General features: G+C 61.4%; 35 protein-coding genes and 1 tRNA gene (2 of these 36 only partly in view). 21 read left to right on the top strand and 15 right to left on the bottom strand.

What is annotated here, in order from left to right:
- From DFR46_RS03895 to DFR46_RS03835, 13 genes are all read right to left on the bottom strand, one after another.
- Positions 1-1,026: the 5' portion of an LVIVD repeat-containing protein gene (locus DFR46_RS03895; protein ID WP_116235258.1), read on the bottom strand. 3,285 nt of this gene lie to the left of the window's left edge; the window shows 1,026 of its 4,311 coding nt (coding positions 1-1,026); its start codon is at positions 1,024-1,026; its stop codon lies beyond the left edge, outside the window.
- Entirely contained in the window at positions 1,026-2,963 is a 1,938-nt protein-coding gene (locus DFR46_RS03890) for a hypothetical protein (protein WP_116235257.1), read from the bottom strand. Before DFR46_RS03890 ends, DFR46_RS03895 begins: the two co-directional genes overlap by 1 nt.
- 2 nt (positions 2,964-2,965) lie before the next feature.
- Entirely contained in the window at positions 2,966-4,972 is a 2,007-nt protein-coding gene (locus tag DFR46_RS03885; RefSeq protein ID WP_116235256.1) for a heme-binding protein, read from the bottom strand.
- A gap of 2 nt (positions 4,973-4,974) precedes the next feature.
- Complete coding sequence (locus DFR46_RS03880) at positions 4,975-6,369, bottom strand: multiheme c-type cytochrome (RefSeq protein ID WP_116235255.1); 1,395 nt, start codon at positions 6,367-6,369, stop codon at positions 4,975-4,977.
- A gap of 134 nt (positions 6,370-6,503) precedes the next feature.
- On the bottom strand, positions 6,504-8,153 hold the full coding sequence (locus DFR46_RS03875) for an acetolactate synthase large subunit (RefSeq protein ID WP_116235254.1): 1,650 nt from the start codon (positions 8,151-8,153) through the stop codon (positions 6,504-6,506).
- Positions 8,154-8,230: 77 nt separating this feature from the next.
- Positions 8,231-9,181 (bottom strand): D-2-hydroxyacid dehydrogenase, encoded by a 951-nt coding sequence (locus tag DFR46_RS03870; protein WP_116235253.1) that lies wholly within the window; start codon positions 9,179-9,181, stop codon positions 8,231-8,233.
- A complete protein-coding gene (gene cysS / locus DFR46_RS03865; protein ID WP_116235252.1) occupies positions 9,178-10,626 on the bottom strand; it encodes a cysteine--tRNA ligase in 1,449 nt (482 codons plus the stop codon). The genes DFR46_RS03870 and cysS overlap by 4 nt, the downstream gene beginning before the upstream one ends.
- Before the next feature lie 70 nt (positions 10,627-10,696).
- Positions 10,697-19,465: a beta strand repeat-containing protein gene (locus DFR46_RS03860; RefSeq protein WP_116235251.1), complete on the bottom strand. Its 8,769-nt coding sequence runs from the start codon at positions 19,463-19,465 to the stop codon at positions 10,697-10,699.
- A gap of 37 nt (positions 19,466-19,502) precedes the next feature.
- A complete protein-coding gene (locus DFR46_RS03855; RefSeq protein WP_245953657.1) occupies positions 19,503-21,254 on the bottom strand; it encodes a ShlB/FhaC/HecB family hemolysin secretion/activation protein in 1,752 nt (583 codons plus the stop codon).
- Between the two features lie 226 nt (positions 21,255-21,480).
- Complete coding sequence (locus DFR46_RS03850; RefSeq protein WP_147297609.1) at positions 21,481-22,200, bottom strand: hypothetical protein; 720 nt, start codon at positions 22,198-22,200, stop codon at positions 21,481-21,483.
- Positions 22,181-24,229 (bottom strand): adenylate/guanylate cyclase domain-containing protein, encoded by a 2,049-nt coding sequence (locus tag DFR46_RS03845; RefSeq protein ID WP_116235248.1) that lies wholly within the window; start codon positions 24,227-24,229, stop codon positions 22,181-22,183. The genes DFR46_RS03850 and DFR46_RS03845 overlap by 20 nt, the downstream gene beginning before the upstream one ends.
- Before the next feature lie 36 nt (positions 24,230-24,265).
- Positions 24,266-27,349, bottom strand: a complete 3,084-nt coding sequence (locus DFR46_RS03840; protein WP_211306369.1) for a CHAT domain-containing tetratricopeptide repeat protein — start codon at positions 27,347-27,349, stop codon at positions 24,266-24,268.
- A gap of 183 nt (positions 27,350-27,532) precedes the next feature.
- Entirely contained in the window at positions 27,533-30,124 is a 2,592-nt protein-coding gene (locus tag DFR46_RS03835) for a glycosyltransferase family 4 protein (RefSeq protein ID WP_116235247.1), read from the bottom strand.
- Between the two features lie 180 nt (positions 30,125-30,304).
- Between DFR46_RS03835 and DFR46_RS03830 the strand changes: the two genes are divergently transcribed.
- From DFR46_RS03830 to DFR46_RS03795, 8 genes are read left to right on the top strand one after another with little or no spacing between them, the layout of a single operon-like run.
- A complete protein-coding gene (locus tag DFR46_RS03830) occupies positions 30,305-31,234 on the top strand; it encodes an NAD-dependent epimerase/dehydratase family protein (RefSeq protein ID WP_116235246.1) in 930 nt (309 codons plus the stop codon).
- A gap of 39 nt (positions 31,235-31,273) precedes the next feature.
- The gene (locus tag DFR46_RS03825) at positions 31,274-32,413 is read left to right on the top strand and encodes a glycosyltransferase (RefSeq protein WP_116235245.1); all 1,140 of its coding nucleotides are present in this window, start codon (positions 31,274-31,276) and stop codon (positions 32,411-32,413) included.
- Entirely contained in the window at positions 32,410-33,249 is an 840-nt protein-coding gene (locus DFR46_RS03820) for a hypothetical protein (protein ID WP_116235244.1), read from the top strand. The genes DFR46_RS03825 and DFR46_RS03820 overlap by 4 nt, the downstream gene beginning before the upstream one ends.
- Entirely contained in the window at positions 33,246-35,369 is a 2,124-nt protein-coding gene (locus DFR46_RS03815; RefSeq protein WP_116235243.1) for a glycosyltransferase, read from the top strand. Before DFR46_RS03820 ends, DFR46_RS03815 begins: the two co-directional genes overlap by 4 nt.
- Positions 35,370-35,408: 39 nt before the next feature.
- On the top strand, positions 35,409-38,993 hold the full coding sequence (locus DFR46_RS03810; RefSeq protein WP_116237133.1) for a hydantoinase B/oxoprolinase family protein: 3,585 nt from the start codon (positions 35,409-35,411) through the stop codon (positions 38,991-38,993).
- Positions 38,990-39,664, top strand: coding sequence for a DUF969 domain-containing protein (locus DFR46_RS03805; RefSeq protein WP_116235242.1), 675 nt, complete (start codon positions 38,990-38,992; stop codon positions 39,662-39,664). The genes DFR46_RS03810 and DFR46_RS03805 overlap by 4 nt, the downstream gene beginning before the upstream one ends.
- Positions 39,661-40,611, top strand: coding sequence for a DUF979 domain-containing protein (locus DFR46_RS03800; RefSeq protein ID WP_116235241.1), 951 nt, complete (start codon positions 39,661-39,663; stop codon positions 40,609-40,611). The genes DFR46_RS03805 and DFR46_RS03800 overlap by 4 nt, the downstream gene beginning before the upstream one ends.
- Positions 40,611-41,615, top strand: coding sequence for a DUF2891 domain-containing protein (locus DFR46_RS03795; RefSeq protein ID WP_116235240.1), 1,005 nt, complete (start codon positions 40,611-40,613; stop codon positions 41,613-41,615). The genes DFR46_RS03800 and DFR46_RS03795 overlap by 1 nt, the downstream gene beginning before the upstream one ends.
- Positions 41,616-41,619: 4 nt before the next feature.
- Here DFR46_RS03795 and DFR46_RS03790 read toward each other — a convergent pair whose 3' ends face one another.
- Positions 41,620-43,500, bottom strand: a complete 1,881-nt coding sequence (locus DFR46_RS03790) for an ABC-F family ATP-binding cassette domain-containing protein (RefSeq protein ID WP_116235239.1) — start codon at positions 43,498-43,500, stop codon at positions 41,620-41,622.
- A gap of 116 nt (positions 43,501-43,616) precedes the next feature.
- Between DFR46_RS03790 and DFR46_RS03785 the strand changes: the two genes are divergently transcribed.
- From DFR46_RS03785 to DFR46_RS03775, 3 genes are all read left to right on the top strand, one after another.
- Positions 43,617-45,365, top strand: coding sequence for a DEAD/DEAH box helicase (locus DFR46_RS03785; RefSeq protein WP_116235238.1), 1,749 nt, complete (start codon positions 43,617-43,619; stop codon positions 45,363-45,365).
- Positions 45,366-45,557: 192 nt separating this feature from the next.
- Positions 45,558-46,343, top strand: coding sequence for a DUF1295 domain-containing protein (locus DFR46_RS03780; protein WP_116235237.1), 786 nt, complete (start codon positions 45,558-45,560; stop codon positions 46,341-46,343).
- 9 nt (positions 46,344-46,352) lie between these two features.
- On the top strand, positions 46,353-47,021 hold the full coding sequence (locus DFR46_RS03775) for a spermidine synthase (protein WP_116235236.1): 669 nt from the start codon (positions 46,353-46,355) through the stop codon (positions 47,019-47,021).
- Between the two features lie 32 nt (positions 47,022-47,053).
- Here DFR46_RS03775 and DFR46_RS03770 read toward each other — a convergent pair.
- Positions 47,054-47,127, bottom strand: a tRNA-Cys gene (locus DFR46_RS03770).
- Positions 47,128-47,326: 199 nt separating this feature from the next.
- On the opposite strand from DFR46_RS03770, the gene DFR46_RS03765 reads away from it, so the two are divergent.
- The 10 genes from DFR46_RS03765 to DFR46_RS03720 all read left to right on the top strand — a co-directional run.
- Entirely contained in the window at positions 47,327-47,977 is a 651-nt protein-coding gene (locus tag DFR46_RS03765; RefSeq protein ID WP_116235235.1) for a protein-L-isoaspartate O-methyltransferase family protein, read from the top strand.
- Between the two features lie 10 nt (positions 47,978-47,987).
- Entirely contained in the window at positions 47,988-49,436 is a 1,449-nt protein-coding gene (locus DFR46_RS03760) for a TolC family outer membrane protein (protein WP_245953656.1), read from the top strand.
- Positions 49,437-49,450: 14 nt separating this feature from the next.
- Positions 49,451-49,921 carry a DUF2497 domain-containing protein gene (locus DFR46_RS03755; RefSeq protein WP_116235233.1) on the top strand — a complete coding sequence of 157 codons (471 nt, stop codon included), beginning with the start codon at positions 49,451-49,453 and terminating at the stop codon, positions 49,919-49,921.
- A 41-nt stretch (positions 49,922-49,962) separates the two neighbouring features.
- Positions 49,963-52,032 (top strand): S9 family peptidase, encoded by a 2,070-nt coding sequence (locus DFR46_RS03750; RefSeq protein WP_116235232.1) that lies wholly within the window; start codon positions 49,963-49,965, stop codon positions 52,030-52,032.
- 67 nt (positions 52,033-52,099) lie between these two features.
- Entirely contained in the window at positions 52,100-52,483 is a 384-nt protein-coding gene (locus DFR46_RS03745) for a response regulator (protein ID WP_162843386.1), read from the top strand.
- A gap of 227 nt (positions 52,484-52,710) precedes the next feature.
- Positions 52,711-53,133 (top strand): response regulator, encoded by a 423-nt coding sequence (locus DFR46_RS03740; protein ID WP_116235230.1) that lies wholly within the window; start codon positions 52,711-52,713, stop codon positions 53,131-53,133.
- A 66-nt stretch (positions 53,134-53,199) separates the two neighbouring features.
- A complete protein-coding gene (locus DFR46_RS03735) occupies positions 53,200-55,836 on the top strand; it encodes a valine--tRNA ligase (protein ID WP_116235229.1) in 2,637 nt (878 codons plus the stop codon).
- A 71-nt stretch (positions 55,837-55,907) separates the two neighbouring features.
- Positions 55,908-56,906 (top strand): porphobilinogen synthase, encoded by a 999-nt coding sequence (hemB, locus tag DFR46_RS03730; RefSeq protein ID WP_116235228.1) that lies wholly within the window; start codon positions 55,908-55,910, stop codon positions 56,904-56,906.
- Positions 56,907-56,910: 4 nt separating this feature from the next.
- Positions 56,911-57,501 carry a GNAT family N-acetyltransferase gene (locus DFR46_RS03725; protein ID WP_116235227.1) on the top strand — a complete coding sequence of 197 codons (591 nt, stop codon included), beginning with the start codon at positions 56,911-56,913 and terminating at the stop codon, positions 57,499-57,501.
- Positions 57,498-57,671, top strand: the 5' portion of a protein-coding gene (locus tag DFR46_RS03720; RefSeq protein ID WP_116235226.1) for a gamma carbonic anhydrase family protein. It continues 378 nt past the right edge of the window; only the first 174 of its 552 coding nucleotides appear in the window; the start codon lies at positions 57,498-57,500; its stop codon lies beyond the right edge, outside the window. The genes DFR46_RS03725 and DFR46_RS03720 overlap by 4 nt, the downstream gene beginning before the upstream one ends.

Below are 57,671 nucleotides of genomic sequence, written 5' to 3'. Positions count from 1 at the left end.
CGAAACGCGCAGGCCGGTGCCGGGGCCGCGATTGGACTGGCGCAAGTCCGGTCGGCCGGGTTCCTCAAGCCGCTGGATATTGCCGCCGATATTGGGAATGCCGATCTCGGGAAACTGTGTTGCGATGTTGCGGCCGCCGCGTTCGAACACGCGGAAAATATCGCCGGGCGGAACAACGTGCCAGGTCGGGAGTGGGACAAAACCGGGCAATACGCCGCGTGCTCGGTCCGCGGCAGTGATGCGACTGCTGTCGAGTGGATTGATGGCTTCGTCGTCCGCTCCATGGGCGGTTCTGGGGGAGACGACACTCGCCGGTTCGCCATCGCGCGTATAGGCGCTGCCCAGGATATAGTTCCGGTAGGGAAGGATGCCGTTATTATAGGATGCTCCGCCCCAAAGCATCGCGCCGGTTGCCATCAGTGACCGCTCGGCCGCCTCAATCACCTCGATATGGCAGGCACCGCACGCCTCGCGCACCACGCGATAGTCGGACGGATTGACGAAGCGGATATATTCCGGGCTTTCGCGGGACAGCAATGTGTAGGAACGGTTCGGATTGGCGCTCGACGGGAAGTGCCAGCTGTCCGGGTAAAGCGGTAGCACGTGCGCGCGATACTGAACCGCAAGATACTCCGGGTTTTCGGGGTCGTCGGGCACGGTATCGGGGCGCGCTTCGCGCCAGTTCCCGCCATGGCAGTCGGTGCAACCCAGATTGACGGCAGGCGTGGAATGCATCGACATGCGATCGATATATTCCGCAGTCGCGCGCGATTCATGGTCTTCGATCAGCGTGCCATCTTCGTTCCGATAGGCATGGCAGGTGAGGCAGCCAGAGCTTTTTTCCAGTACGGCAGCTTCGTCTTGATTGCGCGGTGCGGGATCTGCCAGAACGCCCGCCGCCACATAGTCCCGCACTACAGCGGTCTCGCCGCCCGCAGCGCCGCCGGGGCTTGCAACAATGGCGAACAGGATGGTTGCCGCGGCCAGCAGCATCGCGATACGCGGAAGGGAAAGCCAGCTTGTCATCAGTAGGTAAGTATCGCGTTGAAGAGGACGGAGTAATAGGTGCCCGAGCGCCTATCCTGTGCAAACAGGTCGGAAAAGCCATCGCTAGCTTCGAAAACGGCGCCCGACAGTCGAAGCACGATATTCTGCGTGGACAGCGGGCGCCATATTGCAGCAGCCGACAGGTCATAGCCGATTGATGACGGAATGCTGCCTTCATTGCGCAACGCTTGCAGGCTGGCCGTATCCTCGAACCAGAGATGGTTCGCATTGGCCGACAGGCGCAGGGAAGGGGCGATATCGAAATCCGCACCGACGCCGAGCAATATCGTTCCAGGATTGTTGAAATTGGACTGACCCTGCTCCTTGGACGAGCGCAGCGAATTCAATATGCCGTTGCGTCCGTTCACACCGATCGCACGCCCGCCGCCGGCAAAAGGAATGACCTGCCGGATCCAGTAACTGGTGTCCGCGCCGGCAAAGATCGGGTTTTCGAAAATCGCATCGAAGCCGCGCTCGGTATTGTCATAGGGATCGCCGTCGCCGCTCGCATAGAGGCCCGAGAGGCGAAAGCGCATCCAGTCGACATCGTAGCTGAGCTCGGCCGCTCCGAAATAGGCGAAGATATCCGCCGGCTCGTCGGTAAAGAAGCTGCTCCGATCCTCGCCGAGCGCGAGATAGGTGGAGCCGGACACATTGATCCGGCCGATGCGCCCGTCCGCATTATAACCGAGATAGAGCACGTCATAGTTGCGGCCGCGCAACGTGCCGAGCAGTGCCGGTCGTACAGGGAAACCGTTGTCGTCGATTTCCACATCGGTGCGTTCGCGGTTCATATTATAGGTGACGCTGAACTGGCTGGTGAGGCCGGCGACCGGCAGATCCTGCCGAAACAGATTGGCGTGAAAGACATAGTCCGAACGCGGCGTCGCAAAGAGATCGTTCAGCCCCGAATTGGTGTCCTTTTCGAGCCGCATGAAAGCAGCGAGATTATATTGCAGCCGGTTATTGTCTCTCGTGCCGAAAAAGCGAACGCCAAGCTGGTTGTCCTGAAACAGGAAGCCCCGGAAATCGGCGTTGAACGGCTGCACTCCGACCCGGATGGAATCGAAGTCATAGCGCCGCGACGTGTTGCGGAAGTGATAGTCGATGAAGAGTTCCTGGACCCCGGTAAACCAGTCGAAACGATGGCTGGGGCGGCTCGGTTCGACGAACAGGATCCGGCGCTCGTTGACGTCGACATAGTTGAACTGGGTCGCCAGCGTGACCCGGTATTCGACATCGGGCGGCCGATAGGCGGTCGACCCTTTGAGCAGGGCGACCCCGGTGATGAAGGTTTGCGCCAGCACAAGGCTGTCGGCCTGGCCGAACACGTCGAGGCTGTCGGGTTCCGTTGTGGTCTGGACGCCGACGGGTGTCGGGAAGCTGCGCGGTTCGATCACCGTGTCGGACACCGCGTTGACGATGAAGAACCAGTCGTCGCCATTGATCGGCAGCCAGTCCGGCAGGTCGCCGAGCGGGATCGGTCGGTCGCCCTTCAACGTGTTCTGGTTATAGGGGTCGAGGAAATTCTCGTTAACGCCGATGGATTCGACGATCCGCCAGCGATCGGGGACTGGAAACTCGTCACCGGGAAAGGCCTGGGGTGGCGGTGCGCGTACGGCACCGATATTTTCCTGGGTTACCGGGTCGGGAAGATTGGACTGCGGCACGCCGGGCCGGCGGCGGCCGTCGATGATGGTTTCGTCGGCATCGCCCGGTTCCGTCCCGTCTTCGATCTGGATTTCGTTGAGGCCGGTTTCATCTTCGCCCGGTATCCGGCGGCGCATTGCGCTGCCGCCCGGTTCGGCCGCCGCCATGGAAAAAGCGAGCGTCGAGGAAAACGGAGTCGGAGGCCCATAGGCGCCCGGCCCCTGCGCGGCCACCGCGATGCAGATCAGAGGGGCAATGGCCGACATGCCTATAAGCCCTGGCAGACATTGTTTTCGTCCGTGTCGAGGAACGGAGCGAAAGGGCAGCTGACATAGCGCAGCCGGACATCGTTGCCGCCAACATTGACGACTATCCGGTCCGCGCGGATGGCGGGGGGCGCATTGTTGATGCCGCCGACCCGGAGCGAGGCATTATGCGTGCCGAGGAAGCTGATCATGTCATCCTGATCGATGCCGTCGCCCGACACACCGATCCCGCCAACCAGCGCGTTGCCGCGATAAATGGGAACCGAACCGGGGAAGATCTGTATGCCGTTTTCGAGCGGATTCTGGCCCGGCGCAACATCAGGCGTTGCCGTGCAGCGTGCCGGCGTGTCGGGGCCTACCCCTCCACCCAGAATGAAGCCGACATGGTCCAGGATATTCTCGAGCACCAGCGCCGATTGCAGACCGGTCGAGAAAGGATTGAAACTGGCGATCGGCCGGGAGAGCGGCCCCTGGGGCCGGCCCACCTCGCCGTCCGGGAAAAAGGGACGCGAGAGATTGCCGCCCGAACGATCGGCAAAGGCGAAGGTACCGGTCAGAGCATTGGGATCGCCAAGGAAATCGCGCGTCGCCTGGGTGAAGCTCCTGATGTCGGCCCGGTTCGACGGGATACCGCTGGTATTGCCCTGCAAAAGCAGGCCGGCCTGCGCGCCGGAAAAAAAGGCGGCGGTCCGTGCTTTCTGGAGCGACACGTCGATGCCGAAAATCGGGGCGTCGGGCGAACGGACAATGCCCAGTATCTCGCCATGCGTATCGACAATTGAGATCGTTACCTGTGCCCGACTGTCCAGCGGCCGGCGGATCTGCGCCCGGGCGCGGCGCATGATGATAAAGGCTTCTTCGAGCAGTGCGGTCACTTCGCCGGCGGTCAGCGGGGTGGTGACATCGGCGGCGTCGGTCGCGGCGCGGATCGGGAAGCGGTTTGCGCCCGAACCGTCGGACAGGATAAAGGCGTCGCGAATGCTGAATTCGCCGGCGGTCGAGGCGCGGATGCCCGAAGCTTCGCTGCCATAGGCCGATCCGGCGAGAATGCCGCCAGCGGCGACGAAATAGCCGGGCACATCGGCCAGCCCCCCGGCAATCGATGCGAAAGCTGGCGGCGCTGCCGGGTTGCTCCGGAAATCGCCGGTATCGGCATCGGAAAATTTGAGCGTCGTGCCGTCCACCGGAATGCGGTTGGCGCGGATCGATGCGGGCGGTTCGAAGCCGACCGTTGCCGCAAGCCCGATCGCCTCCTCGTCGCTATTGTCATTGTCGAGCCGGTTGGGATCGAACCCGTAAATCCCGTCGCCCATCACCCCGACGCCGCCAATGACGACGCCATTCCGGTACAGCGGGAAACCGCCGGGATCGGCGGACAGCCCCAGCGGCGAGCGTTTCGGCCCGATCAGCGCATTGGGACCCGCAACGCCGGTAAAGCGGGAGACAAGATCGGAACAGGGCAGCGCGCTGAACTGCACGCCGAACAGCGGTCCGCTTTCAAGGCCGACTGTGGTCGGCGCGGGAGGAAAATGCTGCTGCACGATCTCGCTCGCCGTCCGTGTCGAGAACGCATTGCCGCCGGAGGAGAGATAAGCCCCGGTGATCGCCTTGGCGATTGCGCCGGCTGCCGCAGCGGGCGCGGGAAGGGCCGTGCCCTGCAAGTCGAAATTGGTGCCGGATGGAGCCGGGACGGTCAGTGAAAGGTCGGCGCCGGTCATCGCGTAGACGGCGAGCACATTGCCCACCCGGTCGACCACGGCGATAGCGACGGGCAGGCCGCGCGCATTCGCTTCGCCGGCGGCCTGCGCGATGATCTGCTGCACATCCGCGGTGGAGAGCGATAGCTGGGCGGGAACCGAATATTGCGTTGTCGCTGGCGGAGGAGGCGGGGGTGGCGGCGGCGCGGGGTTTCCCTGGGTGTTGCCGGGCGTTCCGCCACCACCTCCACCGCCGCAGGATGCGAGAACAAAGGCGCTGGCCGTAAGTAGCGCCGTCAGCTTCGAGCCCATCTTCACCGCAACCGTCCGATTGCCGCAGAGGCCCTTCCCAGAGCCTGCCTGAATTCCAGCGGGCGATACGCATTGGGTTCGCGCACCGCAGCATAGGCGGCGTTGATATCCGCGCGGATGCCGCCGACCTGGCTTTCATCGATAGTGCCCTGGCTCACCATCGCGTTGAGCAGCGTATCGGTGGCCATCACTGCCTGTACGCTGCCCTCATAATCGGTGTAGCGCGACCGGATCGCTTCGGACGACACGGCGTTGATGATCGCGAAATTCTGTTGCCGGGTGAAACTGGCGGAGGCGAAGGCGTTGGCAAGTTGCCGGGCGCTATCTCTCAGCCTGGCAGCGGCCGCCATCCCTGCGCTGCGTCCTTCGGCGAGCGCGCCATGGAAAGCGCGGCTGTCTCGGTCGAAGCGATCTGCAGCGCCCGGTGCGACTACGCGCGCCGCAGCCGATAGCATGATCATGTTTTCGTCCTGATAGGCGGGAAATCCGTTGGGGATCGGTCGCGCCGGATTGGCAACGCCGGTAGGACGGGCATTGGGATCGTCATAGATTCGGCGATGGCAGGTGTGGCAGTCGAAAAAGACGAATTCGGGGAATATGCCTTCCGTGCCCAGGCGCTGGTTCTGGAACAGGGTCAGCGATCGTTCGAGCGCCGTCGCCTGGCCTACCGCCCACATCTGCACATGGTTGGTCCGGCCCTTGCGGCGGGCATAGTCACCGTCCTCGTCATGGTGCTGCTGCAGCGTCGAGAAGAGATCGAGCTCGAAGACAAGGCGCGGATGGCCGGCGGCCATGATCCGGTGATTGACGAACTGGCCTTCGCCAGTGCTGCCGAAATGGCAGTTCAGGCAGAGCGAGGCCCGCGCCCGCGCATTGTCGAGCGGATAGAGGCCGCGCGCGACATTGGCGCTGTGCGTATTGCCGACGGCATAGTGGCTGGCGAGCCAACCGGCATCGCCGCCGCCAGCGCCGCCATGGCAGGATTCGCAGCTTACTCCGTCTGAAAGCTGGAAGCGCGGCCCGCGCCGTGCTGCGGGCACATAATCGCTGTGACAGCCCAGGCACATGGTCGCGCTGGTCGGATTGCCTATACCAAGCTCATTGGCGATACGCTGCGAGCGTGGATTGGTGAGTATGGCATAGGCCCGGCTATGCGAGCCGGTTGCGCTGGATGGTTCCTGCCACCGCATCAGTTCGTCTTGCCGGACAACGGCGCCATCGGCCTCTTGCCGACCGTGACAGGTCGTGCCGCCGCAACTTGCGACGCCGACATGCGTGTTTGCGCTGATTTGAGCGGCCGTAGCAGACGCGTCGTTGGACTGGCCGATCCCTACGGAAAAGCCGATGGCCGCAGCGAGTGCCGCCAGTCCGATCGCCCAGTTCGTTTTCCGCGCCATATGCCTCCCCTTGGCATGGTGCTCAGCAAAGCTTGGAAGCCGAAGCTTCCGATCGAAATTTGCGACCCCCGTCCAGGAAAACTTATGTTCGTTCCAGCCCGTGCTGGCAAGCGCTGAACAGCATGAATTTGCCTCTACAGCTCTAATTTCGCACTTAATTCCTTGATCTCGTGATTGAGAATGCGATCATTGTCGGAATAGTCGACCGGGCAATCGATCAGATGGACGCCTTCGCTGCCCAGGCAGCTGTCGAGCAGTTCTTTCAGATGGTTTGCGCTCTCCACCCGATGGCCATTGGCGCCATAACTTTCGGCATATTTCACAAAGTCCGGATTGCCGAAGGTCAGGCCGTAATCCTTGAAACCCATATTGGCCTGTTTCCAGCGGATCATGCCATAGGCATCGTCGCGCAGGATAAGCACGGTAATGTTGAGCCCGAGGCGCACCGCGGTTTCCATTTCCTGGCTGTTCATCATGAAGCCGCCATCGCCGCAAATAGCCATGACCTTGCGATCAGGATAGACCATTGCCGATCCCATGGCAGACGGCAGGCCTGCACCCATCGTCGCCAGCGCATTGTCGAGCAGCACCGTGTTGGGCTGGCGAGCATTGTAATTGCGCGCAAACCAGATCTTGTAGACGCCGTTGTCGAGCGCGATGATCCCGTCGGCCGGCATTGCCTCGCGCACTGCTTTCACCAGATGCGGCGGATAGATGGGATGGCGCATGTCATCGTCAAGGCTGGCCGTATGCTCAACCTCGGCGGCTCGCGCCGTCAGCATCTTGTCGAAATTCCAGTGGCCCTGGGGAAGAATGTCTTCCTTGATCTGCCAGATGGCGTTGGCGATATCGCCGATCACCTCGACCTGCGGGAAGTACACCGGATCAACTTCGGCGGTGTTGCAGCTGACATGGATCACGTCCGCGCTGTCCTGCGTCATGAAAAACGGTGGTTTTTCAATCACATCATGGCCAACATTGACGATAAGATCGGCAGTCTCGATGGCCCGGTGCACGAAATCTCCGGCCGAAAGAGCCGCGCAGCCCAGATATTTGTCGCTGGTTTCGTCGATTACACCCTTTCCGAGCTGGGTCGTGACGAAGGGAATACCGGTTTTCTCGACAAACTGGGTCAGCATCCGGCTAGACATGGTCCGGTTGGCGCCGCCGCCGATTACCAGCACCGGGGATTTTGCCGCTTCTAGGCGTTTGGTAGCCGCGCGGATGGCCTTGGCCTCGGCAATCGGCCTGCGGCTGAGGCTTGGCGGGATCGGCCGGGACTCACTCTGCTCTTCGGCGATATCCTCAGGGAATTCGAGATGCGTTGCACCGGGCTTTTCGGTGGTCGCGATGCGGAAAGCTTCGCGGACCCGCGACGGAATATTGTCGGCAGAGGCGAGCTGGTGGGTAAATTTGCTGATCGGCCCCATCATGTCGACAACGTCGAGGATCTGGAACCGGCCCTGTTTGGAACTCTTGATCGGCTTTTGCCCGGTGATCATCAGGACCGGCATTCCGCCAAGCTGCGCATAGGCGGCTGCGGTAACGAGATTCGTCGCGCCCGGGCCGAGGGTCGCGAGGCAAACGCCGACCTTGCCGGTGTGCCGCGCATAGGTGGCGGCCATGAAACCGGCGCCTTGTTCGTGCCGTGTCAGGATCAACTGGATCTTGGAATGAGAGAGGCTTTCCAGAAAATCGAGATTTTCCTCACCGGGGACGCCGAACACATATTCGACCCCTTCCTCTTCAAGGCACTGTATGAATAGATCGGACGCCTTGGTCATCGTGATTACCCCCTGTTGCACACTATGTTCGGCTGACCCGTCGAGACGTTACACGCGCATTTCCCATGCGTCACCCGTCAATAACCCAAATCGAGATTTGCCTCTGCGACCATGGTTTCACCGTTGCGATACAAGGCAAAATTTTCGACGAAGCGCTTGGCGGCCCGCTCGAACATGCGGCTCGTCGCATTGCCGGAAAGATGCATGGTGAGAAATGTGTTGGGTGTATCCCAGAGCGCGTCGTCGGCGGGCAGGGGCTCGGGCTCTACGGTGTCGAGAATGGCACCGCCAATGGTCTTGCTTGTCAGGGCGCTGGCGAGCGCGATTTGATCGACCAGCGTGCCGCGCGCGACATTGATCAGCCAGGCGGAATTTTTCATCGCCGCCAGCTCTTCCGCGCCAATCATGTGCCGGGTTTCGTCGGTAGCGGGCGCGGCAAGGATCACCCAGTCGAACTCGGCCAGCCTGGCGCGCCATTCGTCGGCGCCGATGATTACCGGATCGCTGTCCGGCGTCCGGCGCACGGCCGTGACATCCATGTTAAAGCCGGATAGCGTTTTCGCGATTTGCTGTCCGATGGCGCCATAGCCGATAATCAGCGCCTTGCCTTCGAACAGTTCGACCGTTCCGGGCGGTCCGTTGAGCGTCGTCTTGTCGGCTTGCGCTTCCAGGATAGTGTCCAGCCGCTTGGCTGCGGCGAGCATGCCCATGACAACGAACTCGGCAATCGGAATGGCATTGATGCCTGCCCCGTTGGTGAGCGTCGTCCCGCGGCTGCGCAGGGTTTCGAGCGGGAAATGATCGAGCCCTGCATAAATGGTGTTCAGCCATTTGAGATTTTCAGCGCTCTCGATAATCGCGCGCATCCGGAGCTTGTCGTACATATCGAACCAGCCGATTTCGGCCGTCTTGGCGGCCTGCTCCGCCTCTTCTGTCGACATGAACCATGTCACGTCGAGCCCCTCGATATGCGGTTCCACCATCGGCCGGACGAGCCCGGGCAGGGCGGCTTTCAACAAAGCGGTCATGCGGTAATCCTCCAGTCCCAGCGCAGCGGATCGCCATCCATGATCTCGACGCCCCGTGCGGCGAGATCGTCGCGGATGGCATCGGCGGCAGGGAAATTCTTGCTGGCTTTGGCATCCCGGCGCAGATCGAGCTGACGCTCGATTTCTGTTTCGTCGATTTCGGCATCTGTCGGACGGATACGAAGGTCGGTGCGGTTAAGCGTTAACAGGTTGAGCCCGAGAACCGCGTCGGCCTCGCTGACCGCAGCCAGTTTCTCGCCCCGGTCGATCTTCTTGTGCGCCAGAATTTCATCGAGATGGGTCAGCGCCTTCGGCGTGTTCAGATCGTCGGATACCGCCGCATCGAACGCATCGAGCCTTTCGCGCAGTCGCGGATGCGTGCACCGGTCGGCCGGTTCGGTTTGAGCCTTCAACTGTTCGACCGCCATGACCATCCGTTTGATCCGCGTGAGCGCGGCCAGCAGATTGTCGAACGTGAATTCCAGCTCGCTGCGATAATGGGCCTGCAGGCACATCAGGCGATAGGCGAGGGGATGGACGCCCCTGTCGACCAGCCATTGCAGAGTCAGAAACTCGCCTGCGGATTTCGACATCTTGCCGCCGCGATCCACCAGGAAATTATTGTGCATCCAGATGTTCGCGCCGGTATCGGCCGAGCAGCTGTGCGCCTGGTTTTGCGCTATTTCGTTCGGATGATGGATCTCGCGGTGATCGATCCCGCCGGTATGGATGTCGAATGTCTCGCCGAGATACATCTTGCTCATGACGGAGCATTCCAGATGCCAGCCCGGCGCTCCCTTTCCCCAGGGCGAATCCCATTCCATCTGCCGTGTTTCGCCCGCAGGCGTTTTCCGCCATATGGCGAAATCCGTGGCGTGCCGCTTGCCTTCGACCGGATCGATCCGGCTTTCGCCATCGTCCGTGTTTGCGCGCGCCAGACTGCCATAACCGGGCACGGTCGATGTATCGAAATAGAGGCCGCTCTCGAGCTCGTAACAATGTTTGTCCGCGATGCTTTTCGCGAAATCGATCATCGCTTCGACATGTTCGGTGGCGATCGACCATTTGGCGGGCTGGCGGATGTTGAGCCGCTCGATGTCGCGCCAATAGGCATCGGTGTAGAATTTGGCGATGTCCCAGGCCGATTTGCCCGCCGCGCTCGCCGCCTTTTCCATCTTGTCGTCGCCGGCATCGGCATCGGATGTCAGGTGGCCGACATCGGTGATGTTGATGATATGGGTGAGCTTGTAACCCTTCCACGAAAGCACGCGACCCAGCGTATCGGCGAAAATATAGGCGCGCATATTTCCGATATGCTGGAAGTTGTAGACGGTCGGCCCGCAGGTATAGACGCGCGCTTCGCCCGGATGGACGGGCACAAAAGGTTCGGCCTGGCGTGTCAGGCTGTTGAACAGGGTGAGCGGGGCGGAGTGGCTCTCGGTCATGGATGGCAGCGATGCCGACCTCGCGCGGCGAGGTCAAATGTTTCACGCATGGCCGTCACTTATCCTGACCCTAATCGTCATTCCCGGCGCTGACAGGACCTCGGATCCAGAGATCGTCATTGCCGGATCCCGTCACCGGATCGTCGATCAGCGGGCCTTCGCGATTGGGGTTGATCTCAACCGTTTCGATCAGCGGCGTCGTTGGCTGCTGCACTTCCGGTTTTTCCTCGATCTCTTCCTCGACAAGATCCTGCACGGGATCGTCGAGAAGCTCGGGCGTATCCGGCGGAGGAGGTGGCGCTCCGCACGTGGTCGGTGCCGCAATCAGGCAGCCATTTATCGTCGAGGCGGACGAGAAGCCCGTGCTGAGGGTGGTTTGTGCGATCATGGCAATGCCGGTCACGATTGTGCCATTGCTTTGCCGTTGAATGCCGTTGACGGCGATGTCGATCATGTTTCCAGTTGAAGCGCTGGCAATGGTGATGCCGCCATCTCCAACAACGAACCCGCGGCGATCATCAAAATCGGTTCCTGCCACGCTATTCTGGATAAAGACGCCGCTATCTGCGGTGAAAGTAATGCCGCCTGCCTGGAAGAAGCCGTCATCCCGGTCGATACCGTCGCTGTTGGCAAGGCGGATATCCGCGTCGGCAACCGACGCACCGGCGATATCGTCGGCAGCGGCATCGGTTGCCGCGAGAATGGTTTGGGCCGAAAGATTGAGCTGGCCGGCAAGCCCGCCATTGGCATCGGTAACGGCGATATTTCCGCCATTGGCGTTAACCCGGATTTCCTGATCGGCCATCATTTCGAGTATGGTGTTCGTCGTGGCTCCGGTGAGAGCGAGCGCACCGTTAACGCGGATATCGCCTTCCGTGGAAATGCTGAGTGTGCCTGCTGTCCCGATATTGCCGTCCTGCGTTCCGCCTGCGCCGGTCGCGACCTGTGCAGTCAAATCTTCCACGATCAGTGATGGCCCGCCACTGTTGATGGCAGCGGCAAAGATGGTCAGGTCCCCGCCTGAATGAATACGTTCGAATTCCGAAGCATCGATGTTGAAGGCGCCAGTAACTGCCGGACCGCCCAATATCATCGCGTTCGCGCCGGCGCTGACAATCAGTATATCCTGCGTGAGGTTCGACGTTCCGAGCTGGCCTGAGGTTCCGATATCGAGATCGGCGCTGGACGTTTCGACGAAAACCCCTGTGGCGAGGGCTTGGATGTCGATCAATCCGCCTGCCGAAATAAACAGGCCGTTGGCGGCAACGACATCACTGGTAATGATGGCGTCGGTCGCGGCGGTGATCGTGATATCGCCGGCACCAGGCGAGCCGACGACGCTTCCAAACGGTGTCTGGTTTCCGCCAGCGTTTGCGCTTGCCGGGCTGACGCTTGCCTGCCCGGCCCGCAGATTGCCTGCTGCAACAAATCCTCCAGTGCTTGTAAGGGCGATGTTCCCGGTCGACAGGGCCTGATCGACTTTCAGGTCGCCTCCGGTGATGATGTCGATATCGCCATTCGTCGCGCGCGCATCGGTTACCGCCAGTTCGCCCAGCGCATTCAGCAAGATCGCTCCGCCGCTGGCGGTCAATGTGCCAGCGACGCGGATGTCGGAACTCACGACGACAGCGCCGTTTGTCGAACGCAATTCCACTTGGCCGTCCGAGTGCAAAAGCTGGAGGTTGATGCCGTCGGCGCCGGCGAGCAGCATGTCGCCGCCGCCAACGATCGTGGCACCGATAATCGCCCCCGCGGCATTCATGCCGATGTCGCCGGCTGCATCGATCTGCGTAAAATTGATATTTCCCGAAGCGGCAACCAGATCCACAGTCCCGCTGCCTGCGCGCGCGCTGTTCGTGATGACTGCGTCGCCGAAATCGACTGACGACCCATTGGCATTGAGCGACACCCCGGCAATCGAGCCCAGATTGATCGCCTGGTCAGACGTAACCGCTAGGAACTGGCCGGAGAGCGTATCGATCGAAACCGTTCCGTCCGCGTTGAGGACTACGTCGCCATTGGCCGAAACGGTGCTGATATCAATAATGCCGCCAGCATCCATCGCGATATCGTTGGCGATCCCGGTATCCGTCGGGGTGATCGCCGTGGTTCCCGCAATCATGACGCTTGCGGTAAGGTCGATAGCTTCACCGCTCACGGTCGTGAATCTCAGACTGCCGCCGGAATCGGCCGTTACGGTCCCACCCGCCGACAGGGTAGTGAAACCGATATCTCCGGTTGCGCTGAGCGCGACATTTCGGGCTGCATCCAGAGTATCGATGACAATTGCCCCGGCTGTTGCCGTCAGATCGGCCGAACCGCTTGTCGCCAAGCCATTGGAAGCGAGTGCGATGGTGCCGAAATCGAGGACGCTGGCCGTTGCATCGAGCCGCAAGGCGTTCACGGCTTCGACGGTGAGCACCGCACCGGAGTCGAGATCGACAAAGGCACCGTCAAGCGATGTAACGCTCACCGCGCCGCCGGCCACGATGTTCACATCGCCGGCCGCGTCGATCGCGCCTGCCGTCACGCTGGCGCCCGCATCGATCAGGATATCCGATCCCGCGTCCGCAGCGCCCAGGCTCACACCGCCACCGCTTTGCAGGTCGATCATGTTGCCTGCGGAAAGCGCGTCAGCGCCGATGTCACTTGCGGAAAACTGGATATCGCTCCCCGCGCTACCATCCGTCAGCGAAATGCTGCCGCCGGCATCTGCGGTGAGCGTGCCTCCAGCATCCAGCGAAGCGAGGTCGACCGATCCACCGGCTGTGAGATCGATATCGCCGCCCGCTACGGCATCGTTTCCAAAAATGTCGGTACTGGCACCGATATCGATCAGATCATCCGCATCGATGCTCCCGATTTCGACATTTACGCCGAAGATGGAGATGTTGGCCGCACCTGACGTGGCGCCCAGGAATACATTGCCGCTCGGCGCTAGCAAGATGATGTCGTTGCCCGCAGATACGTCGACCTGGCCGAAAGCAATATTCCCTCCGGCATCTATATTTGCATCGCCCACGCCCTGGCTGAACGTTCCGACATCGATGCTGCCTGGAACGGAATAGGTGCCTTCCAGCCCGCCGCCGATATTCGCGACGGTCGTTAATTCCCTGCCGGCGAATATGCCTGCGGCAACAATATCCCCGGCTACCGTGATGCCGATATCGTTGGAGCTTCTCAGGATTCCCGTGCCGAGCAGGCTGCCGTTGGCTGCGGAAATTTGCAGCGGATCGCTGCTGATCACGACGGAGCGCAGTTCGACATTGCCTTCTGTCGATTCGAACAGAATTCCCGATGGTCCGTCAAAGGTCGAGACGATACCGTCTGTGCCGATAACAAGATCGCGGCGCGTCGTGATCAGGATGGTATCCGCTCCGACGGAGCCGCCCTCGATGGTCGCGCTGATCGGTACGCCGGACTGGCCGATTTCAACCCGATTGTCCGCGCCAAGCGTTCCAAGGCAGATATTGCCTTCCAGGCAGTTGGCGCTGAGCAACCCGGTGTCGTCGGACTGAGCCACGCCGTTGGGCGGCGCGTTGTTGACATCAGCGCTGATCGAGCTGGCGTTTATGGCGCCGCCGAGCCCGTCGATCGCATCGGCGTTGAGCACAACCGCTGTATTGGTGGCTTCCAGTGTGCCCGCGACAATGATCGATGAGATCGGCGTCAAAATCGGCGATAGGAGGCTGGGACTGAGGCCGCCTGCGTTCAGATTCACAATAGCCTGGTCATTGAAGGGATCGGAAGGATCTGGCGCTGTGCCTGGGTTGAGGCCGGCGCTGACAGTTGCACCACTCTCGACAATGATGTCATCACCGGTTTGCACGTCGACGCGATTGTCGGCGCTGGTCGTCGAGCCGTTCCGGAATATTGCGTTACCTCCGGCAAAAACCCGCACATTGCCGGTTGAACTGACCGTGCCGGTGATCGCCGCATTATATTGCGGGTCATAAAGCGGATTGGTGGGATCGTCGTCCGACCCGGCATCGATCCGGACAACCGCCAGCGACCCGCCTGTTACAGCGCCATTGCCCAGCGTCGCGTTCTGGCCTGCGGAAAGGTCGATCCGGCCAAAGGCTGTAAGGTCCGCTGCCGAAGCATCTCCTTCCGCTCGAATATCGGTCACGTCACCAGAGGCGATCCGCGATCCGGCCATGGCGTTGAAGTCGGCCTGTGCGCTTGCAGTGAATGTGCCGACGATATCGAGGGAATCGGTCGGCACGCCATTGTTCGTATGGCTGACCAGAATGGAAGCGCCGCTGGTGACGCTCATATTGCCGCCGGCCGTCATCTGGCCGGTTCCGTCGAACGCGAATTCGGCATTGCCGCCGACATTGATGGTAACGTCACCCGCAACGGAAATCGGGCCGCTATTTGCGGACATAAAGAAGCCGCTGGTTGCTCCGCTTGAACTCGTCAGCGCGCTCGCGGTAAGCGAGTCCATCGTGATGAGACCAGCCGGATCGGTCGACGTATCGATTATGTCTATACGGCCGCCAAAGCTGGAACCGCCGAGCGTGCCCGTGCCGCCGGTTCCGTTGGCCAGCATCGATGTTGCGCCGAGCGTTATGATGCCGGGGCTGCCTTCCTGGACTTCGATGACGGGGTTGCCGCCTATGCCATCGCCGCCATTGCCGTCCGCGCCGATCTGGACGACCAGATCGGTGCCGCCCGCGCCCCCATCGCCGCCGGTACCGGCACCAGTCAGGGAGATATCGCTGGCCGCGATCGTTCCGCCCTGGGCAAGCAGGGTGGGCGAACCGCCGGTGCCGTTGCCGCCGTCGCCGCCATCGCCGGCAACACCGCCGCCGATCATGTCGATATTGCCGCCCGTGCCGCCGGCTCCGCCGGTGCCTGTGCTGGAAACGACAAAACCGGCGTTGACGATCGTCATGGTTCCGCCGGTTCGCGCGACCAGTTCGGAACTGCCGCCTGTAGCGTCGCCGCCGCTGCCGCCATTGCCGGCCGTTCCGCCGCTGCCGAACGCCGTGGCGCCGCCATCGCCTCCACTACCACCGGTTCCGTCGGATTCGAGAATGATGAAAGTGATCGGAATGGAGCCGTTCGCGCCGCTAACCTCTATCCGGGCCACGCCGCCCGTTGCAGAGCCGCCATCGCCGCCATCGCCGCCGATTCCGTCCGAGAAACTGCCATTGCCGCCGGTTGCGATGGCCCGCACGGTCGGATCGTCCAGCTGGACCTGGGCATTGTTTATATTCAGCGCTGCAGTACCGCCGAATGCGTTGCCGCCATCGCCCGCATCGAGACCGCTGCCGCCCACTCCGCCCACGCCATTGGCTTCGACAGTATAAGACGGGCCTGTAAGATCGTCTTGATTGAGATTGATGTTCGCATTGCCGCCGATGCCGTCGCCACCTGCGCCGCCATCGTCGACGGCATCGCCGACCGATATGCCGAAATTGTCGCCGCCGCTGCCGCCTGTTCCGATCGACTGCGCGGTCAATGTGCCAAAGCTGATTGTGCCGGCCGTGTTGTTGAAGGTCGCATCGCCGCCCGTGCCGCTGCCGCCATCGCCGCCGGGGCCACCGTCCAGCCCGCCGAACGATTGCCCTGCGCTACCGCCATCGCCGCCGAACCCGTCGGTTGCGACAAGCACGATGGAGGAATCGATGGTCGCACTGCCATCCAGGTCGAACGTTGCGGTTCCGCCGAGGCCGTTACCGCCGCTGCCGGCATCGGCGCCATCCCCGAACCCGCCATTGCCACCGGTGCCGTTCGAGGCGACGGTGAGTGTTCCGGTGATAGTGAGCGATCCGTTGATGGCGTTGAACGTTGCCGCACCGCCGATCCCGTTGCCGCCATTGCCCGCGCCGATCCCCAGATCGCCGTCGCCGGTGCCGCCGGCTCCGCCAAACCCATTGGCCGATACTGTCAGGTTGGCGACCGTCGCCGTGCCGCCGTTGAGATTGAAAGTGACCGTGCCGCCGGTGCCGTTTCCGCCATTTGCCGCCGGGTCGACGGGCAGGGCGAACGGTGTGACGCCAACCGGGCCGAAGCCCGCGGGGCGGGCGCTATAATCCAGCTCGAACGGGGCAGGGGTCGCGAGGGCGGGAACGGCGATGACATCGCCGCCGCCCGGTCCGCCCGAGCCATTCGCGCCGATGTTGAAGGTGTTTGCAGTGAAGGTCCCGTCGATCAGGTCGAAAATCACCTGGCCGCCGAAGCCGAGGCCGCCTTCGCCAACCGGCTCTGCCCCGCCGCCTTCGACGTCGAACTGCACGGAGCCGTCGGAATTGGCGAAAACATTGGCGAAACTCATAGTTCCGGCATTGCGGACCCGATAGGTGATCGTGCCCCCCGTGCCCAGGCCGCGATTGGCCAGATCGGCGGGATCGGAATTGGAATTGCCGACACCGCTGGCATCGACGAAGCTTGAGCCGCCTATCTGGATTGTTCCACCATTGGCGTCGAACACTATGGATCCACCCCGGCCGGTAGCACCGTCGCTGGCAGTGGTCGCATTGGCGTTGACGTTTATCGTCGCAAAGCCGTCTCCCACGATCTGGCCGCCGCCGGTCGACGTGATCGCGATCGACCCGCCGGCTGCGGCATCTGCAGGGTTTGACCCGCCAAAATCGCCGAGCTGGGAGAAGGCGTCCAGGGACAGGTCGTCAAAGGTCAGGCTGGCGCCATCGGCGAGGATGTCGATCGTTCCCGCCTGGTTCTCGACACCGAGATTGCCGCCTGATGCGGAGGTCGAAATGTCGAGAGAGTCGCCAATATCCAGCGTTGCGCTGTTGCGTACAGTCAGGCTGGTACTGCCGGCCGTTGCCAGCGATGTCTGGCCATTGGTCTGGGCGTCGACGCGAAGGCTATTGGCAATGGTGAGCGTGGCGCCATCGACGAGCAGCGATGCCGAGCCGCCTGCCGCGAGGCCGTCTTGCGCGTTTCCGGTGGCATCGAAAGACGTGGCTGCCTGGGCCCTTGTCTGCAGCGTCAGGAAATCGATGGCATGTGTGCCGCCGGTGAAATTCGCTGAAATCGTCCCTGCGGTCGCGTCATTGCTGGTTTGGGAACTGGAACCGCTCGAGGCCGCCGTTGCAGAGGTATCGAGCGCGAGTTGGGCGGCGGTCAGTATTCCTCCGGATGCATTCAGGGTTATCGTGCCACCGATCGAATCGCCGCCGATCGTGGGCTGCAGGTTGCTGGAATCGGTGGCATCGATCGCGATGGCGGTCGCCAGCATGATGCCCGTGGTGATCGCGCCGGTGCCCGACAGGGAAATATCGATAGCCCCGCCCGTTGCCGTGCCCGCGCTGTTGGTTCCAAGGCCGGCCGTGGCATTGGCCAGCAAACTGATATTACCGGCGCTGAGCACCCCGCCATTGTCGATATCGAGCGAAATGGTTCCGCCGTTCGCATCCTCCCCGTCCGATCCCGGCGTAAGGTCGGTCGCGCCGGTTGCACTGACATCGAGGACAAGATTGCCGCCGACGGAAAGCCCTCCATTGGCGAGCGTAAGGCCAATGGCTTCGTCGGACCGCAGCGTCAGGCCCTGCTGCGCTTCGAAGGTGGCTCCGCTGAACGTCAGGTCGATGGTGCCCGTCGTCTGCCCGGTCATGTCGTTTGTCAGGGTGAGGTCGGCGCTTCCGAATTCGATGTTCACGGCATTGCCGTTGACCGGATCGCCCGCAAATACGACCGCCGGGGCATCGGACGATCCACCCGAAAAGACATTATAGCCGCCGCTGAGGATGATTTCGCCATCTTCCTGGGTTGCGCCGACGGCGGCGGTGTAGCCGAGATTACCCGAAACGAGCATCGTGACAGCATCGTTCTTTGCAACCGCCATGAGATAGATGGCGTGCGGATCGGGTACGGCAGGGGGCGTTCCACCCACTCCGGCCGGCGTCGGTACTTCGGCGGGCCCGGTTGTGGTGCCCGTATGAACAACGCCGTTGGCATCGGTCGTGCCCATAGTGACGACGATATCGAACAGGCCTTCGTTGATTGTCAGATCGGCCTGTTCGGCGGCGACATAGGCGGTCGATCCATTGACAGTAACATCGCCGCCCTGGACGACGCGCGGTGCCACCAGCGCGACATAGCTGTCTTCGTTCAGCGCATCGATCAGCGCGCCGGATTCGATGACGACGGCGGCGCTGCTGTCCGCAGTGCCCCGGAAGCGGATTTCGCCGTCAGTGCCTAATAGTCCTCCGCTCGTATCGATATTATCGGTTGTGAGCACCAGGCTGCCGACATCGAACGAGCCTGTGCCGCCGATGACGATGCCGCCAGCGCTGTAGAACCAGATATTGCCGCCAGTCACACCACTTATCTGACTGGTTACTGTGCCATCGAAACGGACTGGACTGTCGATTGCACCCGTTGAAATACGGTTGAGAACTGTGAAAGACGATCCGTCGCTGCTGAAACGTAAATTGCTTCCATCCCCCAAAAAAGTGACTTCGGACCCGACAGAGCCCAATGTAGAGGTCGTCCAGTCAATGATCGCTTCACTGCTGGTAACGGTAACCAGATCTTCGGCCGCGCCGGGTGTGAAACTGATCTGGGTGTTATCATAGCGGGCTGTGGCGAGGACGCTCTCTCCGGGAGTCATGGTCGTGGCGAATGGGGTGTTTACGGGCGCAAAACCGGGCGCGCGGACATGCGGAATATTCTCGACAATCATAGTCGCAGGCGGCGCATGCGGAATATTCTCGACGATCATGCCGCCGGGGCGTCCGTCGATCTGGGCATGGGCCGGAGCCATGGCGCCGATCGAACCGATCAGCGCTGCGATCGCGCATCCGCCGCGGAACATGGCCTTGGCGGAACGTTTCGATCGCTGTGCGGTTGATCCGGTATCGATCATATTCTGTGTCCTCGGGGTTCCTTTTTCGGTTTGCATGTCAGTGTGCAAACCGCAGCAGAAGCGAAAGGAGCAGGCGCGGACTCGGCCTGTTCGCCTGGAAATTCGTGCGGTTCAGCGGGATGGCGAAGGTCGTATCCAGCCGCACCCGGTCTCCGTAATTGGCGCGCAGGCCTACGCCTGTTGAATAGAGTTCGTCACTGCCTGTACCGCCCAGCGCCGCAGGGTCTTCATTGCCAACCCATGCTGCATCGAAAAAGCCGTAAGGCTGAAACGCCCAGCTTTCGCGCGTCCGGGGCAGTGCACTTCCATAGCGGAATTCGTACCGGAAGCCGATGCCGCGATCGCCGATCACCGAACCGGGATCGAAACCGCGCCCGACAGTATAGTTGCCGCCGGAGAATTCCTCGTAAGAGAGCAGCGGATCGCTGGTCCATTGCAGCCGGGGTTCGATAACGAAGGCGATATCCGGAGTCGGTCTGAGCTCTGCAAGGCCGTCAATGCGCAAAACCGTGGCGTCTGCTTTGCCTGCGGCGCGGGTTTGCGGCACGCCATTTACCGGAAAACCGGGCTCCGTCGCGTCGAAGATATCGAGGCCCTGTCGCACTTCTCCGGCAATGCCGAACCGCCAGCGCGGTTCTGCTGCGCTATAACCGCCAACGCCATCGATGCTGCGCCGATCCGAAGTATAGAGGGCGGCCCTTGCATAGGCGACGCGCAGTTTGTCCCGGTTCAGCGCCGCGCCGCCGAAACGCACATCCTGGTCGATGAAATCGAAACCGGCCGTGCCAACCAGGCTGGTCGCCTGATCCAGTATGAAGGGGTAACTGAGGTCGAAACCCGTCACCAGCGTCTGAGTGTCGAACGGACTGACGCCGCCGACAGTCGGGTCGTTCCAAGCATAGGTGAACGTTCCGCCAAGCCGCAAGCCGCTATCGCCGATCGCGAAGCTGTGACTGGCATTGAGCACCAGTTGTTCGTTGAAATCGGCGCTTGAGAAGACCGCAAGAGTGGTGCTGTCGCCGAGCCCGGTGACATCGTTGATCTGGGCGCGAATCTGTCCCCCGAAACGGCCGGTCGAGCGCGACGCGTAATTCTGGATATTGCCCTCAAGGATGAAGGGCGTCCGCTCGACCCGGACATCGCCAATCACTTCGCCCGGCACGCCTTCGGCCGGCCGCAGCGTCAGGCGGGTTTCGAAGCCTGGCAGGTTGCGGGCCAGCAAGAGGCTGCGTTCGGCTTCGCGCTGGTTGAACACCTCCATCTCGCCAAGCGGCCGCAAATAGCGCGCGATCAGGTTTTCAGAATTGCCGGCATCGCCGCGGACCTGAATCCGCGACATCGACGCCATCAGCACATCGAAGCGGACGATACCGTCATCGCCTATCTGTTGCGGCGGAACCTGCACCGCCGCGAGATAACCTTCCGAACGCAGGATCGAAGCCGCTCGATCGCGTATCTCGCAAACGATCGAGATGGGCACTTCCTGCCCGAGATAATCGGCAAAGGCCGGGCGTATTCTGTCGGCGGAAATGCCCCTCAGATTGGCGAAAACCGCGTCGCTCAACCGGAATCGAATAGCGGCGAACTGGGGTTGGGCAAGGGGGCAGGGCGCGCGTTCGATCCCGCCTTCAACCTCCAGCCTGTCTGCCGGTTGACCGGTGCCGGGCGTCAGCCGGTCCGGCTGGATTTCTTCGCGGGTTGGTGCCGGCCCCGACTGTGCAACGGCGACGCCGGGTTCGGCCGCTACTATTGCCGCCAGTGCTATAAATCCGAATACTCGCAGTGACACGCTGCACTCCCCCCGCAGACCAGCGCCTCCGTTTCTATTCCAGGTTCAGGAATATCTGGTGGTCGCTTTTTCTTTCCCATGGGGCACATATCGCCCCATTCCTATATTCAGACCGCTGTTAACCACCTTTGCGACCAAACAAGGTGGGTTGCTGTGCAGCGGTCCGAACTTCGGCATCCGGCCGGACTAGCAAGCAGTCAAAACAGCTGCAACCGGCCTTTCCGCCTCAGTTGCCGGATGTCAGCGCTACTTGCGGCCTGACCGTCATGGCATCCAGCTGGCCGTCGCACTCGTTGGACAGCAACGCCTGGCCGACCGCCACGGAATCGTCGGCATCAACGCTCAGTGGCACGAATTCCATTTGTGCATGGGCTGTGCTGCCCTGGATCGCCACCGTGTATGTGCCACCGGTTACAGCCAGGCCTGCGGGCCAGCTTTGGGTATGTTCGCCTTCGGCCATCGAGACGGTCATGCTTTCTCCGTCTGCAACGCGGGTAACGGTGACTTCCGCATCGATAGAGGCATTGCCGCGCCAAAGTTCCAGGGGCTGGCTGTCGACGACACAAAAAGGCCCCCCTTCTATAATGTTGACCTGCCACGGGGTGCGTATCACGATATCTGTGCCACGGCTTACCCCGGTTCGTGCCGTGCCGTTATTGCCACGGGTCGTTACGCCGCCGGATGCGACGCGGACGGGTCCGTTGATGCGAAAGCGGCCGGGACCGTTGAACTGGCGGGTCCCGCTGCTGGTCAGCACGGTTACCCGGTCGCCGGCGCTCAGGCGCAGGGCTTGGGTATCGCTGAGCCGCGTTCCGCGCGGTATTTCGCGGGCAATGGTGCCGGACGAACGGGTAACGAGAACGTCGGCCAGCGCCGCGCTGCCCGTCGATGCAAGCGCAAGGCCCATAATCGCATAAAGCGTCGATCTATTTGCTTTGAAAAACATAACTGCCTCCTGGTTCCGTATTGATCAGGCGTTCCGCGAAATTTTGCAACGCTTTGTCGGCGGGATTTTCAGCCGCCAGCTCAGCAATTTTCTCGCGGGCCTGTTCATTCCCTTTCTCAAATTCCTGATACAGCGTATCGAGCATTGAAGCTGAACCTTCCGTGATTTCGAGCACAGGTTCGTAAATTTTGACCGGCGTCGCCCGGCCGGAAAGGGTGACGCGGCCCAAACAGCGGAAATTCGCCTTCGTGACCGTCTCGATCGCCTCATAGCTGGCAAGCATCACCGTCTTGGTCTGTTTGTTGGCGCTTTCGAGCCGGGCCGCCGTATTCATGGCATCGCCGAGGGCTGTATATTGTATGCGCTCCTCGCCGCCGAAATTGCCGACAATCGCCTCGCCATAATGGAGGCCCACGCGCGTACAGCCGATCGGTGGCACACCTTCGGGCACAGTGTTGCGAAATTCTTCGCCAAAGCGCCACATCGCGATCCCGCATTGCGCGGCGCGCTCGGCATCGTCGGGCCGGGCGATGGGAGCGCCCCAGAAAGCGACCACGGCATCGCCGACGAATTTGTCGATCGTGCCGCCATATTCGAGGACGATCTCGCTCATCTTGTCGAGATAGTTGTTGAGCAGCGTGGCGACCATTTCCGGTTCGATCGCGTGGCTGAGCTTCGTAAAGCCTTCAAGGTCCGTGAAAACGGCATAGATGGCGCGTTTCTCCCCGCGCAGCGAGAGGCGTTCGGGGTCCGCGACGATCTGCGTGGCGACATCGGCGGGCAGATATTTGTTGAGCGCCCCCTGCACATATTGGCGCTGTTCGGCACCTACCGAACGGGCCGCCGCCCCGATCGTAGTGAAGGCGATGATCCAGCCGGCGATACCGCCGAACACCGGCAGGTTCTGCGTATCCATTCCCGTCCGGTGGAGCGTGAAGGGGATGACGATCAGGCAGGCTGCCTGGACGAAGATCAGCAGCGCCAGTTTCCACAGCCGGAAGTCGCTAAGGCTGGTCAGGGCACCGCAGGCTACGACGAGGATAGCCATCGCCCAGAGCGCCCAGCCCGGGATCGGTGTCATGATGATTCCATCCAGCATCTGGGCGAGGAGATGGGCGTGCACCTCGACCCCGGGGAGCGTCGTCAGCGCCGATTCCCCCTCGGCTGCCTGTTCTCCCGTGACCGAGCCGGTAATGCGCGACAATGGCGTTTCAAACCGGTCCCTGTCCTGCAGGTCGGTGCCGATCAGCACGTAGCGACCGGCGACAAAGTCGGCCATGCCGGCCGCGGTTTCGGGGTCGGCGAAAAAGTCTATGGGCAGCATCGTGAAGACTGCGCCGCCCTCATAGAGCGGCCGACGATAGACGATGCTGCCGCGATGGTCGCGATACGCGTCATTGCCGGGCGCGAGCGCATTGGCGAGAAGGGGCGGAATGTTGCGCGGCTGGTCAGGCCAGCTGCGGTTCACATTGTCCTGATCGGTCAGCAGGAACACGCTGGCGGTATCGATGGCCTCCGTGTCCACGCTGTCGAAAAAAGCCTGCCTGAAATCCTCCTGGCGCGGTTGGATCTCCAGGGGATTATTTTCCATGCTGACGAACGCCAGATAGGTGGGCGTGGTCATGCCCCGCAGCGCCTCGGCCAGAATCTCGTCATTGGGGGTGGGCTGGTCGATCAGGATGTCGACACCGATCGAGCGGGGCGACAGGGCATCGATGTTGGTCAGCGCCCGGGCAAGAATATCGCGGTCGAGCGGTGAGCGGACACCGGTATCGAATAGCGTGTTCTCATCATAAACGATGATGACAATGCGGTCGTCTTCCTCGACCTGCTCCATTGCATAGCTGGCGCGGACATCGAACAGTACCCGTTCGATCTCGTCGGTGAAGGGCATGGCCCAACTGTACCGCGCGATGAACAGGGCAAGGATGAGCAGGGTAAGGCTGGCGACCATCCTGAGGGGGCCGATCTCGCGTCTGGCGCGGCGCATGCGCGTCCAGAACGGGCTGTCTTCGGCCGCTTTACTCATGACAGGATGTGCCGTTCTGATTGTGTTGATCGGGCATCAGTTGGCGTGAACCAGAGGCTGGGTGGCATCGCCGATGATCGCAAAGCCAGCCCAGTAATAGGGGTGCGAGGTATCCGGATCGTCCATTAGCTGCTGTTGAGCGGATCGCATGCTTGCGCCGAGCGCAACATTCGGCCCTACCTCGAACAGGCCGGTTATCAATCTCTCCGTGGCGCCGAAATCGTCGGGCGCCGGCCAGTGGCTGGCAATCACGGTTCGGCTGCCCGCGCCGACAAATGCGCGGACAAGCCCGTCCAGCGCCGATGTTCCGCCGGTAACGCCAGCGGCTTCCGAAGCTGCCACCCCGGCCGCGCTGGCCGTATCGCAAGCGGAGAGGATAACGAGATCGGCATCAAGTTTGAGGTCGAATATCTCACCGAATTCCAGCAGGCCGTCCGACGAATCGCCATCGGCGAACGAGGTCAGCAGTGCGGGCAGGGGCGGGCAGTCCGGCCGGGCCTGCGTGACCAGGCCATGGGTGGCGAAATGCAGGATGCGGTAATCGTTGAGATTGGGCTGCTCGCTGATTGCGCTATCGGTGAAATCCCCTCCGGTTATGATCGCCGAACCTTCATCGCCTACAAGGCGCAGCGCGGTCCGCAATTCGCGCGCCGAGATGGGGGCGTTCCAGAAACTGAGCGGCCAGCCACAGCGCGGATCGCTCTGGCCCCGGTCAAGGCTCGCGGGGCGGATACGCGCCCTTGGCGGGGCATTTTCTCCCAGCCCCAGATACTGCCGGGATGCGCTCGATGGCGGCAGGTTGCGGACATCGCGAAAGCCGCGCGCGGAGAGCGCCGTGCTGATCGCCCGTTCGCGCCCCAGCCAGGCGACGCCGGAAAAGTCGAACAAGTCGCCGCCCGCACTGGCCACGCGCTGTTCATAGGCTGTTACGCCAGCCTCGTCCGTGACCAGGAGGTTCGCAGGCAGACGAAGCATCGCCCCATCGGGTTCGAAGATCAAATGTTCGATCCCCGCGAGCCTCGCCGATGCCGGGCCAATCAGTTCGCCGAACAGCTGATGCGCAAGGCGAACATTGAAGGGGTAGGTAAGCCGCACCCCGTCCTCGATCGTCGAAATGGTCTCGCGCAGCGCGGTGACCCGCTGGTCAAGCGTGTCAGCATCGATACCGGCGCGATATGCCAGGGCCGTCTCGTTGGTCACGAATATGGCATAGACCTGACCGGCCACCTCGTTCAGTTTCAAATAGGCTTCGCCCGGCTGCAGGCTTGCCTGCAGATCGCCAATATCGAGCGCTTCCGTCGAAACGGCCTGATATCGGGGATAGCGTCCGAGCTCGGCCTGTGTGGCAGCCTGCTCGGCCGTCAATCCGTCCAGTTCGCCCTGAAGCGCCCCGATCTGCGCGACGGTCGCATGATCCTGCTGTTCACGGGTGCGCAGGCGTCCCAGTTCGGTGCGCGCGGCTTCAATCGCCCGGGTCAGCGTGACCGACTGTCGAAACAGCCGGGCGGCTTCATCATTCCCGTTGCTCAGCTCGCGCGCGAGTACGGCCTGCGTATTGGCGACGCCGGGTCGGACGAGCGTTTCGCTCGCGAGAAAGAAATCGCCGACAAGTGCGGGATTGGCATCCATCTGGCCGAGGAGGAGTTCGAAATAAGGCAGCAGCTGATTTTCCAGGCTGGTGCGCGGTGTTGCCCGGCCGCTATTTTCGGAAACGACTTCGGAGAAGAGCGCGAGTGCAGTGTCCGTCTCTCCGCGCCGTGCGAAAAAAGCGGCAAGCCGGGCCTTGGCCGCACTGGTGGCGATGGTCAGCGGGTATTGTACATCCAGCAGATTGAGGGCCTGGCGCAGGCGCGCCTCGGCCGATCCCATATTGCCGCGCGTTTCATCGATACCCGCCAGTTCCGTCAGGGCCTGGGCACGGAGCCGAGCCGTCGACCGGACCCGTCCGTCGCGCACTGTTTCCATTGACTCCAGCGCTTCGGCAAGGGCCGCGATAGCCCTGTCCTCATGGCCTTGCATGCGCAAGATCGATCCACGCAATTGCTGGGCCTGTGCATCGAGAATGATGGCGCGCTCGGTAACCGTAAGCCGTTCGCTTTCCTCACCACCCAGCTGACGGGCAAATTCGGCGCCGCTGTTGATCTGTTGCGATGTGGCGTCGGTGATCGCGGCCTGCTCTCCGCCCGTGGCTGGTGTCATCAGCGCTGCAAGGCCTTGGTCCAGAATTGCCAGCGCTTCATCCGTTCGCTGCTGGTTCAGAAGGTGCAGCGCCCGGAAATTCCGGCGGAGGCGCAATTGGGTCGGGCTGGCGCTCGGGATGGCGAGCGCGCGGGCATAGGTGGCATCGGCCGTTTCGAAGGCCCCGAGATTGGACTGTTGAAGCGCCTGGTTGATCAGATACTCCCCGGCGCGTTCGGTGGCTTCCGGATCGGTCTCCGCAGCGTTGCGCCGGAACAAGGTCTCGAAGAATTCGGCTGCTTCGGCATAATCGCCGCTATTGTTCCGGCGATACCCTTCGGCAAGCGCCTGATCGCTGTCCAGCGTGCCCGCCTGGACTCGCGCAAAGGCGGCAGCATCACCCATTCCGGTTGTTGCGATGGCCAGGGTTCCCGGCAGGATCTGATCGGTGACGATTGTTCGCAATCCCAGCCTCAGCGCGCTATCATAGCCCGCAAGTCCTTCCGCGATATAGACGGTGTCGTCGCGCTGATGCCGGTAGACGGTATAGCCGACCGGCGCGGAGTTCAGCCTGCAGTCCAGCCTTTGCGTATTGCCGATCGTTTCCAGATCCGTCGCCGTTTCGGCTCCGTCGCAACCTACGTTGGGCGCGCGCAGCTGCGTCAGGCGGGCGACCGGATCCGGCACGCCGTTACTGCGCAGGGCATATATCTGTCCGACCGGTTCGGCGGCGTCGCGGCAGACGATGGAATAGGCCCGGTCGAACATCGTTCCGAGTGCGGGATCGGTAAGGCGCGATTGCACCTGGCACAAAAGGCCCGAGCCTGACCCGAGGCGAAAGCTGTCTTCAAGGCTTGGTTGAGTGCTTTGGGCGGATGCCGGCGCAGGCACCATGGTCGCAAAAAGGGCTGTCATCCCTACAAAACTGACTAACCAACGCATGCAATCCCCCTCGAACACCGATGTCATCGCGCACCCGACGCACTGGCCGGTTCGCAATTCCAGATCATGCGACCGTGCGCCATCTATACCCCGCAGGGCTAAGGAATCCAGCGCTGCTTCTCGGTAAGGGTAGAATGTGAGGCAGTTAACCCTGTCGACCCTCATGCGTCGAAACGGCGTTGGCTAACGCAAAGCTTCCCGCAGCCGGCTGGCGAGCGAGGGTTTTTTCCCCGCCAGACGCCGTAACGGAGGGAGCTTGGCGGATGGCCTGTCTCCTCCGATCAGGGACAGGGCTTCGGCAAAATCTCCGTCCCAGTAAATCGGGCTGCGAGCGCTCAGGAAATAGATGCCGTCCTCAATGCGCTGGGCCAGGATCGAGGCAAAACGCTGTATATTGCTGCGGGTGAACTCAATGCGAAGCCGCAACCGGTCGCTGTCGTCGAGGAACGGCAGCAGATCGATACTGTCCTGCGTAAACCTGTCGCGGCTCCCGAAATTACGCTCTTCCCGAACGGCCTCGCCATTGGCGCGGATGACCAGGGCACCTTGGTGCAGGACGGCGAAATCGAGGCGCGCTGCGTCGCAATCGAATCCGAGCAGCACATGATGACGATTGGGCGGGGCGGAGGAAAGCTTGCCCATCTTTTCTACATTGGTGAGCCAGGCCGTTTCGCCGTCATTCTTGTGCGCGCGGCCAAGAATGATGCGCCCGCTATTGCCCTGCGCGCGCGCGGCGGCAGGTTTGTGAAGCAGTAGTTTCCGGGTAGGGAGGGCGGCGGTGTCGATCATCGCCTTTTGTGCCAGATAGGCACCATGGCCGCTCTGATCTACAATCCCCGCATAGTCGCCACCATGCGTGACAAGTGTCTCCGGTATGACGAAAAGGTCGCGGCGGTGCTGGGCGGCGCGGGTGATATATTCATGCACCATGCCCCTGGGCACGCGATAGGCTTCGAAAGGCCCCAGATCGCGAAAGGTCGAAGCGCGACCGGCAACCAGTTCGAGGCCATAAGCCGCTCCGGTTAGCGTCTGGCTGGCCGGATCTCCGCCAAGCGGCGCGAAGACCGTGTCCGGATCGCCGCCTTCGGCATCGGCCGAAAAGGCGAACAAGCTCGTGAACAGGGATCCAGGCTGCGCGGCGCTGGCCGCACGGAGCATTGCGGCCAATTCAGGTGTATATCCAGCATCATGGGCCGCCTGGAAGGTGAAGATATCGGCCTCGACGGTGGCGAGCGCGGTGTTGAAACAGGCTCCGGCCGATGTGCCGATCACATCGTGCAGGGCGAGCTTTCCTGCCGGGAACTGGTCGATAGCCCCGCGCGCCGAGGCGCTGACCGGGGCCGCCGCATACAGCTCGATCCTGTCGATATCTTCGGTTTCCAACGCCTGGCGAACGGCGTCGTCGACCTCCTTCGAGGTTGCGGCATAGACGATCAGCGCGACAGTTTCGTGGGCTTCGGCAACTGTGATATCCGGTGCCAGCGCGGCCATGCCTTGGGCGGCGACATAGCGATGGAAGCCATACCAGGTGGCAAGGTTGGCGTCATTGTCGAACGCGGGATGGGCCAGCGGCTGCCCGGTTTCGAGCGCATTTCCGATGCGCAGCGCCAGCGCCTCGGTGTCGGGCGGGACGAGCGCTGCACCATGATCCGCCGGATCGATCAGCTCGGCGGTGCCGCCAACTTCGGTCGCAATGAAGGGAATTTTGTGAACCAGTGCCTCATAGACCGCCATTGTCGAATTCTCGATCAGCGAAGGCATGACGGCGATCATGTCGCGCGAGCACATCAGCGACAGCGCTTCCGGCTGGTTTCTGTCGGTGACGATATCGATCGGAAAAGGCCAGTGTTCGGCGCGCTCGCGAATAAAATCCAGCGGCTGCATGCCCTGCTGGGTTGCCAGCGGTTCGCCGGGTTTGCCGAGAAAAGTGATGCGGTCGATCGCAATGCCCTGCGCAACGAGCATATCGATGGCCAATACGAACAGATCGAGCCCTTTGCGCGGCTCCAGCCGACCGAAAAAGACGAGTTCGCGCGCCTTTACGAGATCGCCGAATCTCCTTTCGACGCGCTGGTCTTCGACGACAACTTCTGAAAAATCGACGATATTGGGCTGCACATAGGTGCGGCCCTCGGGCAGCGCATAGCCGATATGGTCCATGAAGCTGAGCAGGTGCGCGCTGCCGCCGACCACGATATCCGCCCATTCGACGCATTTCTGTTCGGCAAAGCTGGCTATCAGCAGGTCGACATTGTCGATCGGTTGCATCTGATAGTGGCGGTTCCAGATATAGGGAGACGATGTCTTGGTCACGAACAGCGTGTCCTGGAAGGCGAGGCCGAGGCGCTTCGCCTGGAGCGCGTAAAATGCGCCGCCCCGCCATTCGGAGCTGTGCACGATATCGAAGCGTTCGCTGTCTCTGAGCCAGCGGTAAAAGGATAGCCAGCGCGCCTGCCATTTGGCGCTCGCCCCGGCGAGAGGTTCGCCGAGACCAGGCAGGGGGACGAAGGTTATCCCAAATTGTGCATAATGCTCGATCCAGTGTTCAGCCGTCTCATTCTCGACCTCGCAGCCCTTGAGATAGCAGACGGTGACGTCATGGCCTTCTGCGGCCAGGCCGCGTGCGAGATGATAATAGGTTGAGGCGATTCCGCCATTGCGGACGGGACCGACAATCTCTTCGGTAGCAATCAGGACACGGAGCTTGCCCCCGTCGGCGCTCTGAAAGGAATCGAGCGACGGAAAGGTACCGACGGTGAACTGATCGCGCTGCATATTCCGTCCTTACCGCGTGTGAGGAATTTTCCCACCCCGAAATATCGCGGATCCGCACGAGTGAGGCCGCGTAAAATGCTGCATTCACTGCGAGACCGGCATACGGCTCTGCCGATGGGGCACTAGCAATCGCGCCCAACAATCGATAGCGGACACGCAGCACAAGAAGTGAGCCTATTCATGAAGATTCTCGTGACCGGCGGTGCCGGATTCGTTGGCAGCAATCTGATCGCCCGGCTGAATGCGCTGGGCGGACACGACATTGTCGTGCTCGACAGCGAAGTGCTGGGTTCACGCGAAGCGATTGCCGATTGCGATGTCGCCTTTATCAAGGGCGATATTCGCGATTCCGACGCCGTCGAACGGGCGCTCGACGGCGTCGATGCCGTTGTTCATCTGGCAGCAGATACACGTGTTATTCCATCAATTTCCGAACCGAAGTTCAATTTCGATGTGAATGTTGGCGGCAGCCTTGTGGTGCTTGAGGCGATGCGGCGGCTAGGTGTGAACCGGATCGTCAACGCATCGACCGGCGGCGCGATCATCGGCGAAGCCGTTCCCCCCGTGCATGAGGGCATGATTCCTTCGCCCGCATCGCCCTATGGCGCGTCGAAACTGGCCGTGGAGGGCTATTGTTCCGCCTATTCCGCCAGTTACGGCATAAAGGCCGCTTCGCTGCGCTTTTCCAACGTTTACGGGCCCCGCTCCTGGCACAAGGGGAGCGTGGTGGCCCATTTCATCAAGCAGATCCTGAAAGGCGAGACATTGATCGTTTATGGCGATGGCGAACAGACGCGCGATTATGTGCACGCGCAGGATCTTTCCGATGGCATCGTCGCGGCGCTGAAATCGGAGGCAACCGGCCCGATCCAGCTTGGTACGGGTATCGGAACGCCGCTCAACGCCATCATCGCCATGCTGCGCGAAATCAGCGGACGGGATTTTGCCGTCGATTATCAGCCATATCGCGATGGCGAGATTGTCCACACCTGGTGCGATATCGGCCATGCAAGGGAAACGCTTGGCTATGACCCGCAGATTGCCGTGCGCGACGGATTGGAGGAAAGCTGGCGCTGGTTCGTCGACAATCGCGAACGCCTTGCGCTCTAGCTTGTTTCCGCCGCCGCTTTTGCGCACAGTCCCCGTATCGTGACGAACATCGCCTTTTTCGAACCGGCCTATGCCGCGCACAACCTGCGCGACTGGGAAATCCGCGGCAGTTACAAATATCCCAGCCTGCTAGGCAATCTGCACGAACAGGCGGCCGTCACGCTGCTGATGCGCGATCTTCCGCCCGAAGACGATATTTATCGCCGGCGTCTGGAAACGGAACATGGTGCGCGCTTCGTGCGGATCGATGCGCTGGATGATGCCGGCGAGCATGCGGCCGACATGCTTGCGGCCGATTATGGTGCAGCAATTGCCGAACATGCGCCGGACATTGTGAGCACCCTCAACGGACGGATGATCGGCTATAATTTTGCTCTCGCTAGGGCTGCCCGGGCGGCAGGCGTGGATTTCGTCTATCGGATTGCCGGGAACGATATCGCCACGCAAATGGCGGTGCAGGAGGCCCAGGGAAGGCCGGTTGCCGCTACCGCTTTTCACGGCACTCTCATGGCGCAGGAGCGCTATGCCGCGGAAGCGGCGCGAACGGTGATCGTGATGGGCGGGACGGAGCGTGCGCGGGCGGAAACGCTCGTTTCCGACTCTTCCAAAATTCGAATTTGCCGCCGGGGCGTGGATCGTGCGCATTTTTCTCCGCGCGCCGGGGCGCCGGAACGCTGCGACCATATCCTCTTCGTCGGCCGGGACAGTGAAGAAAAGGGTATCGATCTGATCGAAGCCGCAGCCGCGATCCTCGCCGAGGAACGGCCGGACCTGACATTCACAATCGCCGGCGATTTCGCCGCGCGCGAAGAGGGCAACCGGCGCTATCTGGGGTTTCACGATTATGCCGCGCTTCCCGGCCTTTATCGCGATCACGACGCACTGTTGTTGCCTGCACGATCCGAAGGTTTCCCGCAGGTTGTGATGGAAGCGATGACGTGCGGGCTTCCGGCGATCCTGTCGCAAGGCCTGTTTGCCCGGGATTTCGGAACTGAGGATGGCGTGGAACTCGTCGATCTTGATCCACGGGGCATAGCGGAAGCGATTATCCGTTGGCATGACGATCCGGCGCTTTTTACCGCGTCGCGGGAGCAAGCGCTGAGCCATGCGGCGGCGCATTTCGATGCTGATGCCAATGGTGCGCTCTATCACCGGGCCTTGCTGGGTGAGGGCGAATGACGAATGCGACCACACCGATTGCCCGGCGATACTGGTTTGCCGATGCGGAAGCGCTGGCGGCGATACGCGATGCGGAAGATGCGCCCGACTGGGGCGATGGCGGGCTGCCGACGACCGTTTTTTGTCTCGATACAGTTGCTCATGAGGCGATGGAGAGGCTCGGCGCGAACAAAAATCTCCATATCGTCGATGGGCGCAACGCACAGCATATCGTGGAGGTTTTTCGAGCGGAAATGAGCCGCGAGCGGGCGCGCTATCTGCAGCTTGCCTTTCATGGAATTGAGGATTTTGCGCCTGCGCTGGAACTGGTGCACGATAGGCTCGCGGTGTTGCAGGTGCAGGCCATGCGAACGGTCATGCTGCCGGTGTCCGTTTTTGGTGTGAACGAAGCGGCGAGCGACGAGACGCCGATCGCTGAATTTTACTGGATAGAGGCGGGCTATCTAAATGCGGCGCTTACGGGCGCCGACATCCAAACAGTCTCCGACCTTCGCGCCCAGATTACCGCGGCGCTTGAATCGGCGATGTGCGAGGCGCTGCCACTGGTTACCGGCGCCTATTATCTCTCCCCGTCCGAACAACCTGCACTCGGTGCAACCGAGCGGGAAGCCGCGTGCTGGCGGGCGAAGACGGCGAAAGCCTGGTCCGAAATCGACCGGCTGAAGAGCGAAAAACGGATACGGGCCGGGCGCGAGGCTGCCCTGAAAGCCCGACATGAGCGGGACCTAGAGCGGCAGGCAGAGCGCAGCAGCCGGGAGATCGACCGGCTATATCGCACTGCGGGCTGGGCGGCTCGGTGGCGATCTCGTTTTGCCCGGCTAGTCGGTCGCCGATGACAGGCCGCCGGCCATTGCCGCAAGATGGAGCGTTCGCCGCAGCTGCCATGGCGAGCCAGTTGCGCCGCTGGTCCGATGCGATAGCGCTGTGGCGTGATGTTTTCCGCAGCGGAGAGCATGACCGGCTAGCGGCGGCTTGCATTGCCGAGGCTGGGTTGCATCTTGGTCGTCGGGGTATTGCCGATCATATGCTCGGGCAAATGACGGAAATACCCGAGTTTCTGATAGCTTTGGTGAACGGCGGCGATATCGATGAAGACCCGGTCGAGCCCCTGTTCGACTTTTCCGCTGTAGAGGACGCTGTTGCCGCTTTCCGCGATATGCACCCGCTTGCCGAACTGCTGCCTCCCATCGATTTCTCATCGCCGACACAGTCTGGGCGGCCTTCGGTATTCGCGAGGCTCGGTACGCCGAAACCGACACGGGTGTCACAACAGATCGCCGCCATGCTCGACGCGAAGGACATGGCGTTGCTCCGCGGTTATGTGCAGCACCTGATAGACCGAAAATCGTCGCCGGCGGCATTGCACTGGGCCATTCTCGGCCTTCTGAAAGCCGGTCTCGATCGAAACGACGCCCTGTTTCGCGATGCGATCCAGAAATTCACTGCTAGCGCTCTACCGGGACAGGAAAGGGCGCTTGCCGATGCCCGGCTGTATCGCGGACTTGGTTACCCGGCTCTTGCTCGATTGCTGCTGCTGGAAGCCCATGCGCGCTCGGGCCGGGCAAAGGAACGGGCGAAAATCCGCCGTCGGCTTGCCCGTCTTGCGGCCGAGCGCGATCGCTGGCTGGACGACGCTGCCATTCTGTCGGCCGCCGATTTCGGCGCGCCTTCGGCGGAGCGCGAAGCACTGCGCCAACTTGCAGGAGAGGCCGCCGCCAGGGAGCCGCTGGAAAATGCGTTTGACTGGCTGCTCGAGCGGGGGCCCGCCGATCGCCACCTCTATGCGCCTGAAAACCGGCTGCTGATGGTCGGCAATACATTGGGTTGCGGCGGGATGGAGCGGATGCTTGCCCGGGCCTATCGGCATTTTTCGGACAGCGGTGCGTTCGACCGGGTGGATCTTGCGCTGCTCGATTATGCCGATGGTGCGCCGTCGGCCTTTTATGCTGAAGAGGCAGGCGTGACGGCTGATAATGTCCTTCGGCTGGATCGCGAGGGTACAGCGGAAATGCCCTTTTCGCTCCTGCCGGGAAGCTGGAAAGCGCGCGCGCAGAAACTCCACGATCACATCCGTGAAACCCGGCCCAGCGTGATCCATGCGTGGAACGACCTGACCGGTTTGCTGGCGGCTTATGCGGGCCTGGTTGCCGGTTGCCCAAAGATCATCGTCCATTTCCATCATGCGCCGGAGGTGCCGCGATCCGGCCGCGCGGAGCCCATAGCCGCCTATCCCGCCGCGTACCGGAAGCTCAGGACGCGATCGGACGTGACAACAATATTCTGCGCCGAGGCTGCCGCCAAAGGCTATGTAAAATGGTGGCGCGTGCCTCAGGATGAGCGTTTTGCCGTCCTTTATAACGGGTTCGACTGGGTATCGCCGACACCCGACAAGGTGGCCGCCAAAAACCGGCTGGGGCTCGCGGCGGATGCTCTGGTTGTCGGAGCCGTGATGCGCTTTGCAGCGGTGAAGCAGCCGCTGCTCTGGGCAGAGGCGGCTATCGCGCTTGCCCGGCAGGAACCGCGGGCGCAATTCCTGATGGTAGGCGATGGACCGCTGCGCGAAGCGGTTACGGCGCGCTTTGCCGATGCCGGGCTTTCCGCATCGCTCCATATGCCGGGGCAGGTCGAGAATGTGCCCGACTATCTGGCGGCGATGGACCTGCTCTGGATGACTTCGAAAACCGAAGGCTTGCCCAATGTGCTGATCGAAGCGCAGTTTTCAGGCGTGCCGATCGCCGCTTTCGATGTGGGCGGCGTGGGCGAAACTTTTCGCGACGGCGAAACCGGTGCGCTGGTTCCGCCGGACGATGTCGACGCGCTTGTCGTGAGGAGCAGAGCTATGCTCGCTGACGATGCCTGGATGGCGCAAGTCGCGCGAAAATCATCCGAACAGGCGCAGACGCGTTTCTCGTCGACTGCCTTTTTTACCGGTCTGTCCCGCCTCTATGCAATCTGACGGCTTGTATTCCCCGCGTCAGCCTGTTTGAAGGCGCAGATGGAGAGGGCGTGGCGTTTCGCGATTGATCGCGGTGGAACATTTACCGATGTAATAGCCCTGGCGCCGGACGGCCGCCTGCACGTCGAAAAGCTGCTCTCGGAAAATCCCGAACAATATGAAGATGCAGCCGTTGCGGCGATCGAGCGGCTGCGCGAGCGGCATGAGGACGACCCGATCGCGAGCGTGAAAATGGGGACAACGGTTGCGACCAATGCGCTCCTCGAACGCAAGGGCGAGCGGGTTGCGCTGGCCGTCACGCGCGGCTTCGGCGATGCCCTGCGGATCGGTTACCAGGCTCGGCCGAAGATTTTCGCGCGCCATATTGTGCTGCCCAGCCAGCTCTACGATCATGTGATCGAGGTCGACGAACGCATCCGCGTTGACGGGACCATCGAAACCGCGCTGGATGAGGCTGCCGCGCGGGCCGGTTTCAAAGCGGCTTACTCGGATGGCTATCGGGCCATCGCGATCCTGCTTATGCATGGCTGGAAATATCAGGATCATGAAGCGAAGTTGGCGGAGATCGCGCGCGATGTCGGTTTCACGCAGATATCCGTGAGCCATGAAGTCGCGCCGCTGATCAAGCTGGTCGGGCGCGGCGATACGACCGTGGTGGATGCCTATCTTTCGCCGGTGCTCCGCCGTTATGTGGATACGGTTGTGGATGGAATTGGGGATGGCCCCCGGCTCCAGTTCATGCAGTCGAGCGGCGGGCTCGCCGATGCCCATGCATTTCGCGGCAAGGATGCGATTCTTTCGGGCCCGGCGGGCGGCATCGTCGGTATGGCGAAAACGGCGGCACAGGCCGGATACGACCATATCATCGGGTTCGACATGGGCGGAACCTCCACCGACGTATCCCATTTTTCCGGACAGTATGAGCGAACCAACGAAACTGTCGTCGCGGGTGTCCGAATCCGGGCGCCCATGCTGCAGATCCACACCGTAGCTGCAGGTGGCGGGTCGATCTGCGATTTCGACGGGGGCCGGTTCCGGGTCGGTCCGGACAGCGCCGGCGCTGTTCCTGGCCCGGCCTGTTATCGGCGCGGCGGCCCGTTGACGGTCACCGACTGCAATGTGGCGCTGGGCAAGATCAATCCCAAAGCCTTTCCACATGTCTTCGGACCCAATGGCAATGAACCGATCGACCCGGCCATGGTCGCCGAGCGGCTTGCCGAAGTTGCGGCAAAAGTCGAGGCGGCGACGGGTCAACGCATGACGGCGGATGAAATTGCCAGTGGGTTCATCCGTATCGCGGTCGACAATATGGCTAATGCGATCAAGAAAATCTCGATAGCGCGCGGCCATGACGTCACCAACTATACGCTGCAATGTTTTGGCGGGGCTGGCGGGCAACATGCCTGCCTTGTTGCGGACAGGCTCGGCATTGAGCGCGTTCAGATACATCCGCTTGCAGGAGTGCTGTCCGCCTATGGTATCGGTTTGGCCGATGTCACGGTGCTCCGCGAGGTGACATTCGGCCAGCCGCTTGGGGCGGATTTCGAAGAGGCTATGGCCGCGCTCTCCGACGAGGCCGAAACGGCCGTGCATGAGCAGGGCGTTGACCGGGAGGACATTGCGCTCACACGGCGTGTGGCGCTGCGCTATTCCGGAAGCGACAGCACGCTAGATATCCCGCTTGCCAAGCCTGAGCAGATGCGCACCGCGTTCGAGGCCCTTCACAAAACGCGATATGGCTATGTCGATAGCAAGGCCGATGTGATCGTCGAAACGCTTGTTGCCGAAGCGGTTGGTCATACCGACAAAGGGTTCGCGGCCGCGCAAACAGCCGCCAACCTGCAACACCCCGAGCCCGAGGATGGAGAACCGGGTACACCGCCGGTTGTCTCCCGCGGCGCGATTGCACCGGGAAAGGCCGTGCCGGGGCCCGCGACGATCGTTGAGGATACGGCGACTACTTTTGTCGAACCGGGATGGCAGGCCGAAGCGGATGCGCATGGCAATCTGATCCTGACCCGAGCAGTCGCGCGGGATGACGCCCATGCGATAGGCACCGATGTCGATCCGGTGATGCTCGAAATCTTCAACAATCTCTTTATGGCGATTGCCGAGGAGATGGGGGTTGCGCTGCAAAGCACGGCCAGTTCGGTGAACATCAAGGAGCGTCTCGATTTTTCCTGTGCGCTGTTCGATGCGAACGGCGCGCTGATCGCCAACGCCCCGCACATTCCCGTCCATCTCGGATCCATGGGCGACAGTATCCGGACGATTATCGAGGCGCGCGGCCCGGGGGAGAATGGGGAAGCGGCGGACGGTCGCGGTATCCGGCGCGGCGATGCCTATGTGCTCAACGCGCCCTATCGCGGGGGCACGCATCTGCCTGACATTACGGTTATCATTCCGGTTTTTCATCCGGGCGACGATAGGCCAGCCGCCTTTGTCGCGGCGCGCGGGCACCATGCCGATATCGGCGGAATTGCACCGGGCTCGATGCCGTCGAACAGCCGCTCCATTACCGAAGAAGGTGTATTGCTCGACAATGTCCTGATGGTTGACGAGGGGCGGTTTCTCGAGGCCCAAATGCGCGCTATTCTCGGCGCTGGCGACTGGCCGGCGCGCAACCTGGATCGCAATATTTCCGATCTCAAGGCGCAGCTCGCCGCCTGCACGCGCGGAGCGGAAGAGCTGGTGCGTATCGCGGGCGAATATGGCCGTGATGTCGTGGCCGCCTATATGGATCACGTCCTCGCCAATGCCGAAGAGGCCGTGCGGCGACTGATCGAAAAGCTGAGCGACGGCGCCTTCACCTATGAGATGGACAATGGCGCGCATGTGTCCGTCGCCATCTCCGTCGATCATGAAGCCCGCGCGGCGACCATCGATTTTACCGGCACGAGCGAGCAGCAGCCTGACAATTTCAACGCGCCCTACTCGATTACGCGCGCCGCGACCCTCTATGTCCTGCGCACCCTGATCGACGATGCGATTCCTATGAACGACGGCTGTCTCAGGCCGATCGAGCTGATCGTTCCTAAAGGTTCGATGCTCCATCCGCAGTATCCGGCGGCGGTTGTTGCGGGCAATGTCGAAACGAGCCAGGTCGTCACCGACGCCCTGTTTGCAGCGACTGGCCGGCTCGCGCCTTCGCAGGGCACGATGAACAATTTCACCTTCGGCAACGGCACCTATCAATATTACGAGACCATCGCCGGTGGGTCCGGCGCAGGCCTCGACCATGACGGTACCAGCGCTGTCCAGACGCATATGACCAACAGCCGTCTGACTGATCCGGAGATTTTCGAAGCCCGGTTGCCGGTACTCCTGGAAAATTTTGCAGTCCGGCCCGGCTCGGGAGGCGAGGGGAGGCACCGGGGCGGGGATGGCACGATCCGCCGCGTGCGGTTCCTCGAAGCCATGCAGGCAAACATGCTCGCCAACCGACGCAGCATTCCACCACAGGGCATCGCGGGCGGCGGCAATGCAAAGGCGGGCCGCAACTATGTGGTGCGCGTGGATGGCAGCCGGGAAGAGTTGCCGGCAACCGCGTCGACGGCGATGGCGCCGGGCGATGTCTATGTGATCGAAACACCGGGTGGCGGCGGATATGGGGAAAGTGAATGAGTGAGTATCTGGTCCTATCCGGCATTCTCGTCGTGGTCATCGGCTTCGCGCTGAAACTCAACCCTCTGCTTGTTGTAACGATAGCTGCGCTGGCGACAGGGCTGCTCGGCGGGCTCGGATTGGGCGAAGTCATCTCTGCCTTTGGCGCGGCGTTCAATGACAACCGCTATATCAGCGTCGTCTGGATCGTGTTGCCGGTGATTGGCCTGCTCGAGCGTTATGGCCTGCAACAGCGTGCCCGCGCGGTGATCGAGAAGATGCGCGGGGCGACGATGGGACGGCTCCTCCTGCTTTATCTTTTCTTCCGTCAGGCAACGGCGGCGCTGGGCCTGACATCGGTCGCCGGTCCGGCCCAAACCGTCCGCCCGCTCGTTGCGCCGATGGCCGAGGCCGCAGCGGAAAAAACGCATGGCAAGCTGGATGAGAAGACGCGTGAAAAAGTACTCGGCATGTCCGCAGCGACCGACAATGTCGGCCTGTTTTTTGGCGAAGACATCTTCGTCGCCATTGCGTCGATCCTGCTGATCCAGGGAATATTCCAGACTTACGGTATTGAGCTGACGCCGCTCCAGCTATCGGTCTGGGCGATCCCGACCGCAATCTGCGCCTTCATCATTCATGGCACGCGCTTGCTGATGTTCGATCGCTCGATCGGTAGGCACGGCAAATGATTACGCTCGACTGGCTCTACATCCTTGCCGGGATCGCCTTCACGTTGTTTGCGCTGCTCAGCGCGGTCGATCGGAACAATGGCAAGCGTTTCGGCAATGCGGCTTTCTGGGGATTGCTCGCAATCAGCTTCTTTTTTGGCGGCTATCTCGGTGATTTTCTCAACGGTATTCTTGTGCTCTTGCTGGTCGGACTGGCGGGCATTGGTGCGTTGGGCCGGGGCGATCCGCCGACCACATCACTCGAAGAAAGGTTCGGTCTTTCCGAAAAACTCGGCAACAAGCTCTTTCTGCCGGCGCTGATTATTCCGGTCACCGCTTTTGCCGGTACGATCCTCTATAATTACACACCGCTCGGCGAGTCCGGGCTGTTCGAGGCCCGCTGGGTAACGCTGATCCTGCTGGGGCTGGGTGTATTGATCGCCCTTGCCGTCTGCATGGCCTGGCTCCGTCCGCCGCTTCTTGCGCCTATCGACGAGGGCAGGCGGTTGATGGATTCGATTGGCTGGGCCGCCGTGTTGCCGCAGATGCTGGCTGCGCTCGGTGCCGTTTTCGCGCTGGCCGGGGTGGGCGATGTGATCGGGCAGATAGCTGGCGGGATCATCCCCGATGGAAGCATCTTTATCGCCGTCCTGATCTACGCTCTCGGCATGGCACTCTTTACCATGGTGATGGGCAATGCTTTTGCCGCTTTCCCGGTCATGGCAGCGGCGATTGGCATTCCGATCCTGGTTCAGGATTATGGCGGCTATGCGCCGGTGATCGGGGCGATCGGTATGCTTGCGGGCTTCTGCGGGACGCTGATGACGCCGATGGCGGCGAACTTCAATATCGTCCCGGCGGCGCTGCTTGAGCTCAAGGATCAGTATGGCGTGATCCGCATGCAAGTCTGGACGGCGATACCACTGCTGGCCTGCAACATCCTTCTCATCTACTTTCTGGCCTTCTGATGGAACACGATCTCACACCCCGACTGACAGCTGACCTCGCCGTAAAATTTGCCGGCATCGCGCTTGGCCATGTCACGCAGCAATATCCGCACAAACTCGATCATGTGCTGAACGGCCCGGAGGACGCGCAAACGCCCAAGGCGCTGCATCCCATCTTCTATGGCAGTTTCGACTGGCACAGCTGCGTCCATGGCTATTGGATGCTGCTGACCCTGCGGCGGCTTCATCCCGAAGAATCTTTTGCGGCGGATGTCGAGAAACTGGCCGATACGATGCTGACCGAAGATAAGGTCGCGGTGGAGCTGGCCTATCTCGAGCGCGAATATTCGGGTGGATTCGAGCGGCCTTATGGGTGGGCCTGGCTGCTGGCTTTGCACCGCGAAGCAGCCCTGCACACGGATCGCGACTGGGTTGCAAACCTTGAGCCACTGGCCCGCGAATTTGGCGAGCGGCTCAAACTGTTCCTGCCCAAACAGGGCTATCCGATCCGTACAGGCACTCATTACAACACGGCCTTCGCGCTCGTGCTCGCCCATGGTTGGGCCGAGGAAAACGACCCTGACCTGCTCGGATTGATCCATGAACGGGCCGGATTCTATTATGGCATGGACCGGGACTGCCAGGCCTGGGAACCGGGTGGTGACGAGTTTCTCTCCTCCGCGATGATCGAGGCACTTTGCATGCGCACCGTTCTGGGCAAGGCGGATTTCGGCGAGTGGTTCGCAGCATTCCTGCCGCGCCTTGATATTGGCCAACCGACAAGCCTGTTCACCCCGGCTGCACCTTCCGACCGCAGCGATGGCAAGATCGCGCATCTTGACGGCTGCAATCTAAGCCGGGCCTGGTGTTGGCGAAGCATTGCGGATGCGTTGCCGGCAGAAGGGGCGGCGCAGGCGCACGAACTGGCCGAACGGCATCTTGCGGTCAGCCTGCCGCATGTCGAGGGTGATTATATGGGCGAACACTGGCTGGCGAGCTTTGCGGTACTGGCACTGATGGCCTAACCCACTAGCTTGCCGTTGCCGCTTCCAGCGTTTCCTGCGCCGCTGCCCATGCGTCTTCCTGTTCGACAATCTTCTCGTCCAGCGCTGCGCGCTTCACCATGAGTTCGGTCATCGTCAGTTTTGCAAGATCGCCCTTTGCTTCGTCAGGAGCGAACATCGCATGGTCGATGGCCGAACGCTCCTTTTCGAGTTTCGCGATCAGCGTTTCAGCGTCTTTGGCTGTCTTTCGGAGATCCTGCGTTTTCTTGCGGGCTTCGGCGGCTTCCTTGCGCGCCTGTTTGGCGTTTTTCCGCGCGCCGGATTTCGCCTCGGGAGCCGGTTCGTTCTTGCGAAGAACGAAATCGGTATAATCGTCGATCGAGCCGTCATATTCCGTGGCGGTACCATCGTCGATAAGAACGAGCCGATCGGCCGTCAGCTCCAGCATGTGTCGGTCATGGCTGACGATGACGACGGCGCCGGAATAGTCGTTGAGCGCTTGCACCAGCGCCTCGCGGGCGTCGACGTCCAGATGGTTTGTTGGCTCATCGAGGATCAGCAGGTGAGGGGCGTCTCGCGTGATCAGTGCCAATGCCAGCCGCGCGCGCTCGCCGCCCGATAGCTTGCGCACTTCCATGATCGCCTTATCGCCCGAAAAGCCGAACCGGCCGAGCTGGGCTCGCACAGCCCCGGGCTTCGCATCTGGCATAACTCGCGTCATATGATCGAGCGGAGTGTCGGCACCGTCGAGTTCTTCGACCTGATACTGGGTGAAATAGCCGACGCGGGTCTTGCCCGAAACGGCGATCTCGCCATCCATCGGATCGAGTTGTCCGGCAATCAGGCGCGCCAGCGTCGTCTTGCCATTGCCGTTCCGTCCGAGAAACGCGACCCGGTCTTCCGGATCGATCCGCAGGGAAAGGTGCGAGAGGATCGGCTTGCCTTCCTCGTAACCGACCGATGCATCCTCAAGCAGGATCATCGGCGGTTTCATCTCGCCGGGACTGGGAAAACCGAACACCAGTGTCGGATCCTCAACGGCGGCTTCGACCGGGGCCATACGAGCGAGCGCCTTCATCCGGCTCTGTGCCTGTTTTGCGGCATGCGCCTTGGCGCGCCAGCGATCGACAAAGGCCTGTAGCTTGTCCCGTTCCGCCTGTTGCTTGGCGCGAATGCCGGCGGCTTGAGCTGCCTGTTCGGCGCTTTGCCGCTCGAACGCATCATAGCTGCCCGGGTAGAGCCTGGTCTTACCACCCTGGAGATGCAGGATATGGTCGACGACTTTGTTAAGGAGATCGCGTTCATGGCTGATGACAAGCATCGTGCCGCGATAGTCGCGCAGGAAATTCTCCAGCCAGAGCGTTGCCTCGAGATCGAGATGGTTCGACGGCTCGTCGAGCATTAGCATATCGGGCTCGACAAAAAGCAGCGCGGCGAGGGCGACGCGCATCCGCCATCCACCTGAAAAACTCTCCAGCGGCTGCGCCTGCATTTCTTCATCGAAGCCGAGGCCGCTGAGGATCCGGGCTGCGCGCGCAGGCTCGGCATGGGCGTCCATCGCGTTCAGCCGCTCATGGATATCGCTGATCCTTTGCGGATCGGTCGCTGCTTCGGCTTCAGCGAGAAGGGCCTCACGCTCTTCATTGGCGGCGAGTACGGTTTCCAGCGGAGATTGCCGACCGGCAGGAGCTTCCTGCGCCAGATAGCCGATCCGCGTGTCTTTCGGCATGTCGATCGAGCCGTCGTCATGCTCAAGCTGGCCGGTCAGCGCGCGCATCAGCGTCGATTTGCCGGCGCCGTTGCGTCCGATCAGCCCTATCTTCGCGCCGGGCGGCAGCGCAGCGGTCGCGCTGTCGAGAATCACGGTACCGCCAAGGCGCACTTTGATGTTGCTGAAATTGATCATCGCGGCGCCGCCTATACGGAAAATCGGCGCCTGGCCACATCGCTTTCACGCAAATCCCGAACCTGCTTCATGCAAATAAAGCTTGCTCCCGGCGGCCAACAGGCCAAGGGGGCGCCATGCCCTTTTCAAAATTGCCCCCTTTGCTCGCCGAAGCCTTGGCTGCGCGCGACTATGTCACACCCACGCCGGTTCAGGCCGCCGTCCTCGAATCCGAAGCGGAAGGGCGCGATCTGATCGTTTCCGCGCAGACCGGCTCGGGCAAGACTGTCGCTTTCGGCCTCGCTATGGCACCGCTGCTGCTCGGTGAGGATGGCAGGGCCGCGCAAACGCGTCTGCCGCTGGCGCTAGCGATTGCGCCGACCCGCGAACTGGCCCTGCAGGTCAGCCGGGAGCTGATGTGGCTTTATGGCAAGGCCGGTGCGCGGATTGCGACCTGTGTCGGCGGCATGGACCCGTCCAAGGAACGTCGTGCGCTCAACCAAGGCGCGCATATCGTCGTGGGAACGCCGGGCCGGCTGCGCGATCATCTGGAACGCGGTGCGCTCAACCTTTCCGGGCTGTGCGCGGTTGTCCTCGATGAGGCCGATGAAATGCTCGATATGGGCTTTCGTGAGGACCTTGAGGAAATCCTCGATGCAACGCCGCCCGAGCGCCGCACCTTGCTCTTCTCTGCAACGATTCCCAAGCCGATCATCAATCTCGCCAAACGCTATCAGCGTGATGCCTTGCGCATCTCCACGGTCGGCGAAGATCGGGGCCATGGCGATATCAGCTATCAGGCGATGGTCGTTGCCCCGGCCGATATCGAAAATGCCGCCGTTAACCTGCTGCGTTTTCATGAAGCGGAATCGGCAATGCTGTTCTGCGGCACACGGGACAGCGTCCGGCACCTGCATTCCAGCCTGATCGAGCGCGGCTTCTCTGCCGTCGCCTTGTCTGGTGAACACAGCCAGAGCGAGCGCAATCAGGCGATGCAGGCCTTGCGGGACAAGCGCGCCCGGGTCTGTGTGGCAACCGATGTGGCCGCACGCGGACTCGATCTGCCGACACTCAGCCTCGTCATTCATGTCGAAACGCCGCGCGATGCGCAGACGCTCCAGCATCGCTCCGGTCGCACGGGCCGGGCAGGCAAGAAGGGGACAGCCGTCCTGATCGTGCCCTATCAACGGCGCAAGCGCGTTGAATCGATGCTGCGCGGGGCGAAGATCCCTGTCGACTGGATCGATCCGCCAACCCCCGAAACCATTCGCGCCAACGATCGCGAAAGGCTGGTGACGCAATTGCTGGAACCGGTGAACGGCGATGACGAGGATCGGGCGCTTGCCGAGCGGCTTCTGGCCGAGCGCAGCCCCGAAGATATTGCCATAGCTCTGGTTCAGGCACACCGGTCGAAAATGCCGGTTGCAGAAGAGATGCTGGGCAAGTCCAAAAATCCGGACTCGCGCCGTGACACCCCGCGTCCGGGATTCGAGAATACCGTCTGGTTCCGGATGAGCGTGGGGCGAAAACACAATGCCGAACCCCGCTGGCTGCTCCCGCTGCTCTGCCGCCGAGGCCATGTAACCAAGGATGAAGTCGGCGCGATCCGAATCCTGCCCGGGGAAACCTTTTTCGAGATCAAGCAGGAATCGGCAGAGAAGTTCGCCGCAGCGCTGAAGCGCACCGTAGCAAAGGAAGAGGGTGAGCACGGCGAAGAAGATAATATCGCGATCATTCCCTCCGCCGGCCCTCCGCCCGATCGCGGAAACAGGCGGAATCATCGCAGCGGCGGGCCGAAAACCGGGCATCACAAACCCAAGTCGTATAAAGGCAAGAACAAGCGCAAAGGAAAGAATAAGGGCAAGCCGAAACACAATCGGCCATAGCCCGCCTTTTAAACCTGTCCGCTGCCGACGTTGAAGCTGGCGGCCGCCTTGCGGAAGTGCAATCCTACACCTCGTTCGTCTTGATCTTCAAACGCGCGTTCCCGTTCCAGGGCCGGTGAACATCGCACTGGCCAAGCACGGATCGAAACAGCATATCATCGCGACTGGACTGGAGCTGGGGACGCAATAATCATGGATTCCATAGTATCGCTATTCGCGGTCAATGCCGCCGTCATATTCACTGTGTTGATACTGCTCTGGCTGATCAGCATCGCGATCAAGGATGTTAGCTTCATCGACAGTTTCTGGGGCTTCAGTTTCGTCATTATCGCCGGCGTTACCTATTGCATGACCGAAGGCGGTTCGGACGAACGGCGGCTGCTGATCCTGGTGTTGACCGCTATCTGGGGGACGCGGCTTGCGGCCTATCTCTTCTGGCGTTGGAGAAAAGAGGGCCCGGATGGCAGGTATCTAGCCATGCTCGGTAAGGCTGAACCCTATCCGCACCGGTTCAGTTTGCGCATGGTGTTCCTGCTGCAAGGCGCTTTGTTGCTGATCGTATCTCTGCCGATTCAGCTCGGCTCGATCCCCTCGGAACCGGCATCGATTGGCGTGGTTGGGTGGATCGGTGCGGGACTCGCGATCATCGGCATCCTGTTCGAGACGATAGGCGACTGGCAACTTGCGCGCTTCAAGGCACAGGGAGCCGGCGGTGTTATGGACAAAGGTCTGTGGCGCTACACCCGCCATCCCAACTATTTCGGCGACACCTGTGTCTGGTGGGGGCTTTTCCTCATTGCAGCCGAGACGACGCTCGGGCTGGCCAGTTTCATCGGCCCGGCGGTGATGACCTATCTGCTCGTCAAATGGAGCGGTGCGGCCTTGCTTGAACGTCGCCTCAAACGCTCCAAGCCCGAATATGAGGATTATGTCCGCCGCACGAGCAGCTTCTTTCCACTGCCGCCCAAGCGCGACTGACGCCAGCCCATGCTGACCCGTACCCTTATCGACACTGCCGAAATCCCGGGTGGCGGGGTATTGCGGTTAATGCAGCGAGGCGATGAATTCTCGATCATGCTCGGCGCGAACGAGTTAATGAACAGCCGTCTCAGCGGATCCGAAGAGGCGCTTGCAACAATGAGCTTAGACCGCCTGTCAGGTGTTTCTGAGCCACATCTGCTGATCGGCGGGCTCGGAATGGGATTTACGCTCCGGGCCGCTCTGGCGAGCCTTGGGCCGGATGCGCAGGTGACAGTCGCCGAACTCGTTCCAGAGGTGGTAGATTGGGCACGAGGCCCGATGGGGGAGATTTCGGGCGGTTCGCTCGATGATTTCCGCGTCGATATCCGTATCGCCGATGTTGGCGATATGATTCGGGCCAATCGCGGCGCCTATCATGCGATCCTGCTCGACGTGGACAATGGCCCGGATGGTCTGACCCATGAATGCAATGAGGGCCTTTACGACCGGAAAGGGTTGCAGGCCGCCAAGGCTGCGCTGCGCCCCGGCGGCCTGTTGTCTATCTGGTCGGCAGCACCGCATCCGCGCTTTGCGAAACGGCTGCGCGATACCGGGTTCATTGTAGAGGAAGTGCGTGTCAGGGCCCGTGGCGGCGGGCGCGGCGCCCATCACATTATCTGGTTTGCCAAGGCCTGACAGGGCTCGGAACCGTCGTTCCGTAGAAAAGGTGGAGGCCCGAGCCGGAATCGAACCGGCGTACACGGATTTGCAATCCGCTGCGTCACCACTCCGCCATCGGGCCCCGGGGAGACAATCGAGACGCGCGCAAATGGGCAAGCTGCGGCAATCTGTCAAGCACAACGGCAGTTTCGTCGAAAGCTTGTAACAGGATGGTTGGCCTTAATAGCCATTGGCTATAGAAGGCAGCGTTGACGCAGCTGTATTGCACATATAAGACAGCAGCGGACAGGTTAAAGGCAATCAGCAAGGTCACACCGATTATGAGTCACGATTTCGAAGCGATGCGATTGGCGATGGTGGAAAGCCAGCTGCGCACGACGGCGGTTGACGATCCCCTTGTCGTACGGGCGATGGCGGCGGTCGCGCGCGAGCGCTTCGTGCCGGAAGACAAGGCGACACTTGCCTATGCCGATATGCTTGTGCCGATCGGGAATGGCAGGCGGATGAACCTGCCGATGGCGACCGGACGGTTGCTGACAGAGCTTGCCCTGACTCCGGAAGACCATGTGCTCGTGATCGGTTCGGGTGGCGGCTATACGGCAGCGCTGTGTGCAGAGCTCGCCAAATCAGTGGTCGCGCTTGAAGAAGAAACCGCGCTCGCTGCGCTCGGTGCCGAAGCTCTGGCCGCCTATACCAATGTCGAACAGGTGCAGGGCGCGCTGGCCGATGGCTGGCTTGAGGGTGGGCCCTATGACGCCATTCTGCTCGACGGAGCGATCGAGCATCTGCCCGAAGCGATAATCGACCAGCTCGCGGACGACGGCCGGCTTGTGGCCGGTCTGATCGAAGATGGCATCACCCGGCTCGTCTATGGGCGCAAGCATGGCAGCGCGTTCGGAACCGCAGCCTTTACCGATGCACAATCGGCTTCACTTCCGGGTTTCGAACGCCCGGCAGAATTTGTTTTTTAGGAAAATGACCATGGCGGCCAAAGCGAACATCCTTTTTATCGGCGCAGCTTCGGCCGCCTTCATGCTGTCTGCGCCGGCATCGGCCGAAACCCTGCGTGACGCATTGATGCAAGCCTATCAGACCAACCCGACCCTCAATGCCGCCAGGGCAGGGCAGCGGGCCAATGACGAGAATGTCCCGCTAACCCTGGCCGACGGTCGACCTTCGGTCAGCGTGTCGGGTTTTTACAATGAGAATGTCCGCACTTCGGCGAACAGCTTTACCGCGCCGAGCCGGATCACCGGCGCCCAGGCCGATGCGACATTACCGATCTATCAGGGCGGCGCGGTGAGGAATCGAATCCAGGCGGCGCGCCAGCGGGTAGAAGCCGGGCAGGCCGATCTGCGCTCGACCGAGGCCAATCTGTTTGCCCAGGTCGTTGGCGCCTATCTCGATGTGATCAGCAACCGGAATATCGTCGAACTCAATGCGAACCAGGTGCGCGTGCTCGACACCAATCTGCAGGCAACCAGCGACCGTTTCGAGATCGGCGATCTTACGCGCACGGACGTCGCCCAGGCCGAAGCGCGGCTGTCGACTGCGCGCGGCAATCTGGAAACGGCGCAAGCGGAACTGGCGGCCGCCGAAGAAAATTATCTGCGGCTCGTCGGTGAATGGCCGGAAAACTTGGACCCGCCGCCGCCTTTGCCTGCGTTGCCGAATTCGCCGAATGCGGCCGAAGACATCGCCATCGTACACAATCCCGATCTGATTTCGGCCCAGCGCAATGCTGAAGCGGCACGGCGCGACATAGCAGCGGCGCGCGGCGCGCGGCTGCCCCAGCTCGAAGCCTTTGCGCGCGGCAATTACAACAACTATTTGAACACGCTGGGTGGACCGATCGGCAACCAGTTCGTTCAGGAAGAAACCACCGCAACAGTGGGGCTGCGGGCGACCCTGCCCATCTATCAGGGCGGCCGGCCTGCGGCGCGGGTGCGCCAGACACAGGCGCAGCGCGTTCAGGCGATGGAAACCGTGATCGCTACCGAGCGCGCGGTGGTTGCCGATGTTCGCGCCGCCTTTTCCCGTTATCGGGCGTCTTTACAGGTGATCGAGGCGACCGAAACGGCAGTCGAGGCCAATGAGCTGGCGCTTGAAGGTGTCCGGGCCGAAAATTCAGTCGGTTTGAGGACGATATTGGACATTCTTAATGCCGAACAGGAACTGTTGAACAGCCAGGTCGATCTCGTGACGGCGCGGCGCAACGCCTATGTGGCCGGCTTCAACCTGCTGGCGGCGATGGGCAAGGCTGAGGCGCAGGACCTCGGGCTGGACGGTGGCGCGTTTTACGATCCGGCGGTCAATTACCGCCGCGTCGACAATCAGTGGTTCGACTGGAACGACGATCCGCGCCCTGTGACTCAATCGACACGCACCGTCGATAATGCCGAACGAGTGGTGACAACCCCGGAAAATTGAGGCATGTCGCGCTGATGGGCGACGTTAACCATGAACCGACGATGGAAGAGATACTGGCTTCCATCAAAAAGATCATCGCGGAAGATGGCGAGACAGCCGTTTCCGAGCACGATGCACGCTCCCGGAGACGGCAGGCGGAACCCGCCGACCCCGAGCAGCGTTCCGTGCACGCCGCCGCCGATATCCTCGAACTGACAGACCAGTGCGAACCGGAACCCGAACCGTGCGGTGACAGCGGGTGCGATGCAGAGCCGCTGGCCGCGGACGAAACGGTCAAGGCGAGCCAGGCTGCCCTGGCGGCTCTTTCAGCTATTGCCAATCCGGTGAACGATGCAGGCGGCGGCGATGACGCCCATCCGCTTGAGGGCCTGGTCCGCGAAATGCTGCGCCCGTTGCTCAAGGACTGGATCGACGAAAATCTTCCCGGCCTGGTTGAAGAAATGGTCGCCCGCGAAATTGCCAGGATTGCTGCAAACCGGGGGTAAGTACGGTTGCGCAAGCCGGTGACTGCGCTATCACTTGGTCCATGAACCGATTCACCAGACTTGGTCTTCTGTCGGCCGCTTTGCTCATTTTCGCTCCGGCCAACGCGCGCAACTTTACGCCTGAAGATCTGGTGCAGCTGAACAGGCTTGGCGGCAGCACCGTCTCAGCGGACGGAGCAACGCTTCTCTTTTCCCTGAGCGAGACCGACCTGGACGCGAACGGACGGCATCGTGACCTGTGGGTACTGGATTTGCGCGAACCCGCCGCTGCCCCTGAACGCTGGCGGCCGTCGGCTGCATCGAATGAAAGCGCACCGGTTTTCTCAGCCGATGGAGCGACCGTCTATTTTCTGTCCGACCGCAGCGGTACCAGTCAGGTCTGGCGCGCGCCACTGGGAGAGGGCGATGCGCTCCAGGTGACCGATGTCGAGGCGGATGTCGCCGGTTTCAGTATTGCGCCCGGCGGCGAACGGATTGCACTCTGGTTCGATGAAGCGCGTGATTGCGGGCAAACAAGTTGCCCCGACGCGCCGGATGCTGACCATGCGGGAAGCGGCCGGATTTACGATGAAATATTCGTCCGTCACTGGGGCAGCTGGAACGACGACACCCAATCCCGTCTCGTAACTTTCACCCTGACGGAGGGCGTGGCGGCCGGGGAGGGCGTGGTTGTTTCCCGCCCGCTGAACGGCAATACGCCAAGCCGTCCCTTTGGCGGCGGCGAGGAAATTGCCTGGCATCCGTCCGGCGCATCGCTGTTCTTCGGGTTGCGCGAGGCGGGACCGACCGAGCCCATTTCCACCGATCTCGACATCTACCGTGTATCGGCGGACGGATCGAGCGCGCCCGAACTGCTAACGGCGGAGAATGATGCGCTCGATTCCCTGCCGACACCGTCGCCGGATGGACGGTACCTGGCCTATGTTGCAATGGCCCGGCCCGGCTATGAGTCGGATCGCACCGTGCTGCACCTGCGCGACCTGGTAACTGGGGAGACGCGCGCGCTGACGCAGAATTGGGACCGCAGCGTGCAGGGGATTGCCTGGGCCCCGGATGGCCAGTCCATCTGGATGGTGGCCAAGGAGGGGTTGGATACGGCGGTGTTCCGCTATGTGCTGGCCCGGGGCGCCATCGAACGGGTGTCGGGCGCGGGCAGCATAAGCTCGCTATCGCCGCAGTCGGACGGATCGCTAGTCGTTACCATGGCAAGCGCGCTTGCGCCCTCCGATCTGTATCGCCTGACGCCGGACGGTACGATGGATCAACTGACCAATGTAAATGGCGCACGACTTGCCGAAATTGAAATGCCGGTTCGCGAGGAGTTTTCGTTCCGGGGCGCCCAGGGAGATACAGTCCGGGGCCAGATATTCAGGCCGGCGGGACTGGCGGAGGGCGAACGGGTTCCTGTGGCCTTGTTTGTGCATGGCGGACCCCAGGGGTCATTCAGCAACAGCTGGTCCTATCGCTGGAATCCCGCGGCAATGGCGGCGCAGGGCTATGCTGCGGTGACGATCGATTTCCACGGCAGCACCGGATATGGGCAAGCCTTTACCGACAGCATCAACAATGACTGGGGAGGAAAGCCGCTGCGCGATCTCCAGCTGGGCCTGGAAGCCGTGCTCGCAGCGAATCCGTGGATGGACGGTGAGCGCGTATGCGCGCTGGGCGCCTCATATGGCGGCTATATGATGAACTGGATTGCCGGCAACTGGGCCGACCGGTTCGATTGTCTCGTCAATCACGCCGGAATTTTCGACCTCAGGCAATTCTATTATTCGACCGAAGAACTATGGTTTCCCGAACAGGATTTCGGCGGGCCCTACCATGAACGCGAAACGGCCTATGAACGCTGGAATCCGGTTCATCATGTCGAAAACTGGCAGACACCGATGCTGGTTGTCCACGGGGAACGGGATTTCAGAATTCCCTACAGCCAGAGCCTTGCGGCTTTTACAGCCCTTCAGAGGCAGGGAATAGCGTCGGAACTGCTTGTGTTTCCGGATGAGAACCACTGGGTTCTTGCGCCGCGCAACAGCTTGCAATGGCACCGGACGGTATATGACTGGGTGGCGCGATGGACGGCATCCGAAGGGCCTGAAGACGGGGAATAAGGTACGTGACAAAGGAACCAATTGGTTAACCCGTGGTTGATAGTATGAAGCTGACAATGAGGTGATTGTGACGGGTAACGAAACACAGGGCGGCAGCGAGACGATACTTCTGGTGGAGGATCAGGAGGAAGTCGCGCAGGTGGCTCAGGCCATGCTTGAGGAACTCGGTTATTCCGTCGTTTTCGCAAACAGCGCCCAGCGCGCGCTCGATATCCTTGGCGAAAACAAAGATATCGATCTTCTGCTGACCGATATCGTCATGCCCGGCCCGCTGAACGGGGCCGCACTTGCCGAACGGGTCAAGACGGAAATGGGCCTGAAAGCGGTTCTTGTGACGGGCTATGCGGACAAAGCGATCCCCTCCGATCAATTCGGTCGCTTTAACGTCATCCTGAAGCCCTTCGGCATGGATGAGCTAGGCGCGCGTATTCGGGCGGCTCTGGATGCATGATGGTGCAAGCGCTGCTTGGCAAAAAAATAGATGCTCTGGCGCTAACCGTTCGGAAACCATAAACGGCCGCATTGCGCTGCTTTTGATGCCTCGTAAAATACTGAAATATATAATTTTAATATAAGACGGAATTGCTGACTACCAGTTGGCGGCGCAAATACCGCCGACGACCTCCTGACGGCTGACGATTCGGCGGAACTTGTCGTCCCCTATTTCGTTTGGGGGATATGGCTTTTACGAAACTCCTCCAAAAACTGGCCGGCGTGGACCAGGCGAAGTCCCGCGCGATGCAAGTCACCGTGCTGCTGGTGGACGATCAGGCCGAAGTTGCCGAGGTGATGCAGGAGTTGTTGCAGGAATCCGGTTACACCGTGATCGCCACTTCGAATGCGACCTCCGCGCTCGATGTTCTCGCAACCAATCCCGAAATCGATATTGTCGTTTCCGATGTCGTGATGCCGGGTGAGCTCGGCGGTGCCGACATCGCCGAATTCGCAAAGGAGATGGCGGGCATTCCGACGATATTGGTCAGCGGATATCCACATCACCGGATAACCCAGGAAAGCCTGGGCAAATATGATGTCGTTTTGAAGCCGTTCCTGATCGAGGAACTGGACGAGCAGATCCAGAACACGCTCGCGAGGGCATAGCCTTCGCGCCTGAGCGATGAAATGCCTGTAGCGCGGTGCGACCTGCCTTGCTAACGGCTGATCGCTATGACCGAACTACCCAAACATTTCGATCCCGCGGCCATCGAGACGCGCTGGTATGGCCATTGGGAAGAGGAGGGATTGTTTCGCCCTGAGCGAGACGACTGCGAGCCCTTCACCATTGTGAACCCGCCACCCAATGTGACGGGCAGCCTCCATATCGGTCATGCGCTGGACAACACGTTGCAGGACATTCTGGTCCGCCATCAGCGGATGCTGGGCAAGGACGCGCTGTGGGTGGTCGGCACCGATCACGCCGGAATTGCGACGCAGATGGTCGTCGAGCGGCAGCTTAACGAACAGCAGCAGAAACGCACCGATTTCTCGCGCGAGGAATTCATCGAAAAGGTCTGGCAGTGGAAGGAAGAGAGCGGCGGTGAGATCACCGGCCAGCTCCGCCGCCTCGGTTGCTCGATGGACTGGAGCAATGAGCGCTTCACGATGGACGAAGGCTTTACCAAAGCCGTCACCAAGGTGTTCGTCGACCTTTACAATGACGGGCTCATTTATCGAGATAAACGCCTTGTAAACTGGGATCCCGGTCTCAAGACCGCGATTTCGGATCTTGAAGTCGAGAATAGCGAGACCAACGGCCATTTCTGGCATTTTTCCTACCCGTTGGAGGATGGCAGCGGCGCGATCAGCGTTGCGACGACGCGCCCCGAAACCATGCTTGCCGATATGGCCGTCGCCGTGCATCCGAGCGACGAGCGCTATGCCGATATGGTCGGCAAGAATGTCCGCTTGCCGATCACGGGTCGCCTCGTTCCGATCATAACCGACGACCATGCCGATCCCGAACTGGGCAGCGGCGCGGTGAAGATCACGCCGGGTCATGACTTCAACGATTTCGATGTCGGCAAGCGGGCCGGGTTCAAGCCGGCCGAGATGCTCAACATGCTCGATGCGGACGCTAAGGTCTGCCAGACCACGGACGGATTGATCCCGGACGAACTGATCGGCATGGACCGCTTCGATGCGCGTAAGAAAGTTGTCGAGCTGATCGATGCGGCGGGTCTGCTCGAACAGGTCGAGGATCGCGTGATCGTCACGCCCTATGGCGATCGCTCCAATGTCGTGATCGAGCCGTGGCTGACCGATCAATGGTATGTCGATGCCGAGAAACTGGCTGTCGAGCCGATGGCCAAGGTTCGGTCCGGCGAGATCGATATCGTGCCCAAGAGCTGGGAAAAGACCTTCTTCAACTGGATGGAGAATATCCAGCCCTGGTGCGTCTCGCGCCAACTGTGGTGGGGGCACCGGATTCCGGCCTGGTATGGCGATAATGGTGAAGTCTATGTCGCCGCCGACGAAGTCGAAGCGCAGGCCAAGGCGGGCGAGGGCGTTTCACTGACGCAGGACGAAGACGTTCTCGACACCTGGTTCTCGTCGGGCCTCTGGCCGTTCGCGACTTTGGGCTGGCCCGAAGAGACTGACGACCTGAAACGTCATTACCCCAACAATGTCCTGATCTCGGGCTTCGATATCCTGTTCTTCTGGGATGCGCGGATGATGATGCAGGGCTTGCATCTGATGGGCGAGGTGCCGTTTCACACGTTGTATCTGCACGGGTTGGTGCGCGCGGCGGACGGGCAGAAAATGTCCAAATCCAAGGGCAATACCGTCGATCCGCTCGGGTTGATCGATCAGTATGGCGCTGACGCGCTGCGCTTCTTCATGGCGGCGATGGAAAGCCAGGGCCGCGACATCAAGATGGATGAGAAGCGCGTCGAAGGCTATCGCAACTTTGCGACCAAACTCTGGAACGCCGCGCGCTTCTGCCAGTCCAACGGGATCGGTGCGAGCACAACGCTGGCCGCACCCAAGGCAACCCTGCCGGTCAACCGCTGGATCATCTCAGAGACGGTGACAACGCTGAACGCCCTCAACAAGGCACTCGACGATCTGCGCTTCGACGGTGCGGCGGATGCGGTCTACCATTTCGTCTGGGACAAATTCTGCGACTGGTATCTGGAGCTGATCAAGCCGGAGATGGACGGCGACGGGGCAGAAGAATGCCGGCAAGTTGCCGGATGGGTACTCGACCAGATTCTCGTCATGCTCCACCCGTTCATGCCGTTCATCACTGAAGAGTTGTGGCACGCGATGGGCGAACGCTCATACGACATAATTGTCGCCAAATGGCCCAACCCGCGCGCGGACGTCGATGCGGAAGCCGCTAGCGAGATTGGCTGGCTGATCAAGCTGATCGGCGATACCCGGACTGCGCGGGCCGAACTCAATATTCCGCCGGGCGCAAAGCTCACGGTTCATGTTCGAGACGCTTCGGATGGGACACTGGAACGGCTGGAGCGGCAATCGGCTGCGCTGGCGCGTGTCGGCCGTATCGAAAACGTCAGCACCGATGTCCCGCCCGAAGGCAGCGCAGCGCAGATCCCGGTCGATGAGGCGACTTATGTGTTGCCGCTGGAAGGCGTGATCGATCTCGATGCTGAAAAAGCGCGGCTTGCCAAGGCCCTCGAAGCTGCCGAAAAGGAAGTCGCATCGCTCGACAAACGGCTCTCCAATCCGCAATTTGTTGAGAAGGCGAAGCCGGAAGCAGTGGACAAGGCGCGTGCCGATCATGCGGAAAAGACGGCCGAGGCCGAACGGTTGCGGGCGGCGCTGGAGCGTTTGGGGTGATCTCCTTCTCCTATCAAGGGAGAAGGGTGTTGCCGCTAGCACCTCGTAATAATCCCCGCTAAACCCCTATCATGACGAACCCTGCCTATCCCGCTCTCCGCATGCGTCGCACGCGCGCCACGTCCTGGTCACGCGCCATGGTCGCCGAGAACCGCCTGCATCCCACCGATCTGATCTGGCCGCTGTTCGTGACAGACGCCGATGAGGAACAGCCGATCGCCACCATGCCCGGCGTATCGCGTTGGCCGGTCGCGCAGATTGCCGAACGTGCTGCCGAAGCGCGTGACGTCGGCATCCCCTGTATTGCCCTGTTCCCCAACACCCAGCCCGATCTGCGCTCGGACGATGGCACCGAGGCACTCAATCCGAACAATCTGATGTGCCGGGCAATCGGCGCGATCAAGGAGGCTTGCGGATCGGATATCGGCATCCTCACCGATGTCGCGCTCGATCCCTATACGGCGCACGGGCAGGACGGGCTGGTCTCCGGGGATGGCCAGGTGCTCAATGACGATACGGTCTCGGTCCTCGTCGAACAGGCGCTCAATCAGGCGCACGCGGGCGCGGATATCATTGCCCCCTCGGACATGATGGACGGACGCGTCGTTGCAATCCGCGCCGCGCTCGAGGGTGACGGCTACACCAATGTCCAGATCATGGCCTATGCCGCCAAATATGCGAGTGCCTTTTACGGGCCGTTCCGCGATGCCGTGGGCTCGGGCGGGCTGCTAAAAGGCGACAAGAAAACCTATCAGATGGACCCGGCGAACGGCGAAGAGGCTCTGCGCGAAGTGGCGCTTGATTTAGCAGAGGGCGCGGACAGCGTCATGGTGAAGCCGGGGCTTGCCTATCTAGACATCGTTACGAAGGTGAAAGCGCGGTTCGAAGTGCCGGTCTTCGCGTATCAGGTGTCCGGAGAATATGCGATGATCGAGGCGGCTGCGGCGGCCGGAGCCGGCGATCGCGACGCATTGATGCTGGAAACGCTGCTCGCTTTCAAACGGGCGGGAACGTCCGGCGTCCTGACCTATCATGCGCTCGACGCCGCACGGTTGATCGGCGACCTATAGCCGCATGTCCGCCATCATCGAAACAGATCGTCTGATCCTGCGCGACTGGCGCGACGCGGACCGCGAACCGATGTTTCGCCACTGCAATTCGCAACCCAATGTCATGCGCTTTCTCCTTGGTGTGCAGACACGCGTGAAGACCGACAAAATGATCGACAAGTTCATTCGCTGGCAGGGTGAATATGGTCACACATTCTGGGCCGTCGAACGGAAGGACGATGGCGAATTGCTCGGCTTCTGCGGGCTGAAGCGTATCAACGACGATGGAGTGCTGCCCGATCCCGGTACGATGGAGATCGGATGGCGCCTACGCGAAGATGCCTGGGGCAGGGGCTATGCGCGCGAAGCGGCGGCGGCGAGCATGAGCTACGCATTCGATACATTCGATCCCGATTTCGTGTCCGCCTTTACCGTCAAGGGCAATGCAGGCTCGTGGGGCCTGATGAAGCGGCTCGGCATGGTACGCCGCGAGGATCTCGATCATTGGTATGATGAATGGGGTCCAGACCTCGGCAACGGTATCGTCTATCGCATCACCCGCGAGGACTGGGCCGGCAAACACGGTGAATTTGAACAGAGGAAATCCCAAGCATGAAAGATGTCTCGATCATTCCGTTCAACGGCAAGACGCCGCAGATTCACGAGAGCGCCTTTGTCGCACCCGGCTGCCGCCTTATCGGCGATGTGCGGATCGGCGCGGGGTCGAGCATCTGGTATAATTGCGTGCTGCGCGCGGATGTGAACTATATCGAGATCGGGGAACGC

Source organism: Parasphingopyxis lamellibrachiae, from assembly GCF_003385775.1.
GTDB classification, from domain to species: domain Bacteria; phylum Pseudomonadota; class Alphaproteobacteria; order Sphingomonadales; family Sphingomonadaceae; genus Parasphingopyxis; species Parasphingopyxis lamellibrachiae.
Note: the sequence above shows the minus strand (reverse complement) of the source record. Positions and strands in the feature narration are given on the sequence as shown.

What these genes read in the sequence shown, in the direction of transcription:
- DFR46_RS03890 (WP_116235257.1), bottom strand. Translation starts at nt 2,963, where the DNA reads ATGTCGGCCATTGCCCCTCTGATCTGCATCGCGGTGGCCGCGCAGGGG.
- DFR46_RS03885 (WP_116235256.1), bottom strand. Translation starts at nt 4,972, where the DNA reads ATGGGCTCGAAGCTGACGGCGCTACTTACGGCCAGCGCCTTTGTTCTC.
- DFR46_RS03880 (WP_116235255.1), bottom strand. Translation starts at nt 6,369, where the DNA reads ATGGCGCGGAAAACGAACTGGGCGATCGGACTGGCGGCACTCGCTGCG.
- DFR46_RS03875 (WP_116235254.1), bottom strand. Translation starts at nt 8,153, where the DNA reads ATGACCAAGGCGTCCGATCTATTCATACAGTGCCTTGAAGAGGAAGGG.
- DFR46_RS03870 (WP_116235253.1), bottom strand. Translation starts at nt 9,181, where the DNA reads ATGACCGCTTTGTTGAAAGCCGCCCTGCCCGGGCTCGTCCGGCCGATG.
- cysS (WP_116235252.1), bottom strand. Translation starts at nt 10,626, where the DNA reads ATGACCGAGAGCCACTCCGCCCCGCTCACCCTGTTCAACAGCCTGACA.
- DFR46_RS03860 (WP_116235251.1), bottom strand. Translation starts at nt 19,465, where the DNA reads ATGATCGATACCGGATCAACCGCACAGCGATCGAAACGTTCCGCCAAG.
- DFR46_RS03850 (WP_147297609.1), bottom strand. Translation starts at nt 22,200, where the DNA reads ATGTTTTTCAAAGCAAATAGATCGACGCTTTATGCGATTATGGGCCTT.
- DFR46_RS03845 (WP_116235248.1), bottom strand. Translation starts at nt 24,229, where the DNA reads ATGAGTAAAGCGGCCGAAGACAGCCCGTTCTGGACGCGCATGCGCCGC.
- DFR46_RS03840 (WP_211306369.1), bottom strand. Translation starts at nt 27,349, where the DNA reads ATGCGTTGGTTAGTCAGTTTTGTAGGGATGACAGCCCTTTTTGCGACC.
- DFR46_RS03835 (WP_116235247.1), bottom strand. Translation starts at nt 30,124, where the DNA reads ATGCAGCGCGATCAGTTCACCGTCGGTACCTTTCCGTCGCTCGATTCC.
- DFR46_RS03830 (WP_116235246.1), top strand. Translation starts at nt 30,305, where the DNA reads ATGAAGATTCTCGTGACCGGCGGTGCCGGATTCGTTGGCAGCAATCTG.
- DFR46_RS03820 (WP_116235244.1), top strand. Translation starts at nt 32,410, where the DNA reads ATGACGAATGCGACCACACCGATTGCCCGGCGATACTGGTTTGCCGAT.
- DFR46_RS03815 (WP_116235243.1), top strand. Translation starts at nt 33,246, where the DNA reads ATGACAGGCCGCCGGCCATTGCCGCAAGATGGAGCGTTCGCCGCAGCT.
- DFR46_RS03810 (WP_116237133.1), top strand. Translation starts at nt 35,409, where the DNA reads ATGGAGAGGGCGTGGCGTTTCGCGATTGATCGCGGTGGAACATTTACC.
- DFR46_RS03805 (WP_116235242.1), top strand. Translation starts at nt 38,990, where the DNA reads ATGAGTGAGTATCTGGTCCTATCCGGCATTCTCGTCGTGGTCATCGGC.
- DFR46_RS03800 (WP_116235241.1), top strand. Translation starts at nt 39,661, where the DNA reads ATGATTACGCTCGACTGGCTCTACATCCTTGCCGGGATCGCCTTCACG.
- DFR46_RS03795 (WP_116235240.1), top strand. Translation starts at nt 40,611, where the DNA reads ATGGAACACGATCTCACACCCCGACTGACAGCTGACCTCGCCGTAAAA.
- DFR46_RS03790 (WP_116235239.1), bottom strand. Translation starts at nt 43,500, where the DNA reads ATGATCAATTTCAGCAACATCAAAGTGCGCCTTGGCGGTACCGTGATT.
- DFR46_RS03785 (WP_116235238.1), top strand. Translation starts at nt 43,617, where the DNA reads ATGCCCTTTTCAAAATTGCCCCCTTTGCTCGCCGAAGCCTTGGCTGCG.
- DFR46_RS03780 (WP_116235237.1), top strand. Translation starts at nt 45,558, where the DNA reads ATGGATTCCATAGTATCGCTATTCGCGGTCAATGCCGCCGTCATATTC.
- DFR46_RS03775 (WP_116235236.1), top strand. Translation starts at nt 46,353, where the DNA reads ATGCTGACCCGTACCCTTATCGACACTGCCGAAATCCCGGGTGGCGGG.
- DFR46_RS03765 (WP_116235235.1), top strand. Translation starts at nt 47,327, where the DNA reads ATGAGTCACGATTTCGAAGCGATGCGATTGGCGATGGTGGAAAGCCAG.
- DFR46_RS03760 (WP_245953656.1), top strand. Translation starts at nt 47,988, where the DNA reads ATGGCGGCCAAAGCGAACATCCTTTTTATCGGCGCAGCTTCGGCCGCC.
- DFR46_RS03755 (WP_116235233.1), top strand. Translation starts at nt 49,451, where the DNA reads ATGGGCGACGTTAACCATGAACCGACGATGGAAGAGATACTGGCTTCC.
- DFR46_RS03750 (WP_116235232.1), top strand. Translation starts at nt 49,963, where the DNA reads ATGAACCGATTCACCAGACTTGGTCTTCTGTCGGCCGCTTTGCTCATT.
- DFR46_RS03740 (WP_116235230.1), top strand. Translation starts at nt 52,711, where the DNA reads ATGGCTTTTACGAAACTCCTCCAAAAACTGGCCGGCGTGGACCAGGCG.
- DFR46_RS03735 (WP_116235229.1), top strand. Translation starts at nt 53,200, where the DNA reads ATGACCGAACTACCCAAACATTTCGATCCCGCGGCCATCGAGACGCGC.
- hemB (WP_116235228.1), top strand. Translation starts at nt 55,908, where the DNA reads ATGACGAACCCTGCCTATCCCGCTCTCCGCATGCGTCGCACGCGCGCC.
- DFR46_RS03725 (WP_116235227.1), top strand. Translation starts at nt 56,911, where the DNA reads ATGTCCGCCATCATCGAAACAGATCGTCTGATCCTGCGCGACTGGCGC.